The sequence below is a fragment of the Streptomyces sp. NPDC001985 genome (genome assembly GCF_040296845.1).
Lineage (GTDB): Bacteria > Actinomycetota > Actinomycetes > Streptomycetales > Streptomycetaceae > Streptomyces.
This window is the reverse complement of the sequence record NZ_JBEOYB010000050.1, coordinates 1-55,556: the sequence shown is the minus strand read 5'-3', so window position 1 is coordinate 55,556 and position 55,556 is coordinate 1. Positions and strand designations below refer to the sequence as shown.

The 55,556-nt window shown below is 71.5% G+C and carries 52 protein-coding genes, 1 tRNA gene, 1 pseudogene and 1 riboswitch (1 of these 55 running past the window's edge); of the genes and pseudogenes, 25 read left to right on the top strand and 29 right to left on the bottom strand.

Features of this window, described 5'->3' with window-relative positions; all coding sequences use genetic code 11:
- Window positions 1-1,279, bottom strand: the 5' portion of a protein-coding gene (locus ABT122_RS22430) for a glycosyltransferase (RefSeq protein WP_351554957.1). 764 nt of this gene lie to the left of the window's left edge; only the first 1,279 of its 2,043 coding nucleotides appear in the window; it begins with the start codon at window positions 1,277-1,279; its stop codon lies beyond the left edge, outside the window.
- Window positions 1,280-1,767: 488 nt separating this feature from the next.
- Here ABT122_RS22430 and ABT122_RS22425 point away from each other — a divergent pair, with 488 nt between their 5' ends.
- Window positions 1,768-2,376: an NUDIX hydrolase gene (locus ABT122_RS22425; RefSeq protein WP_351554954.1), complete on the top strand. Its 609-nt coding sequence runs from the start codon at window positions 1,768-1,770 to the stop codon at window positions 2,374-2,376.
- A gap of 293 nt (window positions 2,377-2,669) precedes the next feature.
- On the top strand, window positions 2,670-4,970 hold the full coding sequence (locus ABT122_RS22420) for a peptidoglycan recognition protein family protein (RefSeq protein ID WP_351554951.1): 2,301 nt from the start codon (window positions 2,670-2,672) through the stop codon (window positions 4,968-4,970).
- Window positions 4,971-5,064: 94 nt separating this feature from the next.
- Here the strand turns inward: ABT122_RS22420 and ABT122_RS22415 are convergent, their stop codons facing one another.
- The gene (locus ABT122_RS22415; RefSeq protein WP_351554948.1) at window positions 5,065-6,024 is read right to left on the bottom strand and encodes a LysR family transcriptional regulator; all 960 of its coding nucleotides are present in this window, start codon (window positions 6,022-6,024) and stop codon (window positions 5,065-5,067) included.
- Window positions 6,025-6,201: 177 nt separating this feature from the next.
- Here ABT122_RS22415 and snpA point away from each other — a divergent pair, with 177 nt between their 5' ends.
- Window positions 6,202-6,852: a snapalysin gene (gene snpA / locus ABT122_RS22410; RefSeq protein ID WP_351554945.1), complete on the top strand. Its 651-nt coding sequence runs from the start codon at window positions 6,202-6,204 to the stop codon at window positions 6,850-6,852.
- Window positions 6,853-6,948: 96 nt separating this feature from the next.
- On the opposite strand, the gene ABT122_RS22405 is transcribed toward snpA, so the two are convergent.
- From ABT122_RS22405 to ABT122_RS22390, 4 genes are all read right to left on the bottom strand, one after another.
- Window positions 6,949-7,392 carry a DUF6304 family protein gene (locus tag ABT122_RS22405; protein WP_351554942.1) on the bottom strand — a complete coding sequence of 148 codons (444 nt, stop codon included), beginning with the start codon at window positions 7,390-7,392 and terminating at the stop codon, window positions 6,949-6,951.
- A gap of 49 nt (window positions 7,393-7,441) precedes the next feature.
- Complete coding sequence (locus tag ABT122_RS22400; protein WP_351554939.1) at window positions 7,442-7,657, bottom strand: hypothetical protein; 216 nt, start codon at window positions 7,655-7,657, stop codon at window positions 7,442-7,444.
- Between the two features lie 221 nt (window positions 7,658-7,878).
- A complete protein-coding gene (locus ABT122_RS22395; protein ID WP_351554996.1) occupies window positions 7,879-8,910 on the bottom strand; it encodes a family 2 encapsulin nanocompartment cargo protein polyprenyl transferase in 1,032 nt (343 codons plus the stop codon).
- Between the two features lie 145 nt (window positions 8,911-9,055).
- Window positions 9,056-10,477 carry a family 2B encapsulin nanocompartment shell protein gene (locus ABT122_RS22390; RefSeq protein ID WP_351554936.1) on the bottom strand — a complete coding sequence of 474 codons (1,422 nt, stop codon included), beginning with the start codon at window positions 10,475-10,477 and terminating at the stop codon, window positions 9,056-9,058.
- A 292-nt stretch (window positions 10,478-10,769) separates the two neighbouring features.
- Between ABT122_RS22390 and ABT122_RS22385 the strand changes: the two genes are divergently transcribed.
- Window positions 10,770-11,360 (top strand): N-acetylmuramoyl-L-alanine amidase, encoded by a 591-nt coding sequence (locus ABT122_RS22385; protein ID WP_351554933.1) that lies wholly within the window; start codon window positions 10,770-10,772, stop codon window positions 11,358-11,360.
- A 103-nt stretch (window positions 11,361-11,463) separates the two neighbouring features.
- The gene (locus ABT122_RS22380; protein WP_351554930.1) at window positions 11,464-12,411 is read left to right on the top strand and encodes a 1-aminocyclopropane-1-carboxylate deaminase/D-cysteine desulfhydrase; all 948 of its coding nucleotides are present in this window, start codon (window positions 11,464-11,466) and stop codon (window positions 12,409-12,411) included.
- Here ABT122_RS22380 and ABT122_RS22375 read toward each other — a convergent pair.
- Window positions 12,381-13,988, bottom strand: a complete 1,608-nt coding sequence (locus ABT122_RS22375; RefSeq protein WP_351554928.1) for a Na+/H+ antiporter — start codon at window positions 13,986-13,988, stop codon at window positions 12,381-12,383. The two genes, ABT122_RS22380 and ABT122_RS22375, sit on opposite strands and share 31 nt — an antisense overlap.
- Window positions 13,989-14,104: 116 nt before the next feature.
- On the opposite strand from ABT122_RS22375, the gene ABT122_RS22370 reads away from it, so the two are divergent.
- From ABT122_RS22370 to ABT122_RS22360, 3 genes are all read left to right on the top strand, one after another.
- Window positions 14,105-14,365, top strand: a complete 261-nt coding sequence (locus ABT122_RS22370; RefSeq protein ID WP_351554926.1) for a UBP-type zinc finger domain-containing protein — start codon at window positions 14,105-14,107, stop codon at window positions 14,363-14,365.
- Between the two features lie 305 nt (window positions 14,366-14,670).
- Entirely contained in the window at window positions 14,671-15,084 is a 414-nt protein-coding gene (locus tag ABT122_RS22365; RefSeq protein ID WP_351554923.1) for an ATP-binding protein, read from the top strand.
- The gene (locus ABT122_RS22360) at window positions 15,081-16,088 is read left to right on the top strand and encodes an RNA polymerase sigma factor SigF (protein ID WP_502976182.1); all 1,008 of its coding nucleotides are present in this window, start codon (window positions 15,081-15,083) and stop codon (window positions 16,086-16,088) included. The genes ABT122_RS22365 and ABT122_RS22360 overlap by 4 nt, the downstream gene beginning before the upstream one ends.
- 31 nt (window positions 16,089-16,119) lie before the next feature.
- Here ABT122_RS22360 and ABT122_RS22355 read toward each other — a convergent pair whose 3' ends face one another.
- Window positions 16,120-16,536, bottom strand: coding sequence for a hypothetical protein (locus tag ABT122_RS22355; RefSeq protein ID WP_351554920.1), 417 nt, complete (start codon window positions 16,534-16,536; stop codon window positions 16,120-16,122).
- Between the two features lie 70 nt (window positions 16,537-16,606).
- Here ABT122_RS22355 and ABT122_RS22350 point away from each other — a divergent pair, with 70 nt between their 5' ends.
- Window positions 16,607-17,575, top strand: a complete 969-nt coding sequence (locus ABT122_RS22350) for a diacylglycerol/lipid kinase family protein (RefSeq protein WP_351554917.1) — start codon at window positions 16,607-16,609, stop codon at window positions 17,573-17,575.
- A 319-nt stretch (window positions 17,576-17,894) separates the two neighbouring features.
- Window positions 17,895-18,152, top strand: a complete 258-nt coding sequence (locus ABT122_RS22345; protein WP_003953983.1) for a WhiB family transcriptional regulator — start codon at window positions 17,895-17,897, stop codon at window positions 18,150-18,152.
- A 159-nt stretch (window positions 18,153-18,311) separates the two neighbouring features.
- Here the strand turns inward: ABT122_RS22345 and ABT122_RS22340 are convergent, their stop codons facing one another.
- Together ABT122_RS22340 and ABT122_RS22335 are read right to left on the bottom strand one after the other, a co-directional pair.
- Window positions 18,312-19,793: a histidine kinase N-terminal domain-containing protein gene (locus tag ABT122_RS22340; protein ID WP_351554990.1), complete on the bottom strand. Its 1,482-nt coding sequence runs from the start codon at window positions 19,791-19,793 to the stop codon at window positions 18,312-18,314.
- A 311-nt stretch (window positions 19,794-20,104) separates the two neighbouring features.
- A complete protein-coding gene (locus tag ABT122_RS22335; protein WP_351554915.1) occupies window positions 20,105-20,719 on the bottom strand; it encodes a TetR/AcrR family transcriptional regulator in 615 nt (204 codons plus the stop codon).
- Window positions 20,720-20,798: 79 nt separating this feature from the next.
- Between ABT122_RS22335 and ABT122_RS22330 the strand changes: the two genes are divergently transcribed.
- Window positions 20,799-21,578 (top strand): SDR family oxidoreductase, encoded by a 780-nt coding sequence (locus ABT122_RS22330; RefSeq protein ID WP_351554912.1) that lies wholly within the window; start codon window positions 20,799-20,801, stop codon window positions 21,576-21,578.
- A 13-nt stretch (window positions 21,579-21,591) separates the two neighbouring features.
- Here the strand turns inward: ABT122_RS22330 and ABT122_RS22325 are convergent, their stop codons facing one another.
- The 5 genes from ABT122_RS22325 to ABT122_RS22305 all read right to left on the bottom strand — a co-directional run bounded on the left by ABT122_RS22325 (window position 21,592) and on the right by ABT122_RS22305 (window position 27,623).
- Entirely contained in the window at window positions 21,592-22,662 is a 1,071-nt protein-coding gene (locus ABT122_RS22325) for an SIS domain-containing protein (protein WP_351554909.1), read from the bottom strand.
- An 84-nt stretch (window positions 22,663-22,746) separates the two neighbouring features.
- Window positions 22,747-24,273, bottom strand: a complete 1,527-nt coding sequence (locus ABT122_RS22320) for a glycoside hydrolase family 3 protein (RefSeq protein WP_351554906.1) — start codon at window positions 24,271-24,273, stop codon at window positions 22,747-22,749.
- A gap of 9 nt (window positions 24,274-24,282) precedes the next feature.
- Complete coding sequence (locus ABT122_RS22315; protein WP_451067230.1) at window positions 24,283-25,065, bottom strand: carbohydrate ABC transporter permease; 783 nt, start codon at window positions 25,063-25,065, stop codon at window positions 24,283-24,285.
- 131 nt (window positions 25,066-25,196) lie between these two features.
- A complete protein-coding gene (locus ABT122_RS22310; protein WP_351554903.1) occupies window positions 25,197-26,213 on the bottom strand; it encodes a carbohydrate ABC transporter permease in 1,017 nt (338 codons plus the stop codon).
- Window positions 26,214-26,324: 111 nt separating this feature from the next.
- The gene (locus tag ABT122_RS22305) at window positions 26,325-27,623 is read right to left on the bottom strand and encodes a sugar ABC transporter substrate-binding protein (protein ID WP_351554900.1); all 1,299 of its coding nucleotides are present in this window, start codon (window positions 27,621-27,623) and stop codon (window positions 26,325-26,327) included.
- Window positions 27,624-27,924: 301 nt separating this feature from the next.
- On the opposite strand from ABT122_RS22305, the gene ABT122_RS22300 reads away from it, so the two are divergent.
- From ABT122_RS22300 to ABT122_RS22290, 3 genes are all read left to right on the top strand, one after another.
- Entirely contained in the window at window positions 27,925-28,689 is a 765-nt protein-coding gene (locus ABT122_RS22300; RefSeq protein ID WP_351554897.1) for a GntR family transcriptional regulator, read from the top strand.
- A 775-nt stretch (window positions 28,690-29,464) separates the two neighbouring features.
- Window positions 29,465-29,534, top strand: a riboswitch (cobalamin riboswitch).
- Window positions 29,535-29,703: 169 nt separating this feature from the next.
- A complete protein-coding gene (locus ABT122_RS22295) occupies window positions 29,704-32,127 on the top strand; it encodes a ribonucleoside-diphosphate reductase subunit alpha (protein ID WP_502976181.1) in 2,424 nt (807 codons plus the stop codon).
- Entirely contained in the window at window positions 32,127-33,146 is a 1,020-nt protein-coding gene (locus ABT122_RS22290) for a ribonucleotide-diphosphate reductase subunit beta (RefSeq protein WP_351554894.1), read from the top strand. The genes ABT122_RS22295 and ABT122_RS22290 overlap by 1 nt, the downstream gene beginning before the upstream one ends.
- A gap of 73 nt (window positions 33,147-33,219) precedes the next feature.
- On the opposite strand, the gene def is transcribed toward ABT122_RS22290, so the two are convergent.
- From def to ABT122_RS22250, 8 genes are all read right to left on the bottom strand, one after another.
- On the bottom strand, window positions 33,220-33,873 hold the full coding sequence (def, locus tag ABT122_RS22285) for a peptide deformylase (RefSeq protein ID WP_351554891.1): 654 nt from the start codon (window positions 33,871-33,873) through the stop codon (window positions 33,220-33,222).
- 79 nt (window positions 33,874-33,952) lie between these two features.
- A complete protein-coding gene (locus ABT122_RS22280) occupies window positions 33,953-34,957 on the bottom strand; it encodes a tetratricopeptide repeat protein (protein ID WP_351554888.1) in 1,005 nt (334 codons plus the stop codon).
- Window positions 34,958-35,150: 193 nt separating this feature from the next.
- The gene (locus ABT122_RS22275) at window positions 35,151-36,383 is read right to left on the bottom strand and encodes an HD-GYP domain-containing protein (protein WP_451067196.1); all 1,233 of its coding nucleotides are present in this window, start codon (window positions 36,381-36,383) and stop codon (window positions 35,151-35,153) included.
- A 173-nt stretch (window positions 36,384-36,556) separates the two neighbouring features.
- Complete coding sequence (locus tag ABT122_RS22270) at window positions 36,557-37,924, bottom strand: HD-GYP domain-containing protein (RefSeq protein ID WP_351554885.1); 1,368 nt, start codon at window positions 37,922-37,924, stop codon at window positions 36,557-36,559.
- A 169-nt stretch (window positions 37,925-38,093) separates the two neighbouring features.
- The gene (gene rsrA, locus ABT122_RS22265) at window positions 38,094-38,408 is read right to left on the bottom strand and encodes a mycothiol system anti-sigma-R factor (protein ID WP_351554883.1); all 315 of its coding nucleotides are present in this window, start codon (window positions 38,406-38,408) and stop codon (window positions 38,094-38,096) included.
- The gene (locus tag ABT122_RS22260) at window positions 38,405-39,124 is read right to left on the bottom strand and encodes a sigma-70 family RNA polymerase sigma factor (protein ID WP_351554881.1); all 720 of its coding nucleotides are present in this window, start codon (window positions 39,122-39,124) and stop codon (window positions 38,405-38,407) included. Before ABT122_RS22260 ends, rsrA begins: the two co-directional genes overlap by 4 nt.
- Before the next feature lie 257 nt (window positions 39,125-39,381).
- Window positions 39,382-40,089, bottom strand: coding sequence for an alpha/beta hydrolase family protein (locus ABT122_RS22255; RefSeq protein ID WP_502976180.1), 708 nt, complete (start codon window positions 40,087-40,089; stop codon window positions 39,382-39,384).
- A gap of 47 nt (window positions 40,090-40,136) precedes the next feature.
- Entirely contained in the window at window positions 40,137-40,952 is an 816-nt protein-coding gene (locus ABT122_RS22250; protein ID WP_351554879.1) for an SOS response-associated peptidase, read from the bottom strand.
- A 49-nt stretch (window positions 40,953-41,001) separates the two neighbouring features.
- Here ABT122_RS22250 and ABT122_RS22245 point away from each other — a divergent pair, with 49 nt between their 5' ends.
- The 4 genes from ABT122_RS22245 (at window position 41,002) to ABT122_RS22230 (ending at window position 44,866) form a co-directional block, all read left to right on the top strand.
- On the top strand, window positions 41,002-41,742 hold the full coding sequence (locus tag ABT122_RS22245; RefSeq protein ID WP_351554876.1) for a M50 family metallopeptidase: 741 nt from the start codon (window positions 41,002-41,004) through the stop codon (window positions 41,740-41,742).
- 325 nt (window positions 41,743-42,067) lie between these two features.
- Window positions 42,068-43,414 (top strand): 3-phosphoshikimate 1-carboxyvinyltransferase, encoded by a 1,347-nt coding sequence (gene aroA / locus ABT122_RS22240; protein ID WP_351554873.1) that lies wholly within the window; start codon window positions 42,068-42,070, stop codon window positions 43,412-43,414.
- 12 nt (window positions 43,415-43,426) lie between these two features.
- Entirely contained in the window at window positions 43,427-44,440 is a 1,014-nt protein-coding gene (gene rsgA, locus ABT122_RS22235) for a ribosome small subunit-dependent GTPase A (protein WP_351554870.1), read from the top strand.
- 102 nt (window positions 44,441-44,542) lie between these two features.
- Window positions 44,543-44,866, top strand: a complete 324-nt coding sequence (locus ABT122_RS22230; RefSeq protein WP_351554868.1) for a DMT family transporter — start codon at window positions 44,543-44,545, stop codon at window positions 44,864-44,866.
- Here ABT122_RS22230 and ABT122_RS22225 read toward each other — a convergent pair.
- Window positions 44,832-45,503 carry a TetR/AcrR family transcriptional regulator gene (locus tag ABT122_RS22225; RefSeq protein WP_351554865.1) on the bottom strand — a complete coding sequence of 224 codons (672 nt, stop codon included), beginning with the start codon at window positions 45,501-45,503 and terminating at the stop codon, window positions 44,832-44,834. The two genes, ABT122_RS22230 and ABT122_RS22225, sit on opposite strands and share 35 nt — an antisense overlap.
- Before the next feature lie 186 nt (window positions 45,504-45,689).
- Here ABT122_RS22225 and hisN point away from each other — a divergent pair, with 186 nt between their 5' ends.
- Both hisN and ABT122_RS22215 read left to right on the top strand, forming a co-directional pair.
- Window positions 45,690-46,493, top strand: a complete 804-nt coding sequence (hisN, locus tag ABT122_RS22220) for a histidinol-phosphatase (RefSeq protein ID WP_351554862.1) — start codon at window positions 45,690-45,692, stop codon at window positions 46,491-46,493.
- Window positions 46,494-46,865: 372 nt separating this feature from the next.
- Complete coding sequence (locus tag ABT122_RS22215) at window positions 46,866-47,267, top strand: CBS domain-containing protein (RefSeq protein WP_351554859.1); 402 nt, start codon at window positions 46,866-46,868, stop codon at window positions 47,265-47,267.
- Between the two features lie 116 nt (window positions 47,268-47,383).
- Here the strand turns inward: ABT122_RS22215 and ABT122_RS22210 are convergent, their stop codons facing one another.
- Window positions 47,384-48,835, bottom strand: a complete 1,452-nt coding sequence (locus ABT122_RS22210) for a catalase (protein ID WP_351554856.1) — start codon at window positions 48,833-48,835, stop codon at window positions 47,384-47,386.
- Window positions 48,836-48,968: 133 nt separating this feature from the next.
- Between ABT122_RS22210 and ABT122_RS22205 the strand changes: the two genes are divergently transcribed.
- A complete protein-coding gene (locus ABT122_RS22205) occupies window positions 48,969-49,385 on the top strand; it encodes a Fur family transcriptional regulator (protein ID WP_351554853.1) in 417 nt (138 codons plus the stop codon).
- Between the two features lie 134 nt (window positions 49,386-49,519).
- Here the strand turns inward: ABT122_RS22205 and ABT122_RS22200 are convergent.
- Window positions 49,520-49,593 (bottom strand) — tRNA-Met (locus ABT122_RS22200).
- Window positions 49,594-50,003: 410 nt separating this feature from the next.
- Window positions 50,004-50,399, bottom strand: a complete 396-nt coding sequence (locus ABT122_RS22195; protein ID WP_351554850.1) for a hypothetical protein — start codon at window positions 50,397-50,399, stop codon at window positions 50,004-50,006.
- On the opposite strand from ABT122_RS22195, the pseudogene ABT122_RS22190 reads away from it, so the two are divergent.
- Both ABT122_RS22190 and ABT122_RS22185 read left to right on the top strand, forming a co-directional pair.
- Window positions 50,291-50,665 (top strand): annotated as a pseudogene (locus tag ABT122_RS22190) (hypothetical protein); the annotation flags it as partial. The gene ABT122_RS22195 and the pseudogene ABT122_RS22190 sit on opposite strands and share 109 nt — an antisense overlap.
- 74 nt (window positions 50,666-50,739) lie before the next feature.
- Window positions 50,740-51,012: a LysR family transcriptional regulator gene (locus tag ABT122_RS22185; RefSeq protein WP_351554847.1), complete on the top strand. Its 273-nt coding sequence runs from the start codon at window positions 50,740-50,742 to the stop codon at window positions 51,010-51,012.
- Window positions 51,013-51,030: 18 nt separating this feature from the next.
- On the opposite strand, the gene ABT122_RS22180 is transcribed toward ABT122_RS22185, so the two are convergent.
- Complete coding sequence (locus ABT122_RS22180; RefSeq protein WP_351554844.1) at window positions 51,031-51,930, bottom strand: NAD(P)H-binding protein; 900 nt, start codon at window positions 51,928-51,930, stop codon at window positions 51,031-51,033.
- 63 nt (window positions 51,931-51,993) lie between these two features.
- Here ABT122_RS22180 and ABT122_RS22175 point away from each other — a divergent pair, with 63 nt between their 5' ends.
- Both ABT122_RS22175 and ABT122_RS22170 read left to right on the top strand, forming a co-directional pair.
- Window positions 51,994-52,590, top strand: a complete 597-nt coding sequence (locus ABT122_RS22175; RefSeq protein WP_351554841.1) for a TetR/AcrR family transcriptional regulator — start codon at window positions 51,994-51,996, stop codon at window positions 52,588-52,590.
- 161 nt (window positions 52,591-52,751) lie between these two features.
- Window positions 52,752-52,904 (top strand): hypothetical protein, encoded by a 153-nt coding sequence (locus ABT122_RS22170; protein ID WP_351554839.1) that lies wholly within the window; start codon window positions 52,752-52,754, stop codon window positions 52,902-52,904.
- A gap of 336 nt (window positions 52,905-53,240) precedes the next feature.
- On the opposite strand, the gene ABT122_RS22165 is transcribed toward ABT122_RS22170, so the two are convergent.
- Window positions 53,241-55,295 (bottom strand): tetratricopeptide repeat protein, encoded by a 2,055-nt coding sequence (locus ABT122_RS22165; protein WP_351554836.1) that lies wholly within the window; start codon window positions 55,293-55,295, stop codon window positions 53,241-53,243.
- Window positions 55,296-55,556 lie beyond the last annotated feature (261 nt).

Below are 55,556 nucleotides of genomic sequence, written 5' to 3'. Positions count from 1 at the left end.
TCCCGGCCGGGAAGCTGTACTCCACCCCGCTGTCGCGCTCCCGCAGCACGGCCTCGATGGCGGTGTCCACGGTGTCGACGGTGTCGATGTAGGCGTGGCCGGAGAGGTCGAGCTGTGAGCCGTCCAGCTCGGCGGTGGCCAGATGGTGCCGGACGGACAGCTCGCGGGTGATGTCGTAGCAGTGGTCCGGGACGGCCCGGGAGGCGTCCCGGAAGTAGGGGTAGGCGCCGTAGGCGCGGCCCTTCTCGACGACCGTCCCGCCGGCCGCCCTGTCCCGCTTGCGGGCGCCCTCGAAGCGGTGCAGCTCGCGCAGCTCCTCCAGCATGCCGTGGCGGGCGAAGTACAGCCGGAGCCGGTGCATCGCGGGGTAGCGGGCCACCAGTTCGTCGCTGAGGTTGGCGCTGATCAGCCGCTGGATGTCGGCGAGGGCCGAGTCGCGTATCTCCGGCTCGGTCTCGCGGAGCAGATGGCGCAGCGCGGACTTGATGTCGACGTCGAAGTGGCGGCGGAGCAGGATGTCCCGCTTGGTGCTGTCCTTGACCTCGCGGGCGAGCAGCTCGAACATCGCGCTCAGGTACTTGATGCGCGGGTGGGTGCCGCGGGTGGTGCGGGTGACGTTGTTGCCGTCCTCGCGCTCGACCCAGTAGTAGCAGTCGTAGTCGGCGACCACGGATATCGCGGCGGCGTGGAGATACGCCATCGAGACGAAGGGCTGGTCCTCGCCGGTGCGCATATCGGTGCGGAACCGGAGGCCGAGGCGCTCGATCAGCTCGCGGCGGAAGAGCTTCAGCGGGTTGAGCGTCCAGTAGACCCGGGAGGTGAAGACATCGGTCTTGGGCTGGTTGCGCTGGAACATCGACTTGGGCGCGCCCCGGCCGCCGACGCCGACCATCTTGCCGAGCACCACGTCGGAGCCGTTGGTGTCGGCCATGGAGACCATGCGCTCCAGGGCCTCGTCGCCGAGGTAGTCATCGGCGTCGAGGAAGAAGATGAAGCGGCCGCGGGCCAGCTCGATGCCCGCGTTGCGGGGGGCCGAGGGGCCACCGGAGTTCTTCTGGTGCACCACCGTGACCACGGTGGGGAACTCCGCCGCCAGCCGGTCCAGCTCCTCGCCGGTGCCGTCCGTTGAGCCGTCGTCGACCACGATCAGCTCGATGCGGTCCCGGCCGATCGTCTGGTCGACCACGGAGCGCACACACCGGGTCAGATAGGGCATCGCGTTGTAGGCGCCCACGATGACGGAGACATCGGGAACGGCCGCATCCGGCACACGGTTCACAAAAATCTACCTTCTGGTAACGGAGGAGACACTGCCGCGGGCACCGCCGCACGCACGACGCCCCACCACGCACCGGCGGCTGGGCCGCGCCGATGACTCCGTGGTACGCGGTGGCCGTGCCGACAGCGGGGGACCGCGCGGGCGACCAGGATGAATGTCATCTTAGCAGTGCATATTCCCGGTAATTTGCTATTCACTTCAGCGAATAGCCCTCGGCGGAGGGCTCCGGGCGCCCGGAGCGGACCGCCGGCGCCGGGGGCGAAACGGCCTTTCGGCTGCTCGGAAGCGGGCGGGGCGGCGCTCCCGCGCCGCGCGCCGGCACCCCTCCGGGGTCGGGCGGGGCGGCCGGGGGTGCCGGTTATCACGTGATCGGGCGGAAGGGCACACGTTGCTCCATCCGGGTGACGGACAAGTGGGAAGGCCCGGCCGCCGACGAGGACAGTGGTGCCGACAGATCACATGGACGCATTTTTGCGAGGAGTTGGGCCATGCGCTGGACCGTCCACGGGGAACGCCAGATCTACGACAACCCCTGGGTCAACCTCTGGCTCGCCGATGTACAGCAGCCCGACGGGGTCCGGCTGGAGCACCATGTGGTGCGGATGCGGCATCTGGCGGTCGCCGCCGTGGTGGACGACCGGCGCCGGGTCCTCATGATGTGGCGGCACCGCTTCATCACCGACACCTGGGGCTGGGAGCTGCCGATGGGGCTGATCGAGCCCGGGGAGACCCCGGCCCAGACGGCGGCCCGGGAGGTCGAGGAGGAGACCGGCTACCGGGTGGACCGGGTCCGGCCCCTGGTGTACGCGCAGCCGGCGAACGGCATCACCGACTCCGAGCACCATGTCTTCCGGGCCGACGGCGCGGTCTGGTCCGGGCCGCCGACGGAGCTGAACGAGTCGGACCGGATCGAGTGGGTCCCGCTCCACGAGGTGCGGGCCCTGATCGACAGCCGCCAGGTGGTGAGCGGCGGAAGCCTGGTCGGGCTGCTGTATCTGCTGCTCGACGAGGCGACCCGCCCCGCGAACGGCCCCGCGGCCGGTTCCGCGCACAGCCCCGCGAAGGACCCCGCCCCGGACGCGGGGGCCCGCCCCTGACCCGGCCCCGCCCCTCCCCGGTGGCCGGGGGACACGGCCCCTGACGGCCGGAGGACACCGCCCCCGACGGCCGGACGCCCGGTGTCCACAGGAGTCACACGGCACCGGGCGGCTATCACCGGGAGATGGGACCGCCCCCGTCATCGGCTTCCGGCCAACACCGGACGGATTCGACGTGAATCTGACGCAACTTCAGCCGATCACGGCGGAAACACCTGCCCACTGAAACGATCTCTCCTACCTCTCGGGTAGCTTGCGGCGCAGCAGTGCGACGGAAGGATGTCCGAACCGAAATGAAGACGCGTCGTTGGGTGGGGGCGGCCTCCGTTGTGGCCGCGACAGTGGCCGGAGTCCTGGTCGTCCAGGGTGCGACCGGTCAGCCCGTCGAGGGCAGGACGGTGGACAGCGCGAAGCCGGGCCCCGTCAAGAGCGCGCAGCGGACCGCGCCGCTCAAGGTGAGCGGCGGCTCCGCCGTGCTCGGCAAGCAGGACGCCAAGAGGTTCAGCATGCTCGGGGTGACCTGGGCCGATCCGTCCGCCCGGGTCACGGGCACGGTGGAGGCGCGCACTCGCGGGGCCGGCACCGGCACCTGGTCGCCCTGGCTGGAGCTGGACAGCAGCACCGTCGCACCGGGCGACGAGAGCGGTGCGCGCGGCGGCACCGAGCCCGCCTGGGTCGGCCCGTCCGACGGTGTGGAGGTCCGGGTCCAGGGCAGGTCCACCGGGCTGCCCCGGGGCCTTCAGCTCCATATGATCGACCCCGGCAGCGGCAAGGTCTCGGCCATGGAGCCCGCGGCCTTCGCCGCGGACGCCACGCCGGTGCCCGCCGCCACGGAGACCGGTGGGGCTCCGGCGCCGGAGCCGCCCGCGCAGTCGCCCCCGGCCTCCGGCCCGGCGCCGACGGAGACGGCCACTCCCACGACGGCCCCGGCCACCACCCCGGCGCCGTCGTCACCGCCCGTATCGGTCTCCCCGAAGCCCCCGGAGTCGGTCGAGCCGTCCACGGTGGGGCCCTCGCCCTCCACCTCCGCGCCGACGCCCACTCCCACCCCGAGCGCTCCGGCGTCCACCGCTCCCAAGCCGCCGATCACGGACCGGGCGGGCTGGGGCGCGGACGAGTCCATCAGCCCCGAGGCCCCGGGCTACCTCCCCGGCGGGAGGATCAAGGCCGCGGTGGTGCACCACACCACCGGCTCCAACAGCTACACCTGCGCCGAGGCACCCGCGCTGGTGCGCGGCATCTACGCGTACCACGTCACCGGTCTGAAGTGGAAGGACATCGGCTACAACTTCCTGGTCGACAAGTGCGGAGTGGTGTACGAGGGCCGCAAGGGCGGGGTGGACCAGCCCGTGATGGGCGCCCACAACTACGGCTTCAACTCCGAGACCACCGGCATCTCCGTCCTGGGCAGCCATGACCTCGTGGCGCCCTCCCGGGCGGCGCTGACCTCCGTGGCACGGGTCGCCGCCTGGAAGCTCGGCCAGTACGGGGTGTCGCCGACCGGGACCGCCACGATGATCCCGGGCGCCGACGGGAAGAACCTCAGGAACGAGACCTGGAAGAAGGGGGTGCCCCTCGACCGGCCCGCCATCTTCGCCCACCGGGACAGCGATGTCACCGTCTGCCCCGGGGACTTCCTCTACAGCCAGATGCCGGCCATCCGCGAGATGGCGGGCGGAAAGGTCGACGGTCTCGCCGTCACGTCGGTGGCGGGCGCGGGCCTGGCCGGCTCGACGTACTACACCAAGGGCACCGTCACGGTGAACTGGTCGGCCACCACCCCGGCCGCCCTGGTCTCCGGCTATGAGCTGCTCGTGGACGGCAGGGTCGCGGCCACCACCGCGGGCACCGCCACCTCCGCCCGCGCCACCCTCACCCCCGGCAGCCACAAGGTGCAGATCCGCGGTCTCCACCAGTCCGGCAACAGGAGCGGGCTCAGCTCCCCGGTCACCGTCGTCGCCGAGACCACGGCGCCGGCTTTCCCCACCAAGCCCGGTCTGACCCTGCGCAAGGCCACGGTGGACACCCGGGCCGTGCCGCTCACCCTGGGCTGGAAGGCGGGCGACAACAGCGCGCTGAAGGAGGTCAGGCTCACCGCCCCGGTGGCCAGGACCTACGGCCCCACCGTCACCGGCGCCTCGCACACGGCCGCATCGGGTGTGGCGACGAAGTGGTCGCTCACCGCGCACGACCAGGCCGGCAACACCGGCTCCGCCTCGGTCAGCGGTACGCCGGTGATCCTCCAGGAGTCGTCGGCGACCAAGTCCGGCGCCTGGTCGACCAAGTCGTCCACCAGCTACCTCGGCGGCAAGTCGTACTCCAGCAGCTCCAAGAACGCCGCGCTGACCTGGACCTTCACCGGCCGCTCGGCCGCCCTGGTGGTCTCGCGCGCCACGACCTCAGGACAGGCGCACATCTACGTCGACGGCAAGAAGACCGACACCGTCGACCTGAAGTCGGCCTCGACGAAGTACCGCGACGCGCTGTGGACCAAGTCCTGGTCCACGAGCGCCAAGCACACGGTCAAGATCGTGGTCGTCGGCACCAAGGGGAGGCCCGCCATCACCACCGACGGGCTCGTCTATCTGAAGTGACCGGGCCCTCGGCCCGCACCCGGCCCCCGCGCCCCGTCCAGGGCGCGGGGGCCGGGTGCGATCGGGCCGGGCGGCCCCGCCGGACGGCTCGCGGTCAGGCCGCCGGGGTGGTCAACAGGGGGCTCTTGTGGCGGAGGAGCCACTGGCGGTAGGCCGCCGCCCCCGACGCCACCTCCCGATACGCCGCCACCAGGTCCGCGTACACCCCCTCGTGGTCCTCCCCCGTCCCGCCGGACGAACACCACAGCAACCGCACCGCCAGCGGGTCCCCCCTCAGCGGCCGGATCGCCATGTCCTCCCGGGGTCCCGACGTCGGCTGGCAGGGCGCCACCGCCTCTCCCACCGCCACCAGCGACGCCGCCGTGTGGTAATCCCCGTGCAGCACCGAGGGGTTCAGCCCGGCCGCCGCCAGCACCCGGCGGAGCCCGTCCCACTCCCCGTCCACCGTCGGGTCGACGATCCACCGGTCGTCCGCCAGGTCCGCCAGCTCCACCACCGCCGCCGAGGCCGCCGGGTGACCGGACGCCAGCGAGACGAACTGCGGCTCGCGCTCGACCAGAACGCGTACATCGAGCCCTCCTGGCATCAGCAGCGGGCACCCCTCCACCTCGTGGACGAAGACCACATCGAGCTGGCCGGCCGCGGCCATCCGCAGCAGCGCGTTGGCGGAGACATCCATGTGCAGCGAGATGTCGGTGCCCGGCAGCCGCTGCCGCAGCCGCCCCAGCCAGCCGGGCAAGGCGCGGCTCGCGGTGGAGCCGATCCGCAGCCGGGGCCCGTCCGAACAGGCCGCCGCCGCCTTGGCCTCGACCACGAGCGCGGTCATCTCCGCGAGCAGCGGCCGGGCCCGGGTGAGTACGGCGCGGCCCACCGGCGTCGGCCGGCAGCCGGAGCGCTCCCGCCAGAAGAGCGCGCTGCCGAGCGCGTTCTCGATCCGCCTGAGCTGGGTCGTCAGCGACGGCTGACTGACCCCCAGCTGCCGGGCCGCCTTGTGCAGGCTGCCGCTGTCCGCAATGGCGCACAGGGCGCGGAGATGCCTCACATCCAGCTCCATGCCCCGAGGGTATGACCGCCTCCAGCCGCCACACCAGACACACAGTTCGGGCCAGAGCGGACGGACATGGACATGACGATTCACTGGTGTTATCGCGAGTTGGCATCATCCGCGAACCGCTTCCCTGCCCGAAACTCGCCGTACCGAATCCGTTCACCGGACGAGTAGGAGCCCCCCATGCGTCACCCCAGAGCCGCCTTCTCCGCCGCCCTCGGCGTCGCCCTCGCCGCCGCCCTCGGCGCCGTCCCCGCGTCGGCCGCCACAGCGTCCCCCGCCGCGGCGCCCGTTCCCTCGTATGTCGCGTACGAGGGGTCCGCCGAGGACGTGAAGGCGACGAAGGCCTTCTTCGAGGCGGTCGTGAAGTCCGTCGCCGAGAAGCGCGCCGCCAACCCGGGAGCCCGGGTCGTGACCGTCACCTACAGCGCCGCCAACGCCCCGAGCTTCCGCTCCCAGATAGCCCGCAGCACCCAGGTCTGGAACAGCTCGGTCGCCAATGTGCGGCTCCAGGAGGGCGGCAACCCGAGCTTCCGCTACTACGAGGGCAATGACGCCCGGGGCTCGTACGCGAGCACCGACGGCCACGGCCGCGGCTACATCTTCCTCGACTACCGGCAGAACCAGCAGTACAACTCCAACCGGGTCACCTCGCACGAGACCGGCCATGTGCTCGGTCTGCCCGACAACTACCGCGGCCCGTGCAGCGAACTGATGTCCGGCGGCGGCCCCGGCACCTCCTGCCAGAACGACACGCCGAACGCGAACGAGCGCGCCCGGGTGAACGCCCTGTGGGCCAACGGCCTCGCGTCGGCGATGAAGAGCGTCTCCTGACGGCCGGAGCGAACCGATGAGACGAGGGGCGTCCCGCCGGTGACCCGGTGGGGCGCCCCTCGGCGGGCCGGCGGGGAGAGGGTGCGGACGGGTCGGTCAGACGTCCGCCGAGGTGAGGGTCGCCAGCTCGGCCCCGTGCGGCAGCTGTTTCTGGATGCGGTCGAGCGCGTTGTCGAAGTCGCCCCCGGCCACTCCTGATTCATAGGCCGCCCCGCCGTAGTGGAGCGTGAGATTGAGATCCGCCCGATCGAGTGACCCCTCGGGCCTCAGTTCGCCGAGCGTCAGCAGACAGCTGAGCGTGGCCCGTTCCACCGTGCCGTCGTCCGCGTGGACGGGCAGCGGTATGTCCCACTCCAGTACGCAGGAGGAGAGCACGCCCTCCGATCCCGCTGCCTCCAGGGCGGCGAACGCCGCACCCTCGTACTCAACACCCCTGATGCGCGTGCGCAGTTGCCGTCCGTGCGCCGCGATCGTGACCGCTTCCGCGCCACGTCGGTCGCGGTACCAGCCCGCCCAGACTTCAGTCGACTCCGATGACATGGCGCGGACTGTAGCGGTACGGGACACCCCGCCGAACAGCAGGGATGGCTCAGACCGTGCGGGTGCCGGCGCCGGGGCGCTCCGCCGGGTGCCCGGAGGGGCCCTCGGCGCAGTCGGGGTTGCGGCAGGGACCCGGGCCCCAGGAGGGGACAAAGGCCCCCAGAGTCTTGCGTCGCTCGATGACGGTACCGACGGGCTGTCCGCACGACGGGCACCGGAGCCCGGTCTGCGGGCCGCGGACGGTCCGGCGTCCTTCGCTGCCCATGCGTCCAGGGTACGGCGGCCCGGCGGCCCGCGCCCGGCGGCCGGCCCGCCCGGCGGTACCGCCGCCGGCCCTTCGCCGAGCGGAGTGGTTTCCGCCGGATTCCCGGCACCCCGGCACCCCGGCACCCCGGCACCCCGGCATCCGGCAGAAACCACTCCATCCATAGTGCTCCATCCGCAGTGGTTCGATGGGCAGTGAGGGCCGGCCGGGCGGACCGCGCCTCAGCGGGTGCGGCGGGTGACGAACTCCGCAAGCGCCAGCAGCTCCCCCGCCGCGTCCGGGTCCGGCACCGCCCGGGACAGCTCCAGCACCGCCCGCGACATCCGGTCCGCCGCCTGGAGCTGGGCCCAGTCCCGGCCCCCGGCCCGCTCCACCGCGTCGGCGGCGCAGCGCACGGCCGCCCCGGTCATGGGCCCCTGGTACAGCTCGGCCAGCTCCGCGCCGGCCGGGGTGCCCGAGCCGAGGGCCGCCACCACCGGCAGGGACTTCTTGTGCGCGGCGAGATCGGCCCCCGCGGGCTTCCCGGTCCGTCCGGGGTCCCCCCAGATGCCGATCAGATCGTCGATCAGCTGGAAGGCGAGCCCGGCCTCCCGCCCGAAGGCGTCCAGCGCCCGGGCCGCCTCCTGCCCGGCCCCCGCGTAGAGCGCGCCGAGGGCGCAGGCGCAGCCCAGCAGCGCCCCGGTCTTGGCGGTCGCCATGGCCAGACACTCGTCGAGGGAGACATCGTGCGGCCCCCGGTCCTCGAAGGCGCAGTCCGACTGCTGCCCGGCGCACAGCTCGATCACACAGTCCGCGAGCCGGGCGGAGGCGGCGGCCGAGGCGGGGTGGCCGTCCTCGGCGAGCAGCCGCATCGCCAGGGCGTGGAGCGCGTCCCCGGTGATGATGGCGTCGGCGGTGCCGAAAACCGTCCAGGCGGTGGGGCGGTGGCGGCGGGTGGGGTCCTCGTCCATGACGTCGTCGTGGAGCAGGGTGAAGTTGTGCACCAGCTCCACGGCGACGGCGGCCCGCACGGCGCGGCCCGGGTCGCCGCCGAGGGCCCTGGTCGCGGCCAGCACCAGCGCCGGACGGATGGACTTGCCGGCGGCTCCGGCGGCCGGGGCGCCATGGGCGTGCTCCCAGCCGAAGTGGTACGCCGCGACCCGGCCGAGCGGGCCGGGCAGTGACGCCACACTGGCGCGCAGCAGCGGGTCGACGGTTTCGCGGGCGTGTTCCAGGAGAGCGAGGGCCTCACGGCCCTCCAGGGCCTCCGACATGGTCACCTGGCTTCTGTCCTTTCCGGGTGGGGTCGTCCGGTGGCGCGGCCGGGGGCGGCGGGCGCCGAGAGACACCCCCGGCCGCGCGTGAGGTGGCCCGCTCCGGCGAGCGGGCCCGGAGCAGCACCTCACCGGTGCCGGCGGCTCAGCTCCAGCGGCTCACCTCGACGTTCTCCAGCACTCCGAGCGCGTCGGGGACCAGCACGGCGGCCGAGTAGTAGGCCGTGACCAGGTAGGAGATGATCGCCTGCTCGTCGATGCCCATGAACCGGACGGAGAGGCTCGGCTCGATCTCGTCCGGGATGCCGGCCTGCTGGAGTCCGACCACGCCCTGGTCGGACTCGCCGGTGCGCATGCAGATGATGGAGGTGGTGCGGGCCTCGGTGACCGGGATCTTGTTGCACGGGAAGATCGGCACTCCGCGCCAGGCCGGCACATGGCTGCCGCCGACATCCACGCTCTCGGGGACGAGCCCGCGCCGGTTGCACTCGCGCCCGAAGGCGGCGATGGCGCGCGGGTGGGCGAGGAAGAGCCGGGAGCCGCGCCGGCGGGAGAGGAGTTCGTCCATGTCGTCGGGGGTGGGAGCGCCGTCGTGCGGCTGGAGGCGCTGGGAGTAGTCGCAGTTGGCGAGGAGCCCGAACTCGCGGTTGTTGACCAGCTCGTCCTCCTGGCGCTCCCGCAGCGCCTCGACGGTGAGCCGCAGCTGCTGCTCGGTCTGGTTCATCGGCTGGTTGTAGAGGTCGGCGACCCTGCTGTGGACCTTCAGCACGGTCTGGGCGACGCTCAGCTCGTACTCCCGGGGAGCGGCCTCGTAGTCGACGAAGGTGTGGGGAACGAACACCTCGCCGACATGGCCGGCGGAGAGGTCGATGGCGGCCTCGCCGTACTTGTTGGTCCGCTGCCGCGGCTGGGCCGCCACCTCGGCCAGATGGGTGCGCAGGGACGCGGCGCGCACCGCGAGGTTCAGCACGTCGTCCCGGGTCAGGACGAGGACCGTGCAGGCGGTGGCGGCGCGGGCGGTGTACTGCCAGGTGGCGTCGGCCGCCAGCAGCGAGCGCTCGCCCAGATAGGCGCCGTCGGCGAGGACGTTGACCACGGCCTCGTCGCCGTAGGGCCCCTCGCCGAGCTGTTCGACCTTGCCGTGGGCGAGCAGCAGGACGCGGTCCTCGGCCGTGCCGGCCTCGGCGAGCAGCTGGCCCGCCGCGTACTCCCGCTGTTCGCAGCGCCCGGCCAGCTCGGTGAGGACGGACTCGTCGCCGAAGTCGCGCAGGGCGGGCAGTTCCCCCAGCTCCGCGGGGACGACCGAAACCCGGCCGCCGGTCTGGACGAAGGTGACGCGCCCGTCGCCGACCGCGTAGGTCAGCCGGCGGTTCACCCGGTAGGTGCCGCCCTGGACCTGGACCCATGGGAGCATCCGCAGCAGCCACCGGGAGGTGATCTCCTGCATCTGCGGGACGGACTTGGTGGTGGTCGCGAGATTCCGCGCGGCAGCGGTGCCGAGGCTCTGCTGCTGTGGCTGCTGCTGCCCGGCGCCCTCGCCGGCAGTGCCAACCGAACCGACCGACATAGAAGTGTCCTCTCGATCATACGTTTGTGCTGTAGGCCATCTGTTCGCCGTCGGCCCACAGGCAGAAGCCTTTCAGCACGGAGAGTCCTGGCACCATTACACAAACGGATGGGACTACTTTCATTCCGGAGTGGGCATAGGGGGCGCGATTACGGGAAACGGCCGACGAGTTGACCGGATCGGATCGCACGCCGTCCGAACGCATGGCCCTGAAGCGGCTATTGGAGTAAAAGCAGTAAATGCACAGTACGGACCGTTCCGTACACACTCCTCGCACTTCAGGGAGCCGGTTTTGTCCTCACCCATGTCCGCGAACCGCTTTCTCGACGTCCTGCGCGACGAGGGGCTGGAGGTCGTCGAGGTCGGCGACTGGCGCACACACAACCGCAACAGCAAGGGACCCTGGGGCCCGGTTCACGGCGTGATGCTCCATCACACCGTGACCAAGGGCACCGCGAACAGCGTCGCGCTCTGCCGCGACGGCCGCAGCGATCTGCCCGGACCGCTCTGCCACGGAGTCATCGCCAAGGACGGCACCGTCCATCTCGTCGGCTACGGCCGCGCCAACCACGCGGGCCTCGGTGACGACGAGGTGCTGCGCGCGGTCATCGCCGAGAAGGGACTTCCCGTCGACAACGAGGCCAACACCGACGGCAACCGCTACTTCTACGGATTCGAGTGCATCAATCTCGGCAACGGCGCGGACCCCTGGCCGGACGCCCAGCTGGAGGCGATCGAGAAGGCGTCCGCCGCGATCTGCCGGCACCACGGCTGGACCTCGCGCTCGGTGATCGGCCACAAGGAGTGGCAGCCGGGCAAGATCGACCCGCTGGGCTTCACCATGAACTCCATGCGGGAGCGCATCCACGAGCGCCTGAAGTAGACCGGCGGGCCCCGCCGCCCGGCCCCCTCCCGACCCGCCCACCGGCCCCCTCCCGACCCGCCCTCCCGGTATCGCCGCAGGTGGCGCGGGTGACAATGAGGGCATGTCCGCCGAAGCGCTCGACCTCACCGCCGCCCTGCGGCCCCGGCTGCCCTCCCCGGTCCAGCCGGTCGAGGACGAGCGCTTCGCGCGCCGGGGGATACGGCTGCTGCTCAAGCGCGACGATCTGATCCACCCGGATCTCCCGGGCAACAAATGGCGGAAACTCGCGCCCAATCTGCGCGCCGCCGCCGGCCGGCCGCTGCTGACCTTCGGCGGCGCCTACTCCAACCATCTGCGGGCCACGGCCGCGGCCGGCCGGCTGCTCGGCTGCGCCACGACCGGTGTGGTCCGGGGCGACGAGCTGGCCGGCCGCCCGCTCAACCCCTCCCTGGCGCGGTGCGCCGAGGACGGGATGCGGCTGGTCTTCGTGGACCGCTCGACCTACCGGCGCAAGGACGACCCGGCGGTGCTCGCCCGCATCGTGCGCGCGAGCGTGCCGGACGGCTCCGACGTCCAGGTGATCCCCGAGGGCGGCAGCAACGCCCCGGCCGCGCGCGGCTGCGCCGGCCTCGGGCGCGAGCTGGGCCGGAGCGCCGATGTGGTCGCGGTCCCCTGCGGCACCGCGGGGACCCTCGCGGGGCTCGCGGCGGGCCTCCCGCCGGGGGTGCGGGCGCTCGGCTTCCCGGTGCTGCGGGGAGGCTTCCTCGGCGCCGAGACGGAGCGCCTCCAGCGGGAGGCGTTCGGCGGGCGGACCGGCGACTGGTCGCTCGACGAGCGTTTTCATTTCGGTGGATACGCCCGTACATCACCAGAACTCACCCACTTCGCAGAAGAGTTCGAAAAGACCCATGGAGTGGCTCTTGAGCGTGTATATGTAGCCAAAATGCTCTATGGACTGACCGCTCTCGCCGCCGAGGGCGCCTTCGCCCGCGGGACCACCCTCGCGGCCGTCGTCACGGGCTCGCCGACGGCCCCCGCTCAGTCCGCGCCGCTCTCCTCCTCCCGGTAGGCGGCGGCCTCCTCCAGGTCCAGCCTCCGCAGCAGCGTGCGCAGCATCTCGTCGTCGATCCGCCGGGCGTCCCGCAGCCGGACGAAGACCGAGCGCTCGGCCTCGATCATCTCCCCGGCGAGCCGCCGGTAGGTGCCGTCCGCCGATTCCCCGGTGATCTCGTTGACCGCCCCGAGCCGCTCCCAGACGGCGTTGCGGCGGCGCTCCATGACCGTGCGCAGCCGGTCCTGGAGGGGCTCGGGCAGCGCGTTGGCCTCGTCGGTGAGGAGTTCGGCCAGCCGGCGCTCGGCGGCCTCGGAGGCCTCGTTCTGGGCCTGGGCCTCGGCGAGCGTCTCGGCCCGGGTGTCCCGCCGGGGCAGCTTCAGCGCCCGGATCAGCGCGGGCAGGGTCAGCCCCTGCACCACCAGCGTCCCGATCACGGTGGTGAAGGTGAGGAAGAGAATCAGGTTCCGGGCCGGGAAGGGGTCGCCGGACGAGGTGGTCAGCGGAATGGAGAAGGCGATGGCCAGCGAGACCACCCCGCGCATCCCGGCCCACCCCACGATCACCGGAGCCCGCCAGTCCACGCCCGGCTCCCGGGCCCTGATCCGCTTCGAGAGCCGGCGCGGCAGAAAGGTGGCCGGGAAGACCCAGACGTACCGCACCGCCACCACACAGGCGAAGACCCCGACGGCGTACCCCAGGGACTCGCCGACGCCGTAGGCGCCGAGCCCTTCGAGCACATACGGCAGCTGGAGGCCGATGAGCGCGAAGACGGCGGACTCCAGGATGAAGGCGACCATCTTCCACACGGCCTCCTCCTGGAGCCGGGTGGCGAAGTCGACCTGCCAGCGCCGGTGGCCGAGGTAGAGGCCGACGACGACCACGGCGAGCACACCGGAGGCATGGAACTGCTCGGCCGCCGCGTAGGCGACGAAGGGGATCAGCAGCGAGAGGGTGTTCTGGAGCAGCGCCTCCTTCAGATGGGTGCGGAGCCAGTGGATGGGGACCATCAGCAGCAGCCCGACACCGATCCCGCCGAGCGCCGCGAGGGCGAACTCGGCGATCCCCTCGCTCCAGCTCGCGCCCTCCCCGATCGCGGCGGCGACCGCGACCCGGAACGCGGTGATCGCGGTCGCGTCGTTCACCAGGGACTCCCCCTGGAGGATGGTGGTGATCCGGCTCGGCAGCCCCAGCTTCCGGGCGATCGCGGTCGCCGCGACGGCGTCCGGCGGCGCCACGACCGCGCCGAACACCAGCGCGGCGGTCAGCGGCAACTGGGGCACGAGCTGATGAGTGAGCCAGCCGACGGCGACCGTCGCGAAGAGCACGTACCCGACCGAGAGCAGCGCGACGGGCCGGGCGTTGGCCCGCAGATCGAGGTACGAGCTGTCCAGCGCGGCGAGGTGCAGCAGCGGCGGCAGCACCAGCGGCAGCACGATGTGCGGATCGAGCGTGTAGTCGGGCACACCGGGGATGTACGCGGCGACCAGCCCCGCGGTGACCAGGAGCAGCGGGGCGGGTACGGGGGTGCGGCGGGCCGCGCCGGCGATCACGGCGCTGACCGCGATCAGCGCCACCAGGGGCAGTGCGTCCATGCGGTGTACCTCCACCACGGATCGTTGCGGGGTCGCGCGTCACCCCCGGTCAGCACCGGTCACCGGGAGGTGACACCAACGGGAAGGTACGCCCCGCGCGCCGTAATCTGGCCATCATGAGCGAGTGTCCGCACGTAGCAGAGCTGCCCCGGCCGGAGCCGGCTCCCCAGCACGAGACCTGTCCGCACTGCCTGGCCGCCGGCACCCATCCGGTGCAGCTCCGGCTCTGCCTGGTCTGCGGCCATGTGGGGTGCTGCGACTCCTCGCCCCTGCGCCACGCCAGCGCGCACTACGACGAGACCGGGCACCCGGTGATGCGGAGTTACGAGCCGGGGGAGAGCTGGCGGTGGTGCTTCCAGGACAGCGCGCTCGTCTGAGGCGCGGCCGGAGCGCCCCGCGGGCCGCGCGACCGGCCCGGGAGGCGGTTCGGCCGTCCGGCGGGTGGGTACGTCAACCATCCACCACTTCGCCGCAATTGACCCCGCAGACCCCTACCCACTGTATGTGGTTATACGCTTACCATCAGTGACAGCGGCCGTGGGGTGGGGGCTCCGGCGACAGCGCACCATGGATCGCGATAGCGTCGCCGAGCCAGTACCGGCTACGTACGGACTGCGTAGCGACGGCTTCGGGATCTTTCTCCCGAGGCCCGGAAAGAGCATGTGTCACCTTGGAGGTGAGGGTGTCCCAGATCGCAGGCGAGCCCGGGACCCAGGACTTCGTGGAAGTCCGGCTGCCCGCTGCGGGTGCCTATCTGTCGGTGTTGCGGACGGCCACGGCCGGACTCGCGGCACGCTTGGACTTCACCCTTGACGAGATCGAGGATCTGCGGATCGCGGTCGACGAGGCGTGCGCGATCCTGCTCCAGCAGGCGGTTCCCGGCTCCGTCCTCAGCTGTGTCTTCCGGCTCATTGACGACTCGCTGGAGGTCACGGTCTCCGCGCCGACCACCGACGGCCGGGCGCCGGAGCGCGAGACCTTCGCCTGGACGGTCCTGTCCGCGCTGGCGGGCAAGGTGGAGTCCACGGTCGCCGAGGACCGCACGGTCTCCATCAGCCTGTACAAACAGCGCGGCGCGGGACCCGGGCCGGCGTGAACGAGGACGGTCCGGTGCGCAACGAGGACGGTCCGGTGCGGGACGAGCCTCCCTCGGTGCACGGCTTCCCGGAGCAGCACGCCCGGCCGGGCCCGGTGGACAAACCCGCGGAGCCGACGGCCGCGGCGGAGCAGACGCGGGCTGGGGGTACGCCCCCCGGCTCCGCCGCGGGCGCCCCCGCCCAGGCGGAGCCCTCGGGGAAGGCGGGCAGCATGAGCGAGGACGTACACGAGCAGCAGCAGCACCATCCGCAGGACCGCAGCGGGGCACGGGCCCTCTTCGTCGAGCTGCGCGAGCTGCCCGACGGCTCGCCCGAACACGCCGAGCTGCGGAACCGGCTGGTACGGATGCATCTGCCGCTGGTCGAGCATCTGGCGCGCCGGTTCCGCAACCGGGGCGAGCCGCTGGACGACCTCACCCAGGTCGCGACCATCGGGCTGATCAAGTCGGTGGACCGGTTCGACCCGGAGCGCGGTGTCGAGTTCTCGACCTATGCCACCCCGACCGTGGTGGGCGAGATCAAGCGCCACTTCCGGGACAAGGGCTGGGCGGTGCGGGTGCCGCGCCGGCTCCAGGAGCTGCGGCTCTCGCTGACGACGGCGACGGCCGAGCTGTCCCAGCAGCACGGCCGCTCCCCCACGGTGCACGAGCTGGCCGAGCGGCTGGGCATCTCCGAGGAGGAGGTGCTGGAGGGCCTGGAGTCGGCGAACGCGTACTCGACGCTCTCACTGGACGTCCCCGACACCGACGACGAGTCGCCGGCGGTCGCCGACACCCTGGGCGCCGAGGACGAGGCGCTGGAGGGGGTCGAGTACCGGGAGTCGCTCAAGCCGCTGCTGGAGGATCTGCCGCCGCGCGAGAAGCGGATTCTGCTGCTGCGGTTCTTCGGCAATATGACGCAGTCGCAGATCGCGCAGGAGGTCGGCATCTCCCAGATGCACGTCTCCCGGCTGCTCGCCCGCACCCTGGCGCAGCTTCGGGAGAAGCTGCTGGTGGAGGAGTAGACGCCGGCGGGAGCGCGGCGGGCCCGGCCGGTCAGGCGCCCGGGGTGTCCGGGCTCCCGATACCGAGCGCCCGGGTCGTCGCCGGGTTGACGATCAGCGCCAGTCCGGCCACGGCGACGGCCGCGATCAGGATGCCCAGCGGGATCAGCGCCCCCTCGGTGCGCAGCAGCGTCCAGGCCGGGATCAGCGCCATGAGGTGTGTGATCAGCGCGGGGCCCCGGCTCCAGGAGCGCCGCAGCAGCAGCCCGCGCGCGGCGGCCAGCGGGATCGCGCCGAGTGCGATGAGCGTCACTCCGCCCATCTCTGCCTGGGTCGGGCTGTCGGGGCTGCCGAGCACTCCCATGACGAGCAGATAGACGCCGTACACGGCCAGGGCCAGGCCCTCCAGTGCCGAGACCGCCGCCGCGGCGGTCAGACGGGCGGGGCGCGGGGTCGGGTCTTCACTCACCCCGCAAGGGTAGCCGCCGCCGCGCACCCGGGGCTGGGCCGGTCATCGCGGGGTGGGTACGCTGCATCGCATGCGCGCACTTCTCGTGGTCAACCCGGCAGCAACCACCACCAGTGCACGTACCCGTGATGTGCTGATCCACGCCCTCGCCAGCGAGATGAAGCTGGAGGCCGTCACCACCGAGTACCGGGGCCACGGCCGGGACCTCGCCCGGCAGGCGGCGGAGGCCGGCGACATCGACCTCGTCGTCGCCCTCGGCGGCGACGGCACCGTCAACGAGGTCGTCAACGGTCTGCTCCACCACGGCCCCGACCCGGCCCGGCTGCCCCGGCTCGCCGTGGTCCCCGGCGGATCGACCAATGTCTTCGCCCGCGCGCTCGGACTGCCGAACGACGCCGTGGAGGCGACCGGCGCGATCCTGGACGCCCTCAGCGAGCGGAGCGAGCGCACGGTGGGCCTCGGGCTCGCCTCCGGCACCCGGGGCACGGACGACGAGGGCGTGCCGTCCCGCTGGTTCACCTTCTGCGCGGGTGTCGGATTCGACGCCAGTGTGATCGGCCGGGTCGAGCAGCAGCGGGAGCGCGGAAAGCGCTCGACCCACGCGCTCTACGTACGCCAGGTGCTGCGGCAGTTCCTGGACGACCCGCACCGCCGGCAGGGGAAGATCACCCTGGAGCGCCCCGGCGCGGAGCCGGTGACCGATCTGGTGGTCTCCATAGTCGCGAACACCTCGCCGTGGACCTTTCTGGGCAATCGCCCGATGTACGCGTCGCCCAAGGCCTCCTTCGACACGGGGCTCGATGTGCTCGGCCTCTCGAAACTGTCGACTCCGGCGGTGGCCCGGTACGGCACCCAGCTGCTCACCTCCAGCCCCAGCCGGGGACCGCACGGCAAGCACGCGATTACTCTCCATGACCTCTCCGAGTTCACCTTGAATTCAAAGGTTCCGCTGCCTTTTCAGATGGACGGCGACCACCTCGGACTGCGCACGAGCGTGACGTTCACAGGCGTACGCCATGCACTGCGTGTGATTGTGTGAGTGGAAGACCCAAACGGCCTTTATCTCGAACGTACGGACTGGACTCCACCCCATAGAATGACGGCTGTGACCTAGTCGACACCGAGGAATCAAAAAAAACTTCCCGGAAGGGGTTGTATCCGTCGCCGAGGTTTGCGAGTCTCTTCATGGCGATCGGGACGGCCCGCTGCATCATCGGCCCGCAGGTCGCCGGAACCCCTCCCCAAACCCTGGACCACGTCGACGTGAAGTCGATCGGCCCTTCCCTTGTGGGGGGATTCGTGAAAGCGTTCACATTCACAAGCAACCCTGCATGTCACACCAAGGAGAGGTAGCAGCCATGGACTGGCGTCACAACGCCGTTTGCCGCGAGGAAGACCCCGAGCTCTTCTTCCCCATCGGCAACACTGGTCCTGCGCTGCTGCAGATCGAGGAAGCCAAGGCCGTCTGCCGTCGCTGCCCCGTCATGGAGCAGTGCCTGCAGTGGGCGCTTGAGTCCGGCCAGGACTCCGGCGTCTGGGGTGGCCTCAGCGAGGACGAGCGCCGCGCGATGAAGCGCCGTGCCGCTCGCAACCGGGCGCGTAACGCCAGCGCCTGACCGCCACCGCACCGAGCCTGAGCCTCCGGCGGCGCGTACAGCGAGTACGCACTCACCGCCCACGAGTCGCAGCGCGCAGCAGTAACCCACAGCATTCGAGCCCCGGACCGAATTTCCATCGGTCCGGGGCTCGCTGCTGTGCGCCGGCCGGGCCGGGAATTACTTCCGGTCGCGCACCGGAATATCGAGGACGACCCGGGTCCCCCGCTCCGGCGCGGGCGCGGGAAGCATGTCGAATGAGCCGCCCAACTCCCCTTCCACCAGGGTCCGTACGATCTGGAGCCCGAGATTTCCGGCGCGCTGGGCGTCAAAGCCCTCGGGAAGTCCGCGGCCGTCGTCCTGGACCGTGATGAGGAGCCGGGCGGGACCCTGATGGCCGCTGCGGTCCCCGCGTACCGCCGATACCTCCACCGAGCCGCGCTCACCCGCCGGAAAGGCGTGTTCCAGAGCGTTCTGGAGCACTTCGGTGAGAACCATCGACAACGGGGTGGCGACCTCGGCGTCGAGAATGCCGAAGCGGCCGGTGCGGCGGCAGTCGACCTTGCCCGGGGAGATCTCCGCCACCATCGCGATGACCCGGTCGGCGATCTCGTCGAACTCGACCCGCTCGTCGAGATTCTGCGAGAGCGTCTCATGGACGATGGCGATCGAGCCGACGCGCCGCACGGCCTCGTTGAGGGCCTCCCGGCCGCGCACCGAGTCCATCCGGCGGGCCTGGAGCCGCAGCAGGGCCGCGACCGTCTGGAGGTTGTTCTTCACCCGGTGGTGGATCTCCCGGATGGTGGCGTCCTTGGTGATCAACTCACGCTCGCGGCGACGGAGTTCGGTGACGTCGCGCAGCAGGACGAGGGAGCCGATGCGGGTGCCCTTGGGCTTCAGCGGGATGGCGCGCAGCTGGATCACCCCGCCGTTGCCCTCGACCTCCGCCTCGCGCGGCGCGTAGCCGCTGGCGAGTTTGACCATGGCCTCGTCGACCGGGCCCCGGGCGGGGGCGAGATCGGCGGTGACCTGGCCGAGGTGGTGGCCGACGAGGTCGGACGCGAGGCCGAGCCGGTGGTAGGCGGAGAGCGCGTTGGGGCTGGCGTACTGGACGATGCCGTCGGCGTCGAGACGGATGAGCCCGTCGCCGACGCGCGGGGAGGCGTCCATGTCGACCTGCTGGCCCGGGAAGGGGAAGGAGCCGGCGGCGATCATCTGGGCGAGGTCGGAGGCGGACTGGAGATAGGTCAGCTCCAGCCGGGAGGGGGTCCGCACGGTCAGCAGATTCGTGTTGCGCGCGATGACGCCGAGAACCCGGCCCTCACGGCGCACCGGGATGGACTCGACCCGCACGGGGACCTCCTCGCGCCACTCGGGGTCGCCCTCGCGGACGATCCGGCCCTCGTCCAGGGCGGCGTCCAGCAGCGGGCGCCGGCCGCGCGGCACGAGATGGCCGACCATGTCGTCCTGGTAGGAGGTGGGTCCGGTGTTGGGCCGCATCTGGGCCACGGAGACATAGCGGGCCCCGTCGCGGGTGGGGACCCACAGCACCAGATCGGCGAAGGAGAGATCGGAGAGCAGTTGCCACTCCGATACCAGCAGATGGAGCCACTCCAGGTCGGAGTCGCTCAGGGCGGTGTGCTGGCGTACGAGGTCGTTCATGGAGGGCACGTGTGCGAGCGTACCCGCGAGGTGAACCGGAGGCGTCGGGCGGCCGTGCCATGGGGCGGGGGACGGAGTCCGGGGAGCGGTGGCCGGAACCAATCCCGGCCGATCCATGGACATCCGTGAATGGTCTAGTCCACAATGAAGAAGTAGCCAGAACTTCCGCTCTCCCCGCACAGGAGGGTGGAACGAGGCCCCGGCGCTCTCTGCCCTGACTGCGCCCGGTCCTCCCCCACGGCCGCGCGGGACCGCACACCCGCCGGCCGGAGCAACTCCGGGCTGCGGTGCCGGACGGGTTGAGGGTCCCGTCAGGCGCCGCGGCCCGCGGGTTCTTCCGGCCAGGCGCGCATCGCCAGTTCCGCGACCCGCGCCAGCTCCTCCTCCGTCGCCCCGTCGCGGGCCTGGTGCGCCATGCCCTGGAGGACGGCTCCGCTGAACCGGGCCAGCGCCCCGGCATCGGTCCCCCCGGGCAGCACCCCGGCCGCCACATCGGCATCGATCCCGCGCTCGAAATCGGCGAACTGGGCGGCGCGCTGCTCCCGCAGCGCCGTCTCCACGTCGGGGGCCGTGCAGTTGACCGCCGCGCTGACCATCAGACAGCCCCGGGGGTGGCCGGGGTCCGTGAACAGGCCCGCGGCCTCGCGCAGCACCCGGGCGACCGCCGCCCGGGCGGTCGGCTCCTCGGCCAGGGCCCGGGTCGCGTAGGAGCCGTAGCCGGCCGCGTAGACCTCCACGACCTCGGCGAAGAGGGCTCTCTTGTCGCCGAAGGCGGCGTAGAGGCTGGGGGCCCCGATCCCCATCACCCGGGTGAGATCGGCGATCGAGGTCGTCTCGTATCCGTGCTCCCAGAAGGTCAGCATCGCCTGGTGGAGCGCCGTGTCGCGGTCGAAGGACCGGGGCCGGCCGCGCTGTTTCGTCGCCATGACCTCATTCTATAGCGGCCATTAAAGAATCTGGTACGGTCCTTTCTGTAGCGACCGCTAGAGAAGAGGGGGCGCGGCGATGAGCACGCGCGGAACAACGTCCGACGGACGGCTTTCGGGGAAGACGGCGCTGGTCACCGGGGGCAGCCGGGGCATCGGACGGGGCATAGCCGAGCGACTGGGGCGGGACGGGGCACGGGTCGCCGTGCACTACGGCGGCAACGAGGCCGCCGCGAAGGAGACCGTGGCCGCCATCGAGGCGGCGGGCGGCTCGGCCTTCGCGCTGGGCCAGGAGCTGGGGATCGAGGGGGACGCGGCGGCGCTCTGGGCCGAGTACGACCGGCTCACCGGGTCGGCGGGCGTCGACATCGTGATCAACAACGCGGGGATCGCCAAGCCGGACCCCTTCACGGAGATCTCCGAGCAGACCTACGACCGGTACTTCGCCGTCAACACCAAGGCGCCGTTCTTCGTGGTCAGGGAGGGGCTGTCCCGGCTGCGGGACGGGGGCCGGGTCATCAACATCTCCTCCGGCCTGGCCCGGGTGGGGCAGATGCCGGAGATGATCGCCTATGCGATGACCAAGGCCGCCCTGGACGCCTTCAGCCTGAATCTCTCCAAGGTGCTCGGCCCGCGCGGCATCACCGTCAACTCGCTGGCCCCCGGGGTCATCGACACCGATATGAACGCCTGGCTCCACGACAGCGACGAGATCTGGGCGGGCGAGGCGGCGCGGGCGGCACTCGGCCGGGTGGGCACCGCCGGGGACATCGCGGACGCGGTCGCCTTCCTCGCGTCCGACGACGGCCGCTGGGTCACCGGCGCCTGGCTGGATGTCTCCGGCGGGACCATGCCGTAGACGGCGGACGGCCTCAGTGGGTCTCGGTCACCTTGGCCAGGGCCCTCGGGGCGTCCGGGTCCTGGCCCCGGGCGATGGCCACCTCATGGGCCAGCAGTTGCAGCGGCAGGATCTCCAGGACCGGCTGGAGCTCCTCCGGGACCCCCGCGGTCGGCAGCACGAAGCCCGCCGACGCCGCCTCGACGGGTGCGGCGGGGCCGACCACCACCAGATCCGCCCCCCGGCCGCGCAGCCGGTCCAGGACCGGCTGGAGGGCCTCGCCGCCCCGGCCGTCGGGGACGACCGCGATCACCGGTGAGATGTTGTCCACCATCGCCAGCGGTCCGTGCAGCAGATCGGCGCCGGAGTACGACAGGGCCGGGATGTAGCTCGTCTCCATGAGCTTCAGCGCCGCCTCCTTGGCCGTGGGATAGCCGTACCCCCGTGAGGTGATCACCATCCGCTCGGCGAACCGGTAGCGCGACGCCAGCCGGCGCACCTCGTCCTGCCGGTCCAGAACCCGGCCCGCCAGCTCCGGCAGCGCCCCGGCCGCCGAGCCGTCCTCACCGCGCAGCCCCTCCACGAGGAGGTAGAGCGCCAGCAGCGACGCCGTGTAGGTCTTGGTCGCCGGGAGCGCCTTCTCGGCGCCGGCCAGGATGTCGATGTGGAACTCGGCGACCGCCGCCAGCGGGGAGTCCGGGTTGTTGGTGACCGCGAGGGTGACGGCGCCCGCCCCGCGCGCCGCCCGGGTGGAGGCGACCAGGTCCGGTGAGCCGCCCGACTGGCTGACGACCACCACCAGCACATCCCGCAGATCGGGGCGGGCGCCGTAGGCCGTCGTGGTGGACATGGAGGTCAGTCCGCACGGCAGGCCGAGCCGGATCTCCAGCAGATACTTCGCGTACAGCGCCGCGTTGTCGGAGGAGCCGCGCGCGGTCAGCAGGACGAAGCGCGGCCGGCGCTCCGCGATCAGACCGGCCACCTCATGGATGCGCGGCGCACCCCGGTCCAGGACGCGCCGCAGCACCACGGGCTGTTCCAGCATCTCGCCGGCCATGATCCGGCCCGGGCGCTCGCTCTCTTCGGCCGAGTGCGTGGCGGACATCGTGGGTGCCTCCAACTGGCCTGCCATGTGCCGGGGGGCGGGGCCTCTCGGCACCCGCCCCCCAGTACGTCCGGTCCGCGCCGGTCAGGCTCCGGCGCCCTGGCCGGTGATGACCTCCGCGGCGGCCCGCCCGCAGACACGGGCGGCACCGTGGGTCGCGATGTGGAGCGCGCCCTTGGGCTGCGCCCGGTTCACACCCATCTCGACCACGACCGTCCCCGGCCGGGCCTCGATCAGCGCGTCCAGCGCCGCCGCCATCCACGCGTGCCGGTGCACATCACGTACCACTGCGACGATCCTACGGTCTGCGGCGCTGCCCAGCACCTTGCTCACCAGGGCCGATACCTCGCCCTCCGGCTCGCCGTAGGTGTCGGCCACGGTCCCCGGCAGCAGTTTCGCCAGCTCCGGCGCGACACCCCACGGGGTCTCGTCGCCGACGGCGATATTGGCCTCCGGGGCGAACGAGGCGACATACGGGGTGCCGGTGACCGGGGTGTACGGGAGTTCACCCGCGGTGACCCGGATCGCGCGGCGCGCGGCGACCAGACCGACATCGGAGCCCTGTCCCGGGCCCTGCTCGGCCACGGCGGCCCTGGCACGGCGGGTCCAGTCGGCGAGGGCGCGCACCCGCGCCGCCGCGTCGGCCAGCCGCTCCTCGGGGAGGTCCCCGCCGCGGACCGCGGTGACCAGCGCGTCGCGCAGGCTGAGCACGGTCTGCTCGTCGGCGAGCCCGCCACCGACGCAGATCGCGTCGATACCGGCGGCGATGGCGAGGACGGAGCCGCGCTCGATGCCGTAGGTCGAGGCGATGGCCTGCATCTCGATGCCATCGGTGATGATCAGACCGCCGAAGCCCAGCTCCTCGCGGAGCAGACCGTTGAGGATCTGCGGGCTCAGCGTCGCCGGGCGGTCCCGGTCGAGCGCGGGGAGCAGGATGTGCGCGCTCATCACCGCTTTCGGCCCGGCCGCGACGGCCTCGCGGAAGGGCAGCAGATCACGGGCGTGCAGGGTGTCGAGCCCCACATCGATCCGCGGCATGGCGTGGTGCGAGTCCACATTGGTGTCGCCGTGCCCGGGGAAGTGCTTGATGCAGGCCGCGACGCCGGCGGACTGCATGCCCTCGACGTACGCGATGGTGTGCCGGGCGACGAGCCGGGCGTCCGCGCCGAACGACCGCACGCCGATGACCGGGTTGTCCGGGTTGGCGTTGACGTCGGCGGAGGGCGCCCAGTTGAGGTCGACCCCGCACTCGGCGAGCCGGCGGCCCAGCTCACGGGCGACCTCGCGGGTGAGAACGGTGTCGTCCACCGTGCCCAGCGCGTAGTTGCCCGGGAAGGACGAGCCGTCGCGCACCTCCAGACGGGTGACGTCGCCGCCCTCCTCGTCGATGGCGACCAGGACATCGTCCCGCTCGGCCCGCAGCTGCGCGTTGAGCGCGGTCAGCTGCTCGGGGGTGACGATGTTCCGGCCGAAGAGCCCGACGGCGGAGAGTCCTTCGCCGATCTGCCGCAGCAGCCAGTCGGGGGCGGTGGTACCGACGAAACCCGGCTGGAGGACGGTCAGGGCGTCACGGGTGAGGGTGTCCGAGGACCCACGTACGACGGTGGTCATAGCGGTCGGTTATCCCTTCACTGCGCCGGAGGTGAGACCCGTGGCCATCTTCTTCTGGATGAACATGAAGAAGATGACGACCGGGATCGCGATCATGGTCGACGCCGCCATCAGCGCGCCGTAGTCGACGCCCCGGGAGGTGGTGAAGTTCGTCAGCCAGACGTTCAGCGTGAACTTGTCGTTGTCCTGGAGGACGATGTACGCGAGCAGGTACTCGTTCCAGGCGTTGATCAGCGAGTAGATGGACGCGGCGGCGAGGCCGGGCGCGAGGAGCGGGAAGATGATCCGCCAGAAGGCGCCCATCTGGGTGCACCCGTCCACCATCGCGGACTCCTCCAGCTCCTTCGGGATGTTGATCACGAAGCCGCGGATCATCCAGGTCGCGAAGGGGAGCGTGGAGACGAGGTAGATGACGATGACGCCCCAGTACTCGTTCAGCGCGCCGAAGTCGTTGAGCTGGAGGTAGATCGGGATCAGCATCGCGGTCGGCGGCAGCAGCTGCACCAGGATGAGCACGACCATGAAGACCCGGCGCCCATAGAAACGGAAGCGGCCGATCGCGTAGGCGGCGACGGTGGCCATGACCATGGCGCCGACCACGGCGGTGAGGCTGACGATCAGGCTGGACTTGATCGCGGTGCCGAAGTTCTCGTAGCTGACGGCGCGGGAGAAGTTGTCGAAGGTGATCGACGACGGCCAGAGCGTCTGGTCGTAGCTGCGGATCTCCCGGTTGGGCCGCAGGGAGCTGACGACGAGCCAGTACACCGGGAAGATCATGACCAGGAAGGTCAGGACCCCGACGGCGTTGTAGACGTGGCGGCTCTTCTTCTTACGGTCCTTCGCCTTCTGCTTCTTGCCGGCGGCGGGGACGGACTTCACGGTGTTCACGGGCGTATCGGTCTTCGGCGCGGAGGCGGTGGCGCTCAATCGACCTCTCCGATCTTGAGCAGCTGACGCAGGTAGTACACGGCGACACCGGACAGCAGCAGCACGGTGATCAGGGAGATGGCCGCGCCCTGGCTGAAGGAGTTGGACTCGAAGGCCTTGTTGAAGGCGTAGAGGCCGATGACCTCGTACTCGGGCTCCGGCTTGCCGCCGCGCATCAGCCAGACTTGGCCGAGGACATTGAAGTCCCAGATCACCGACAGTGTGGCGACCATCTGGAAGACCGGCTTGATGACCGGGAAGGTCACATAGCGGAAGTTGCCGAACGCGTTGACGCCGTCGATCGCGGCGGCTTCCTCCAGCTCCTTGGGGACCTGGGTGAGGGCCGCGTACAGCGTGATCGAGACGAAGGGGATGGCGCCCCAGACGACGACCGCGCCGATGATGAGGAAGCCCTGCTTGTAGTCCAGCCACCAGTTGTGGCCCTGGAAGTCCAGACCCAGGTACTTGGTCAGGACCATGTTCATGACGCCGTAGTCGGAGTCGGAGAACCAGCGGAAGATCGAGGAGGCGACCATCACCGGGATCGACCAGGCGGCGATCAGGGCGGCGGTCAGCGACAGCCGCGCCCAGGTCGACATGCGCTGCATCATCAGCGCGACACCCAGACCGATGACCAGCGTGGTGACCACGCACACGACCATGAAGATCACGGTCAGAACGACCGAGTCCCAGAAGGCCGAGTCGCCGAAGATGTTGGTGAACTGCTCGAAGCCCACCCAGGGGGCCGGCTCACCCGTCCACAGCTCTTTGCGGCCCACGTCCTGGAAGGACATGATCGTCGTCTTGATCAGCGGCCAGATGAAGACCGCGAGAACCGCGACGACGGTGGGGAGGATCAGCAGATAGGGGAGAGCCGCACCCTTGCGCTTCGGCCGCTTCCCACCCCCCGACAACTTGGGTTCATGGACACCATCCGGCCGTCTGGCGGCCGTGGCCGTGTCGGAGCCTTGGGGGTCCGGTCCCCCGGGGGTCTTGAGCTCGGCGGCACTCATCGTGCGTGGCCTTCCGTTCGGACTGTTCGCCTGAGGGCGGAGGGACGGGCCGGCGCGTGAACGCCGGCCCGTCACCCCCGCGGGGAGATCAGAGGGTCAGGACCGCTGGGGTCAGGACGCCTCGTTGATCAGCTTGTTGATCTCCTCGTCGGCCTTCTTCGTGGCATCGGCGACCGACGTCCCCCGGATGATCTCGAGCAGCATCTGCTCCAGGATCTCCTTCTTCTCGATCGCGGCCCAGCCCGGGGCGATCGGAGTGAACCAGGCGTCCGGAACGGCGTTGGCGACCGCGGCGGTCTCCGGCTTCGCCTTCAGCGGCTCCAGCTGCTTGGTGTTGTTCGGAAGGATGTTCTTGGTGGTGAGGGCTTCCTGGTTCTTCTCGTTCGTGTAGATCGAGATCCACTCTTCGCCCAGGTCCTGCTGCTTGGACTTCGAGATGACACCGAGGTCCGAACCACCGATGAAGGACGGGAGCGCCTTGCCGTCGGGGCCCGGCATGCCGGCGACGTCGATCTTGCCCTTCAGCTCCTTGTTGCCACTGCCCTCGGAGTCGACGACGCTGCCGGCCTCCCAGCCGTTGCCGTAGAGAAGAGCGGTCTTCTCGTTGGCCATGACGTTGGCGTGGTCCTGCTCGTCCTTGGTCTTGTCAGCCTTGTTGTACTTCTTGACCAGGTTGACGTAGTGCTCGATGCCCTTCTGGGCCTCGGGGGTGGAGAGCTGGGACTCCCACTTCTTCGAGCCCTCGTCGTACTTGGCGATCTGGCCGCCGTACGCGGCGACGTAGGACATCGCGGCGTACCAGTACTTGCCCGGGAGGTAGAGCGGGGAGTAGGCCTTGTCCTTGCCGTACTTCGTCTGGAGCTTGTCCAGGGCCTTGGTCAGCTCGGCCTCGGTCGCGGGCAGCTTGTCGACGCCCGCGCCCTCCTTGAACATCTCCTTGTTGTAGATCGCGACGCGCGCACCGGCGTAGTAGGGCACACAGTAGAGCTTGCCCTCGTAGGTGCAGGTGTCCTTCAGACCCTTGATCCAGGTGTCCGAGTTCTGGTACTTGCTCTCGTCGATCTCGGCGAGGGCGTCGTTGAGGATGTACGTCATGGTCTCGGTGTTGCCGAGCTCGACCACATCCGGGAAGGAGTCACCGGAGAGAGCGGCGTCGAGCTTGCGGGTCTTGTCGGCCCACAGCTGGTACTGGACCTTGACGTTGACCTTCGGGTACTTCTTCTTGAACTCGTCGTTCGCCGCCTTGACGACCTCGGGCCAGGTCGACTGCGCGTCGTTCATGAGCCAGACGGTGAGATTACCGGTCCGGTCCTTGGGGTCCTTGGCCTTGTCGTCACTGTCCGAGCCACAGGCCGCGACCGAAACCATCATTGCCGCCACGCCAACGGCGGATATGAGCTTGCGCTTCACGACACCCTCCTCAGGGATGCAGATTTCCCCCCACCGCCCGGGAGTCGCACAACACGCAGAGACAGCGCTTTTCGGTCTGCCCGTGGGGCTGGGACCTGGTCTTTAATGGTTTAGACCAGTACCCGGAGCTTGGCCTAGACCTTTAGGGGTGTCAAGGGTGTATAAGAAGGGCAGTCGCGTCCGTTATAGGACCGACACCTGAGGGAGGGCGACGACCCGTGACCGGACCGTGCCACCATGTGAGCCGCTACAGACGGAGGAGCCGGTGACGGCAGCAACGCAGGAGTCGGGAAGGCGGGGCATGACCACGGACGGGGTGGGTACGGAGACCGAGGGCGGACCTCAGACACGTACCGCGCGGGTACCCAAGTACTACCGGCTCAAGCGCCACCTTCTGGACATGACAGAGACTATGCCGCCCGGGACACCCGTGCCCCCCGAACGCACACTTGCGGCCGAATTCGACACCTCGCGGACCACGGTACGCCAGGCGCTCCAGGAGCTGGTGGTCGAGGGGCGGCTGGAACGCATCCAGGGCAAGGGCACCTTCGTGGCCAAGCCGAAGGTGTCCCAGGCGCTCCAACTGACCTCGTACACCGAGGACATGCGCGCCCAGGGGCTGGAACCGACGTCTCAGCTGCTGGACATCGGGTATGTGACGGCGGATGACACCCTGGCGGGGCTGCTGGACATCACCACCGGGGGGAGGGTGTTGCGGATCGAGCGGCTGCGGCTCGCCAGCGGGGAGCCGATGGCGATCGAGACAACGCATCTTTCGGCCAAACGCTTTCCGGCGCTGCGGCGGAGCCTGGTGAAGTACACCTCGCTGTACACGGCTCTCGCGGAGGTCTACGGGATTCATCTCGCGGAGGCGGAGGAGACCATCGAGACGTCGCTGGCGACGCCGCGCGAGGCGGGGTTGCTGGGGACGGATGTGGGGTTGCCGATGCTGATGCTGTCGCGGCATTCGCTGGATGCGGAGGGGGAGCCGGTGGAGTGGGTGCGGTCGGTGTACCGGGGTGACCGGTACAAGTTCGTCGCCCGCCTGAAGCGCCCCACTCCCTGACCGCTCCTCCCTGGCCGGCCCCGCGCCGCGGCCCCCTCTCCGGGCCCACCGACGCGGGGCCGTCGCCATGCCCCGCCGGGCACCCCGGGCACCCCGGGCACCCCGGCCCGGCCGGGGGCGCCTCCCAGAGGGAGCTCCGGGGGAGTTTGAGGACGGACCCTGTGCCACAGGTAACCCGAGCAATCTCAGCCCGTCCGGGGGCGCCTCCCAGAGGCAGCTCCGGGGGAGTTTGAGGACGGACCCCGCGCCACAGGACCCCGCATCCCGCGGGCCACGGTCGGGGGCCAGCCCCCGAACCCCCGCGCCTCAAACGCCGGCGGGGCTGGAATTCGTGCCTCGGCTCACCGGCGAGGCTGAGCGGGCATGCCTCCACTCACCGGTGGCGCCGAGTGGCCACGCCTCCGCTCCCCGAAGAGGACATCCCGGCCCACCCGGGCAACCCGGCCCGTCCGGGGGGAGCACCTCCCAGAGGCGGCTCCGGGGGAGATTGCGGACGGACCCCGCGCCACGGGCAGCCCGAGCCGACCCAGCCCGCCGCCCCGCGCCACGGGCAGCCCGAGCACACTCAGCCCCACCCCCGCCTGACGACAGCCCCCGGAGCCGCACCCCTCGCAGGGGGTCGGGAAGGGGCTCGCAGGCTCTCCGGAGGGGCTCGGCAGCCCCTCCGGAGGTGACCTTGTGTAGAGGGCTCAACACCCCCGCGACACAACATCTGGGGGGTACCACCACCCCCCGCCCCCACATGTATGCTCATCTCGCTGTCGTCGCAGAGGAATCCGGTGCGAATCCGGAACTGTCCCGCAACGGTGTGCTGTGGTGCCCTTTGTCGCACCACGCGAGTCCGGGCGTCTGCCGGCAGCGCACCCGGCTCGACCGACCCGGGTGCCGAGACGTCCGGGCCTCGCGGTTGGGTCGGCGGACGCCGTGCGGAGTGCTGCCCGGAACCGGGTACGCGCGCCCTGCGGCGTGCCCTCCCGCCCGCCGGCCCGTGAGCCGAGCGAGGGAGAGCACCACGTGACCATCGCGCCAGCCGATCCGGCTTCAGGCACCTCCGAGCAGGTGTCCGGACAGCTTCCCGGACGGGTCCCCGGACCCGTCTCCGGGCAGCCCGGGGACGGACCCGGGACCGCACTGCTGCGGACCCTCACCGACCTCACCGCCGATCTGCCGGACACCGACCCGGGCAAGGTCGCCGCCGCCGCGCTGCGCGGCCGGCACGCCGGGTCGGACGCGGCGGAACTCCGGGGGCTGGCCACCGACGCCGCCGCGGGGCTCATCTCCGAGGACCCGGCCTACTCCCGGCTCGCCGCCCGGCTCCTCACCCGCGCCATCGCGGACGAGGCGGCCGGCCAGGGCTCGGTCTCCTTCTCCGCCTCGGTCGCCGTCGGCCACACCGAGGGCCTGATCGCCGACCGGACCGCCGCTTTCGTCACGCTCCACTCCGCCCGCCTGGACGAGCTGATCGACCCGGACGCCGATGACCGCTTCGGCTACTTCGGACTGCGCACCCTCTACAGCCGCTATCTGCTGCGCCACCCCATCACCCGTCAGGTGATCGAGACCCCGCAGCACTTCATGCTCCGGGTCGCCTGCGGGCTCGCCGAGGACGAGTCGGCGCGCGCGCTGGACGAGGTCGCCGCCCTCTACCGGCTGATGAGCCGGCTCGACTACCTCCCCTCCTCCCCCACCCTCTTCAACTCGGGCACCCGCCACCCGCAGATGTCCTCCTGCTATCTGCTGGACTCCCCGCAGGACGAGCTGGACTCCATCTACGGCCGCTACCACCAGGTCGCCCGGCTCTCCAAGCACGCCGGCGGCATCGGGCTCTCGTACTCCCGCATCCGGGCCCGGGGCTCGCTGATCCGCGGCACCAACGGGCACTCCAACGGCATCGTGCCGTTCCTCAAGACCCTGGACGCCTCGGTCGCGGCGGTGAACCAGGGCGGCCGGCGCAAGGGCGCCGCCGCCGTCTATCTGGAGACCTGGCACGCGGACATCGAGGAGTTCCTGGAGCTGCGCGACAACACCGGCGAGGACGCCCGGCGCACCCACAACCTCAACCTCGCGCACTGGATTCCGGACGAGTTCATGCGCCGGGTCGACGCCGACACCGCGTGGTCGCTGTTCTCCCCCTCGGACGTGCCCGAGCTGGTGGATCTGTGGGGCGACGAGTTCGACGCCGCCTACCGCAAGGCCGAGGCGTCGGGCCTGGCCCGCAAGACGATGCCCGCGCGCGAGCTGTACGGCCGGATGATGCGTACCCTCGCCCAGACCGGCAACGGCTGGATGACCTTCAAGGACGCCTCCAACCGCACCGCCAACCAGACCGCCCTGCCGGGCCACACGGTCCACTCCTCCAATCTCTGCACCGAGATCCTGGAGGTCACCGACGACGGCGAGACCGCCGTCTGCAACCTGGGCTCGGTCAACCTGGGCGCCTTCGTCTCCGGCGGCGACATCGACTGGGAGCGGCTGGACGAGACCGTCCGTACCGCCGTGACCTTCCTCGACCGGGTCGTGGACATCAACTTCTACCCGACCGAGCAGGCCGGGCGCTCCAACACCAGGTGGCGCCCGGTGGGCCTGGGCGCCATGGGCCTCCAGGACGTCTTCTTCCAGCTGAAGCTGCCCTTCGACTCCCCCGAGGCCCGCGCGCTCTCCACCCGGATCGCCGAGCGGATCATGCTCGCCGCCTATGAGGCCTCCGCCGGCCTCGCCGAGCGCAACGGACCGCTGCCCGCCTGGGAGAAGACCCGGACCGCGCGCGGAGTGCTCCACCCGGACCACTACGGTGTCGAGCTGAACTGGCCGGAGCGCTGGGCCGCGCTGCGCGAGCGCATCGCCACCACCGGGATGCGCAACTCCCTGCTGCTGGCGATCGCCCCGACCGCCACCATCGCCTCCATCGCGGGTGTGTACGAGTGCATCGAGCCGCAGGTCTCCAACCTCTTCAAGCGCGAGACGCTCTCCGGTGAGTTCCTCCAGGTCAACTCCTATCTGGTGCAGGAGCTGAAGCGGCTCGGCGTCTGGGACGCCCAGACCCGGGAGGCGCTGCGCGAGGCCAATGGATCGGTCCAGGGCTTCACCTGGGTCCCCGCCGAGGTGCGCGAGCTGTACCGCACGGCGTGGGAGATCCCGCAGCGCGGACTGATCGACATGGCCGCCGCCCGCACCCCGTTCCTGGACCAGTCGCAGTCGCTGAACCTGTTCCTGGAGACGCCGACCATCGGCAAGCTCAGCTCGATGTACGCGTACGCCTGGAAGCAGGGCCTGAAGACCACGTACTACCTGCGCTCCCGCCCGGCGACCCGGATCGCCCGTGCCGCGTCCGGCAACGCTCCCGCCGCCGCCCCCGTACCCGTACCGGTGCAGGCCACCCCCGAAGAGGCGGTCGCCTGCTCCCTGGAGAACCCCGAGTCCTGCGAGGCCTGCCAGTAATGTCCACTCCGTCCGAGACCAAGAACCTGCTCGACCCGGGCTTCGAACTCACCCTGCGCCCGATGCGCTACCCGGACTTCTACGAGCGCTACCGGGACGCGATCAAGAACACCTGGACGGTGGAGGAGGTCGACCTCCACTCCGACGTCGCCGACCTCGCCAAGCTCACCCCCGGCGAGCAGCATCTGATCGGCCGGCTGGTGGCCTTCTTCGCCACCGGTGACTCGATCGTCGCCAACAATCTGGTGCTGACGCTCTACAAGCACATCAACTCCCCCGAGGCGCGGCTCTACCTCAGCCGTCAGCTCTTCGAGGAGGCCGTGCACGTCCAGTTCTATCTGACGCTGCTCGACACCTATCTCCCCGACCCGGAGGACCGCACGGCGGCGTTCGCGGCGGTCGAGAACATCCCCTCGATCCGCGAGAAGGCGCAGTTCTGCTTCACGTGGATGGACTCGGTCGAGAAGCTGGACCGGCTGGAGTCCCACTCCGACCGGCGCCGCTTCCTGCTGAATCTGATCTGCTTCGCCGCCTGCATCGAGGGGCTGTTCTTCTACGGCGCCTTCGCCTATGTGTACTGGTTCCGCTCGCGCGGGCTGCTGCACGGTCTGGCCACCGGCACCAACTGGGTGTTCCGGGACGAGACCATGCACATGAACTTCGCCTTCGAGGTCGTGGACACGGTCCGCAAGGAGCAGCCGGAGCTGTTCGACGACGAGCTCCAGCGACAGGTCACCGACATGCTGGCGGAGGCCGTGGAGGCCGAGCTGCAGTTCGGCCGCGATCTCTGCGGCGACGGTCTGCCGGGCATGAACACCGAGTCCATGCGCGAGTACCTCCAGTGCGTCGCGGACCAGCGGCTGACCCGGCTGGGCTTCGCCCCGGTGTACGGCTCGGAGAACCCGTTCTCGTTCATGGAGCTCCAGGGTGTCCAGGAGCTGACGAACTTCTTCGAGCGGCGCCCGTCCGCGTACCAGGTCGCGGTCGAGGGCTCCGTCGACCTCGGCGAGGACTTCTGAGCCGGCGGCGCCATCGACGACAGGGCCCGCCCACCGGATGGTGGGCGGGCCCTGTCGCGTACCGGCGGCCGGGTCAGTCGTTCGGGACGACGGGGTAGCGGGGGGTGCCCTCCGCCATCTGCCGCAGGGCGTCCTTGCGGTCGCGCTTGGAGAGCCGGTCGATGTACAGATAGCCGTACAGGTGGTCGGTCTCGTGCTGGAGGCAGCGGGCGAAGTAGCCGCTGCCGCGCAGCTTGACCGGGTTGCCGTGCAGGTCCTGGCCGCGCACCACCGCGTAGTCGGGGCGGGCCAGCTCGGCGTAGGCGGTGGGCACGGAGAGGCAGCCCTCGTTGGAGTCGTCGAGCACCCGGCGCTCGGGCGGCAGCTCCTCCAGGACCGGATTGCAGATGTATCCGGTGTGGCGGACGCCGTCGTCGTCCGGGCAGTCGTAGACGAAGACCTTCAGATCGACGCCGATCTGGTTGGCGGCCAGGCCCACGCCCTCCGCCGTCCGCTGGCTGGCGAACATGTCATCGATCAGCGAGGCGAGCGCACCGTCGAAGGCGGTGACGTCCTGGCACTCCTTGTGGAGCACCGGGTTGCCGACGACCGTGATCGGGCGCGAGGTGCCGCGCTCCCGGTGGGCGAGCTCGCGTGCCTCGCAGTCCTCCGTGTCGACGAGAAAACCCTCGTCGTCCACGGCGGAACCCTCATTGACCTGCTGGTCCGTCTCCTGCTGCGACGCCATGTCAGCCGTACGCCTTCCTGGGTGCTCGGTGACTGCCCGGCGGGGGTCACCCTGTGTCCGTACAGCCTACGGGCAGGGTTCAGCAGACTTCCTCGAGATCCCGCCACTCCCGGGAATCCGGGCTGTCCGCGACCCAGCCGTCGAGCAGCCCGCGGACCAGGCCGGCGGGGGCCGCGATACCGCACTCGCGCTCGGGGGACCACAGCTCCCCCGCGGTGCGGTGGCCCAGCGGCCCGGGGTGGCCCGGTTCGCTGTGGTCGTGGGGGTCGAGGTGCTCGCCCTCGCCCTCGGCGCTGGGCATCCGGCTCTCGGAGCAGGAGCGGCAGAGCAGCCGCACCGAGGACGACCAGTCCTCGGCGGCGAATCCGGCGTCGGAGGCGAGCTGCTCCAGCGCGTCCCGGTCGGCCTCGGAGGCGGCTTCCAGCAGCACCACCCAGGTGGGGACGGGTGAGGGAGCCCACAGCTCGATCTCGTCGAAGACCGGGAAGGCGGGGCCGGCCGCGGTGGTGCGCTCCCCGTTGGGCACGCCGTCGTGGAGGACGACCTCGCCCCAGCGGCGGCCCGAGGACGGCAGCGGGATCGACAGCACCTCGATCCGGGCCGGGTCGAGCCGCCGGCCCCACACCACCTCGGCCTCGCCCTCGGGCGAGAGCCGGACGGCGGCGCTGCCGAGGTCCATCTCCAGGGGTTCGCCGCCCGGTCCCGCGCCGACGCCACCGCTGCGGGTGGGCACCCCGGGGACCTTGAGGCCGTACGCCTGCCAGGCGCGGCGGGCCAGCGGCCAGTCCTGGAGGGCGGTGGCGGCGATCCCGACGTTCCACCAGTCGGGGGCGCCGGCCTCCTTGTCCAGCAGGGCCACGGCGCGCAGCCCGGCGGCCCTCGCCTGCTCCCAGTCGTGCCGGAATTTGTGCAGCAGGGCCAGATTGAACCAGGACTCGGAGAGCCAGGGCTCAAGGTCGGCCGCCCGTGTCAGCAGCGCTCCCGCGTCCTCGTACCGGCCGTCGCCGATCAGCGTGAACGCGCGGTCGGTGGCCTGCCGCCACGAGGCGGAGGGCCGATGCCGTACCTTCCCGAAGATCCTCACGATTCCCGCCTGCCGGTCGTTCGGGTCACTTTCCCGGACGCTGTTGGTGTGTTTCCCCGTACTGCTTCGTCACTGCTTCGTGTGTCTGCTTGACGCTGGTCGTCTGTCCTCTTTCGCATCCAACCATGCCCGGCTGAGGGCTGGCTCATTACCCATGGGTTACCCCGGTGGAACCGGGGTCAGACCCGAGCGTTCAGCCGGGGTGCGCGGCGACCGGGCCGCCGCCGCGGCCCAGCACCCGGGCGAGCGACTCGACCACCTCGGGGTGGTAGTCGCGCCCGGTGCCGAGCCGCAGCCGCTCCAGTGCGCCGAGCGGGCTGTGCGCTCCCTCCGCGCCTCCCCGCGTCAGGTCGTCGTATGCGTTGACGGCGCGGACGATCCGGGCGGGCAGCGGCTGATCACGGTAGGGGTCGGCCTGCCGCTCCACCACGACGGCGACCTCGGCGGGCACCCCGGTCTGCCGGACGACGGCCCCGCCCAGCAGCGCGATCCTGCGCTGCCGGGCGGTGGGCAGCAGTGCCGTGGCGCCGTCGGGCACGGGGTCCACCAGCGAGAGCTGGCCGATGTCGTGCATCAGCGCGGCGTACTCCAGCACGGTCAGATGGCTGCCGGACAGCCCCATCTCCCGGCCGACGGCGCAGCTGAGCGCGGCGACCCTGCGGGCGTGTCCTGGCGGGGTGTAGCCGGCGATCTCGGTGGCGCGGGCGAGCGAGGCGATGGTCTGCCGGTAGGTGATCCGTACCGCCTCGTACCGCCGGAAGGAGAGCTGGGTGAGGAGCAGCGGCACACAGAAGACGGGCAGTGCCCAGAGCCCCGCGACGGCGACGGCGAGCGCGATGACCGCGCCGCTGGCGCAGACGGCGGAGCCGATGCCGAGGAGCGCGCGCAGTTCCTCGCGGAGCAGCGGGCCGTACGGGAAGCCGGTGCGGGCGCGGAGCATCAGCGCGGCGAGCAGCGCGTCGCACAGGGCCGTGAGCAGCAGCAGGACCAGCAGGAGCAGGGCGTAGGAGGCGCCGTGCGCCCAGTGGCCGAGTCCGCCGGAGTTGTAGAGCGGCTGGAAGCAGACGGCGGCGACGGTGACGCTCAGTACCCGTCGGGAGACATGGTCGAGGGCGGGCCCCGGCCGGTGGGCCAGCTGCGGTACGGCGCCGGTGAGCGCCCCCGCGACGACGACGGCGACGACCTGGAGCACGCCGTGGCTGGTCATGCGGCCCGCGCACTCGCCGAGCAGGGCGTACGCGAGTGCTCCGGCGGCTCCGAGGGGCGCGGGTTCGCGCTCGCCGGGCGCGGCGCCCCAGCGGACGGTCTCGCCGATGGCGATGAGGGCCCCGAAGGCGAGGGCGTTGCCGGGTTCGCGGAAGCCGTTCCAGAGGGTGGCGGCGAGGGCGATGCCGGCGAGGAGGGCGGCGGCGGTGTGGACGGCCACCAGGAGGGCGAGGGCGCCGCCGGTGCGGGGGGCCGGGGTGGCGGCACGGGGGGTTCGGGGGTCCGGGCTGGCGGCACGGGGGGTTCGGGGGTCCGGGCTGGCGGCACGGGGGGCCGCGTGCGCCGCGCGGGGGCCCGGGCGGTCGGCGGGGGGTTCCGGGCGCCCGGCGGGGGTCATACGGGGCCGCCGGGGGTGCGGTCGGCGACCCGCACCGGCTGGGACGGAATGCCCCGCACGTCCTGGGGCGTGGTCACGGCGGCGGCCTCGTCGGAGGTGACCTCCGTCTCCCAGCCGTGCCGCTCCAGCGCCCGGGTGAGCGCGGCGACCATCCGGGGGTCGAAGTGGGTGCCCGCGCACCGGTGCAGCTCCGCCAGCGCCACCCCGACCGGCCGGGCCCGGGAGTAGGAGCGTGTGGAGGTCATGGCGTCGAAGGCGTCCGCGACGGCGACGACCCGGGCGAACTCGGGGATCTGCTCCCCGGCGAGCCCGCAGGGGTACCCGGTGCCGTCCAGCCGTTCGTGGTGGTGCAGGATCGCGGCTCTCGCCTCGCCGAGGAAGCCGATACCGCGCACGATCTCGTGGCCGTACTCCGGATGCAGTTCGATCACCCGCCGCTCCTGCGGGGTCAGCGGCCCGTCCTTGCGCAGGACCCGGGTCGGCACACCGAGCTTGCCCACGTCGTGGAGGATTCCGGCGAACCGGATCACCTCGATCCGCCGCTCGTCCATGCCCAGCTCGCGGCCGATGAGCACGGAGGCCCGCCCCACCCGCTCGCTGTGGCCCCGGGTGTAGCGGTCCTTGAGGTCGACGGCCTGCACCAGGGCGCGGATGGTGGCCTGGTGGGCGGTGCGCTCGCGGTGGTACTGGGCGAAGAGCCAGCAGGAGATGTACATGGGCAGCAGGACGAAGAGCGCGGAGACCGGCCCGTACGGACTGGTCCACAGGACCGCCATCATCAGCCCGGCGAGCCCGTGGACCAGATGGGGCACCAGGGAGTGCAGCAGCAGATCGCGCGCGGCGGTGTGCGGCGGCCGGCGCTCGGCGGTGGCGAGGATGCCGGCCTCCAGCGCGGTCAGCACCAGGCAGAAGACGACGGCCGCGGCGGCGGCCGGCACCAGCGCGTGCGGGAAGCGGGGCTCGCCGAGGGTGTGCGCGCCGCCGAGGAGCAGATGGGTGCGGGACGCGCTCCAGGTGGCGAGGGCGAGCTGGCCGGCCCGCCAGATCCGCCGCGGTCCGGCCGGTCTGCGCTCCACCCGCCCCAGCAGCGAGCCGGGGACGGCGACGAGCGCGGCGGCGGCGGGCGGCAGCAGAAAGGCCGCGGTCAGCAGCACCGGGAAGAAGGAGGCGGCGCTGACGGGGAGGGCCTTGCGCAGATGGCGGCAGCGCGGGGGCAGCTCACATCCGGCGTAGAGCGCGGCCAGCAGCACCACGGCGCTCCAGCCGGCGGGCACGCCCTGCCGGGCCAGGGGCAGCACGCAGGCACCCGCGCAGAGCACCGTGCAGAGAATGTATGCGCGCGCCGTCACCGGTACGGACCCCACTGCGCCGCCCCCTTCGCATCTCGCGCGTCACGCTAGCGAGTTGAGGGGGTGGGTGGCGGGGGCGGCGGCGGTTCTTCGCACAGACGAGTGACAGCGGGTGCGTACGAAGAGGGTGCGCCGTGATGGTCACGGCGCACCCTCCTCGTACGCCTGGGGCGCGGGGGTGCGGTCACTCGGCCCCGGGGGCCTGGGCGCGGGCGACGCTGATGTCGTCGTCCGGCACGGTCTCGCCGGAGCGGATCAGATCGATCCGTCCCATGACCTTGGCCCGCAGGTCGGTGGGGACGTCGTCGTGTCCGCAGCACCGCTTGACCAGCTTCTTCACGGCCTGCTCCAGCCCGTACTTCTCCAGGCAGGGGGAGCACTCCTCGAAGTGCACCTCGAACTTGGTGCAGTCGCCTTCGGGCATCTCACGGTCGAGGAACTCGTAGAGGTGGTCCAGTACCTCCGAGCAGTCCGTCTCGTGCGGCTCTCCGCAGCTCATGAGCCCGAGCCTTTCGCGTCGTTCGACTCCCCCGCACCGGCCGGGACGAGTCCGCGCTCACGGGCGTAGTCCTCCAGCATGCCGCGCAGCTGGCGGCGGCCCCGGTGCAGGCGGGACATCACCGTCCCGATGGGTGTTCCCATGATGTCCGCGATCTCCTTGTACGCAAAGCCCTCGACGTCGGCGAGATAGACGGCGATGCGGAACTCTTCGGGGATGGCCTGGAGCGCGGACTTCACGTCGGAGTCCGGCAGATGGTCCAGGGCCTGCGACTCGGCCGAGCGCAGTCCGGTGGACATGTGCGACTCCGCGCGCGCCAGCTGCCAGTCCTCGATCTCCTCGGCCGCGCTGCGCTGGGGCTCGCGCTGCTTCTTGCGGTAGGAGTTGATGAAGGTGTTGGTGAGGATTCGGTACAGCCAGGCCTTGAGGTTGGTGCCCTCACGGAACTGGTGGAAGGAGCCGTACGCCTTGGCGTAGGTCTCCTGGACCAGGTCCTCCGCGTCGGCGGGGTTGCGCGTCATGCGCAGCGCCGCCGAGTACATCTGGTCGAGGAAGCCGAGGGCGTCCCGCTCGAAGCGGGCGTTGCGCTCGGCGGTCGTCTCGGCGGCCGGGTCCGCGGCCGGTGCGGACTCGGCGGTCCGGTCTTCCGGCTGTCCCTGTCCCTGTGCCGCCCGGCCGTCGTCGGCCCCTGCGTCGGTCCCAGTGACCGGACCCACCTCCTCCAACGCTGTGACGGACCCGAGTGCGGACCCGCTCGAATCGGAGAATAGTCGACCTTCGGTCACCGGCTCCTGTCGACCGGCTCCGCCCGGCGCCCGGAGCGGCGCGGTCCTGGCCGTCGTGAGCACGGTCCACTCCAGGTCACTGGGGTGCGTGCGACGGGGGCAGACGGTCGGGCCCATGCGCGGGACTCCCTACTCCATGCTCTGCTGCTGACGTCCTGACATCCCGCACAACAGAGCCGGGCACGCCGTCATTCCCGTAACCCGCGGGCCCACTCCCGGACCGCGTCTGTGACCGTTGTCATAATCTCGGCCTCCGTGACACCGGCCCGCGCGGGGACGGCGAAGCCGTGGTCGGCGGCCGGGATCTCCACCAGGGTGTACGCCCCTTCGGGGAACTCGGCCGGCTTCCCGAAGGGGTCGTTGCCGCCCTGGACGACGAGGGTGGGCAGACCGGTGCCGAGCAGTTCGGCCGACCGGGAGCGCTCGGGGCGGCCGGGCGGGTGAAGCGGGAAGGAGAGCGTGAGCACGGCGGCGGCGCCCAGCTCCCGCGCGGTGCGGCAGGCGACCCGGGCCCCGGCGCTGCGCCCGGCGGCGATCACGGGGAGGCCGGGGCGCTCCAGCGCGGGCCACAGGGCGCGCCAGGCGGTGTCGAGGGTCCGGGGCGCGGGGGCGATCTTCTTTCCGGCGACCCGCCAGGGCTGCTCGACGAGGGCGACGGTGATGCCGTCGGCGGGGAGGGCCGCGGCGAGGGCGCGCAGATCCCGGGCCCCGATGCCGCCCCCGGCGCCGTGGCCGAGGGCGAGCACCCGCCGGGCGGTGCCGGAGGGGGCCCGGTGCCAGGTGATCCGCGCGGGTCCGGCGGCGGTCCCGACCTGTTCGGTGGTGCCGGTGCCGGGGGTGGTGTTCACGGGGTCGTGGGTGGTGTTCGCGGGGTCGTGGGTGTTCACCGGGCCCATCCTGCCGGGCGGGGGCCGGGGAGGGGCTCAGCCCCGGGCCCGGCGGGTCAGAAGAGGGTGCCCTCCTCGGGGGCCTCGCGCTCCTCCAGCAGCTCCGGCCCGTTGTTGCGGACATTGCTGACGGCGGTGCTCACCGCGTACGCCCTCATCAGGCCCTCCGGCGGGGGCTCCAGCAGCTCCCTGAGCTGCTCCGGCTGGGTGCGGGCCGGGTCCAGCCAGGCGTCCCAGCGGTCCGGGGTCAGCATCAGCGGCATCCGGGGGTGGATGTCGGCGAGCGAGCCCGGGCCCTCGGCGGGGGCGACTCCCAGCGGGGCCCGCTCCGCCTCGGTGGTGAGCACGGTGCACGTCACCCACCAGGCCAGCGGGTGCTCGTCCGGCAGGGTCCGGTCCCGCCAGAACTCGTAGAGCCCTGCCATCGCGAAGACCGAGCCGTCGGCGGGGGTGACGAAGTACGGCTGTTTGCGGGGGCGCTTGCGCCGGCCCTGCTCCTCCAGCTGCCGCTCGTCCGCGCCGGTGACCCACTCGTAGTAGCCGTCGGCCGGGAGGATGCACCGCCGGGCGGCGAAGGACCGCCGGAAGGAGGGCTTCTCGTGGACGGTCTCCGACCGTGCGTTGATCATCCGGGCGGCGCCCTCGGGCGATTTCGCCCAGGACGGCACCAGTCCCCATCTCAGTGTCCGCAGCTGGCGAACCGGACGGGGGTCATCCGCGTCTTTCACTGGACGTTCGAGGATCGCGTGGACCTCTTTGGTGGGGGCCACGTTCCAGTCGGGAGCGAGGGTCTCCTCGGGCTCCCAGCGCTGGACTCCGAAGACCTCCACGAGCTCCGCCGGCCCACGACTCGCCGCATACCTGCCACACATGAATGCCAGACTGCCACTTCCGCCCCCGGTACAAGGAGCCGCCCCAGAAATGGATAGCACCCATTCCGCTTCCAGCCTCAGCAGCGCCTCCGTCGGCGGGCTGTGGGACCGGCTCGCCGGAACCCAGCCCGCACCCGAGGAATGGCTGGTCATAGCCACCGCGGTGGCCGCGCTGGCGGTCATCGTCCCGGGCCCGCTGTGGCGGATCTCGCGCAATGCCGTCACCATCGCCCACGAGGGCGGCCACGGGCTGATCGCCCTGCTGACCGGCCGCTCCCTCCAGGGCATCAGGCTGCACTCGGACACCAGCGGGCTGACGGTGAGCCGGGGCAGGCCGACCGGCATCGGCATGGTGCTCACCGCCGCCGCCGGCTATCCCGCGCCCGCCCTGCTGGGCCTCGGCGGGGCCGCGCTGCTCGGCGCCGGGCGGATCACGCTGCTGCTGTGGCTGGCCACGGCGCTGCTGCTCGGGATGCTGGTGATGATCCGCAACGCCTACGGGGTCCTGACCGTGGTCCTCACGGGCGCGGCCTTCCTGCTGGTCTCCTGGCTGGCGGGGGCCGATGTGCAGGCCGCCTTCGCCTATACGGCCGTCTGGTTCCTGCTGCTCGGCGGCGTGCGGCCGGCCTTCGAGCTCCAGGCCAAGCGGCGCCACGGCGGGGCCCCGGACTCGGACGCCGACCAGCTCTCGCGGCTGACCCACGTTCCGGCCACACTGTGGCTCCTGCTCTTCCACGCCGTCTCGCTCACCTCGCTGATCGGCGGCGGACGGTGGCTGCTGCGCCTGTAGGACGGGCCGGTCCGCACGGGCCGCCGGGGCGCCGGCCGGCTCGCACCGGAGAACCGCGGGCACGTATCGGAGGTCTCCCGCAGGCCGCGCCGAGCCGCCAAGGGCTTCCCCCGAGGGCCGCGCGGAGGCGTCGCGGGGTTCTTCCTGGACCGGCAGGCACGTATCGGAGGTCTCCCGCAGGCCGCGCGGAGGCGCCATGGGGCGCCGGGTGGTCCCCCGGGACGCCCACCCGGGCCGGACGGCCACTACCACTCAACGGTTACGCCCCGGTTTCAGCGTATTTGATCAAGATCCGGGTCTCCGGCGAGCCACTAAAGTAAGGGTCATGACCGAAGCCTCCGTGCACCCCGCCCTCTGGCCCGCCCCCTTCGCGACCGGAGCCGTCGACGCGACGGTGACCGTGCCCGGATCGAAATCGGTCACCAACCGCGCTCTGGTGCTGGCCGCGCTGGCCGCCGAGCCGGGCTGGCTGCGCCGCCCCCTGCGCTCTCGCGACACCCTGCTGATGGCGGAGGCGCTGCGCGCCCTCGGCGTCGGCATCGAGGAGACCGTCTCCTCCAGCTCCACCATCGTCGGCGGCCCGGACGCCGAGGGCGAGGCCTGGCGGATCATCCCGGCCGGGCTGCACGGCCCGGCCACCGTCGACGTCGGCAACGCCGGCACCGTGATGCGCTTCCTCCCCCCGGTCGCCGCCCTCGCCGACGGCGCCATCCGCTTCGACGGCGACCCCCGCTCCTACGAGCGCCCGCTGCACGGAGTGATCGACGCGCTGCGCGCGCTCGGCGCCCGGATCGACGACGAGGGGCGCGGCGCGCTCCCGCTGACCGTCCACGGCGGCGGGGCGCTGGACGGCGGCTCCGTCGAGATAGACGCCTCCTCGTCCTCCCAGTTCGTCTCCGCGCTGCTGCTCTCCGCGCCCCGCTTCAACCAGGGGGTGGAGGTCCGGCACATCGGCGCCCGGCTCCCCTCCATGCCGCACATCCGGATGACCGTGGACATGCTGCGCGCCGTCGGCGCCCAGGTGGACGAGCCGGAGACCGGCGGCGAGCCCAATGTCTGGCGGGTCTCCCCCTCCGCCGTGCTCGGCCGGGACGTCACCATCGAGCCGGATCTCTCCAACGCGCAGCCGTTCCTGGCCGCCGCGCTGATCACCGGCGGCCGGGTCACCATCCCCGACTGGCCGGAGCGCACCACCCAGCCCGGTGACGCGCTGCGGGAGATCTTCACCGCGATGGGCGGCTCCTGCGAGCTGACCGACGCGGGGCTGACCTTCACCGGTACGGGCCGGCTCCACGGCATCGACGTGGACCTCGGCGAGGTCGGCGAGCTGACCCCGGGCATCGCGGCCGTCGCCGCGCTCGCCGACTCCCCCTCCACCCTGCGGGGCGTGGGCCATCTGCGGCTGCACGAGACGGACCGGCTGGCCGCGCTCACCAAGGAGATCAACGAACTGGGCGGCGATGTGACCGAGACCGACGACGGTCTCCTCATCCGCCCGCGCCCGCTGCACGGCGGGATCTTCCAGACCTACGACGACCACCGGATGGCCACGGCGGGCTCCGTCATCGGCCTCGCGGTCGAGGGCGTCGAGATCGAGAACGTGGCCACCACCGCGAAGACCCTGCCCGACTTTCCGCAGATGTGGACAGCCATGCTCGGAGCGGAAAGCTGAACGGGGCCTGAGATGCGTCGCTATGGCAAGAACCCGGACGAGGACGACATCCGCGTGCGCCCGAACCGCAAGGGCAACCGGCCGCGGACCACGATCCGCCCCAAGCACGAGGACGCCTCGGAGGGCATGGTCCTCACCGTGGACCGGGGGCGGCTGACCTGTCTCGTCGAGGACCGGGTGGTCATGGCGATGAAGGCGAGGGAGCTGGGCCGCAAGGCCGCCGTCGTCGGCGACCGGGTCTCGATCGTCGGCGACCTCTCCGGGGACAAGGACACCCTGGCCCGCATTGTGCGGATCGGGGAGCGCTCGTCCGTACTGCGCCGCACGGCGGACGACGATGACCCGTTCGAGCGGGTGGTCGTCGCCAACGCCGACCAGCTCGCCATCGTGACGGCCCTGGCCGACCCCGAGCCGCGCCCGCGCATGATCGACCGCTGTCTGGTCGCCGCGTACGACGGCGGTCTCACCCCGCTGCTGGTGCTGACCAAGTCGGATCTCGCCTCCCCGGACGGACTGCTGGAGATGTACGGGGCGCTCGGGGTTCCCCATGTCGTCACCACCCGTGACGAGTTCGTGGACGGGGTCGCCGCCGACCGGGTCCACGAGCATCTCTCGGGCCGTACCACCGCATTCGTCGGCCACTCCGGTGTCGGCAAGACCACACTGGTCAACGCGCTGGTGCGGGAGGACCGCCGGCGCACGACCGGGCATGTCAACGCGGTCACCGGGCGCGGCCGGCACACCACCACATCGGCGCTGGCCCTGCCGCTCGCCGACAAGCAGGGCGGCTGGGTGATCGACACCCCGGGTGTGCGGTCCTTCGGGCTGAACCACGTGGACCCGTCGCGGGTGATCCTCGCCTTCCCCGATCTCGTCCCGGGGACGGAGAACTGCCCCCGCGGGTGCACCCATGACGAGCCGGAGTGCGCCCTGGACGCCTGGGTCGCCGAGGGGCACGCGGACCCGGCCCGGCTGAACTCGCTCCGGCGGCTGCTCTCCACCCGGGAACGGCGCGAGGGTGACTGAATCGCCCTTATTCGCCCATATTTGCAGCCTTCCGATGTCGGCAAGTGCATAATCACAGCAAGTCCGACAAAGCAGTCACCGACTGACGGGGAGGCGCTGTCCATGGCGTGGCTGCTGGTGGTGGTCGCCGGGGTGCTGGAGACGGGGTTCGCCGTCTGTCTGAAGCTGTCGCACGGATTCACCCGGCTCTGGCCGACCATCGCCTTCGCCGCCTTCGCCCTGGGGAGTTTCGGCCTGCTGACGCTGGCGCTGAAGAAACTCGACGTGGGGCCCGCGTACGCCGTGTGGACGGGCATCGGGGCCGCGGGCACCGCCATCTACGGCATGGTCTTCCTCGGCGATCTGGTCTCCACGCTCAAGATCGTCTCGATCAGTCTGGTGATCCTCGGGGTCATCGGTCTGCAACTGTCGGGCTCAGCCCACTGACCCGCGCGGAACCGCGGCCACCGGACGGCGCCCCGACCACGTTGCGGACCAGCGGGCCGACTCCGCCTCCCGCCGGGGCGAGCACACAGGAGAGGGCGAGCCGCACCGCCAGTTCACAGCGGTGGGCCAGCGCCGCCGCGTCCTCCGCCCGGGGGTGGTCGCCGCCCCGGCCGCCCTGTTCCAGCGCGGCCAGGGAGCGGTCCCGTACCAGCTCGACCACCTCGGCGGGGGCCGGGAGCCCGGCGTCCGCCCGGCGCTGGGCGGGCGCCCCGGCGGGCGGCGAACCGCGCCGCACGGGTTTGGGGGTGGGCAGCCGCTCGCCCCAGCAGCCGGTGAGCAACGCCCTCAGCAGCGGTTTCGCCCCGGCCTCGCCGACGGTCCACTCGGCGACGGCGACCAGCGGATCGACCGGCCCCGAGCGCTCGCCCAGTAATCGGTCCAGGCCCTGGAGATAGGCGTCGGCCTCCCGCCGCACCAGGGCTCTGGCCAGCCCGTCCTTGCTGCCGAACTCGTTGTAGAGGGTCTGGCGCGACAGCCCGGCCGCCGCGGCGACATCGACCATCCGCACCGCCGACCAGGGTGATCTCGCGAGCGCCGCCAGCGCGGCGTTCAACAGGGACTCGCGGGCCGTAGGCATCGTCGCCTCCCAGACCGCACGGCTCCGGGCCCGGTGCCCACCCCGCCGTACGGCGTTTCGCACAGAGTTTGACGCTCCTTCCCCAGGTGTCAAGGGCCTTGGCGGGCACCGGCCGCGGGGGTGGCCGGCCGAGGGGTTCCGTTTGCCGTTCCGTGCCGATGGGGCCTCCTCGATAGAGTGATCGTCATGCCCGACTACGACGACGATCTGCGTCTCGCCCATGTCCTCGCGGACGCCGCCGACGCCGCCACCATGGACCGGTTCAAGGCCCTGGACCTCAAGGTCGAGACCAAGCCGGACATGACTCCGGTGAGCGAGGCCGACAAGGCCGCGGAGGAGCTGATCCGCGGACAGCTCCAGCGGGCCCGCCCCCGGGACGCCGTGCTCGGCGAGGAGTACGGCATCGAGGGCACGGGCCCCCGGCGCTGGGTCATCGACCCGATCGACGGCACCAAGAACTACGTCCGCGGTGTGCCGGTCTGGGCCACGCTGATCTCACTGATGGTGCGGGGCGATGACGGTGTCCACCGGCCCGTGGTGGGTGTGGTCTCGGCCCCGGCGCTGGGCCGGCGCTGGTGGGCCGCGCTGGGCAGTGGTGCGTACACCGGGCGCTCGCTCAGCTCCGCCACCCGGCTCAAGGTCTCCGGGGTGAACCGGATCGAGGACGCCTCTTTCGCCTACTCCTCACTGACGGGGTGGGAGGAGCAGGGCCGGCTGAGCGGTTTTCTCGACCTTACCCGCGCCTGCTGGCGCACACGCGGATATGGCGACTTCTGGCCATACATGATGGTCGCCGAGGGCTCCATCGACCTCTGCGCGGAGCCGGAGCTCTCGCTCTGGGACATGGCGGCGACCGCGATCGTGGTGGAGGAGGCCGGGGGCTCCTTCACCGGCCTGGACGGCACCCCGGGTCCGCACAGCGGCAACGCCGCGGCCTCGAACGGGCTGCTCCACCAGGAGCTGCTGGGTTACCTCGACCGGCGCCCCTGACCCGCCGGACCGGCAGGGCCGGGCGCCACGGGCGCGCACCCCGCCCCGCCCGGCCGGACACGGTCCCGCGCACCGAGCGCGTTCCGGCGCACCCTCCGTCCGCACCCCCGTCCGCGCGCCCGCACGGCCCCGGCGGGTACCCGGTGATCGGCTGCCGGCCGGACCCACCCGCCCGCGTGGCGGCGGTCCGGGCCCCACCGGGGCCCACCGGCCCGAGCCGGTCCGCCGAGGCCGGTCCGCCGGTGCGGAAACCCCCGGTCCATGCCCCTTGCCCCACTCCCCCAAGGCTGCGACTCTGAAAGTCCCCCCGTTTGTGAACTTGTGAATCGGTTCTCGAAAGGGCCGGTGTCCCCCAAGGAGGTGGCTCCACCCATGCTCGTCCGTGACGCCATGAGCACGGCGGTCCTCACGATCGGACCCACGCACACCCTCCGCCAGGCCGCGTGCCTGATGGCCGCCCGCCGGGTCGGCGCGGCCGTCGTCCTCGACGGCGACGCCGAGGGGATGGGCATTCTGACCGAGCGCGACATCCTCGCGTCGGTGGGTACGGGCGAGGACCCCGACCGGGAGACCGCCGCCGGCCACACCACCACCGATGTCGTCTTCGCCGCCCCGGCCTGGTCCCTGGAGGAGGCGGCGGAGGCCATGTCGCGCGGCGGCTTCCGGCATCTGATCGTGCTGGACGACGAGGGGCCGGTCGGCATCGTCTCCGTGCGCGACATCGTCCGCTGCTGGGCCCCGGCCCGCCGCGACCGGACCACCCTGGTCGGCTGAGCGCTCACCCGGGGCGCGGACCGGGAGGTCCGCGCCCTCCGGGTGTGCCCGGGACATACGAGAGGGCCGGATACCCCTGGACAGGAATCCGGCCCTCCGTCTACGGCAGGCGTCCGTCAGCCACGAAGGGCCTGGACCGCGGCTTCCAGCCGCTTGCCGAAGTCTCCATCCGCCTGGCGGAAGTTGTTGATCGCGCGCTCGGCGATGTCATCGCGCGAGACCTTGGCGATGAACCCGGAGAGGTTCTCGATCAGCCGGACCCGCTCGTCCTCCGACATCAGCCGGTAGAGGTTGCCCGCCTGCACGAAGTCGGTGTCCTCGGCGTGACGGGCGGCCTCGGGGCTGCCGGTCGCGCCGGAGACGGGGATCGGCTCCCACAGCGGCTTGTCCGTCTGGAAGGGGCCGCCGAAGCTGTTCGGCTCGTAGTTCTTCGCGCCCTGGTGACGGCCGTCGTACAGGAAGCCGTCCCGGCTGTTGGTCCGCGCCTCGGTGGCGTGCGGACGGTTCACCGGCAGGTGGTCGGCGTTGATCCCGACGCGGTAGCGGTGGGCGTCGCCGTAGGCGAAGAGCCGGCCCTGGAGCATCTTGTCCGGCGAGGGGCCGATGCCCGGGACGAAGTGCGCGGGCGAGAAGATGGACTGCTCGACCTCGGCGAAGACGTTCTCCGGGTTGCGGTTCAGCTCCAGCTTGCCGATCTCGATCGGCGGGTAGTCCTCGTGCGGCCACACCTTGGTGAGGTCGAACGGGTTGAAGCGGTAGGTCGCCGCGTCCGCCGCGGGCATGATCTGGACCTGGACGGTCCAGCTCGGGAAGTCGCCGCGCTCGATCGCCTCGCGCAGATCGCGCTGGTGGCTGTCCGGGTCCTCACCGGCGAGCTTGTTCGCCTCGTCCTGGGTGAGGTTCTTGATGCCCTGGTCGGTCTTGAAGTGGTACTTCACCCAGAAGACCTCGCCGGCGGCGTTGTTCCACTGGTAGGTGTGCGAGCCGTAGCCGTTCATGTGGCGCAGCGACGCGGGGATGCCCCGGTCGCCGAAGAGCCAGGTCACCTGGTGGGTCGACTCGGGCGAGAGGCCCCAGAAGTCCCATACGTTGTCCGCCTCCTGGGAGCCGGTGTACGGGTCGCGCTTCTGGGTGTGGATGAAGTCCGGGAACTTGATGGCGTCCTTGATGAAGAACACCGGGGTGTTGTTGCCGACGAGGTCGTAATTGCCCTCCTCGGTGTAGAACTTCAGCGCGAAGCCCCGGGGGTCGCGCACCGCGTCCGCCGAACCGAGGTTGCCCGCCACCGTGGAGAAGCGCAGAAACGTCTCCGTCTCCTTGCCCACCGTGGAGAGGAACGCGGCGCGGGTGTACGGGGTGAGATCGGCGGTGACGGTGAAGGTGCCGTAGGCGCCGGCGCCCCGCGCGTGGACGACACGCTCCGGGATGCGCTCCCGGTTGAAGTGCGCGAGCTTCTCCAGCAGCAGCTGGTCCTGCACCAGTACCGGACCGCCGACGCCCGCGGTCTCGCTGTTCTGGTTGTCGGCGACCGGAGCCCCGGCCTCCGTGGTGAGCGGTCCCTGCGTCACGTGCGCCTCCTGCATGATCCTCGTCCTGGCCCTTGTGCCGATCCGATCCTACGATGGACTTTGTCTAAGTCAAGTGAACATCCAAAGTCACACCCGTTCGGGATCACGGTCCCCCACTGCTAGGCTGGTCCTTATGAGTGACCTGTTGGAACGACTTCGCGGACGCGGCTGGCGCATGACCGCCCAGAGGCGTGTCGTGGCCGAGGTCCTCGACGGCGAGCACATCCATCTCACGGCCGACGAGGTGCACTCCCGCGCGGTGCGGAGGCTGCCGGAGATCTCCCGCGCCACCGTCTACAACACCCTCGGCGAAATGGTCTCCCTGGGCGAGGTGCTGGAGGTCGCGACCGACCGCCGCGCCAAGCGGTACGACCCGAACGCGCACCGGCCCCACCAGCATCTGGTCTGCGCCCAGTGCGGCGCGATCCGCGATGTCCACCCGGCGGGGAATCCCCTCGCCGACCTGCCGGACTCCGAGCGCTTCGGCTTCACCATCTCCGATGTCGAGGTCACCTACCGGGGCATCTGCCCCGCCTGCGCGAGCGCCTGACCGGACCCGGGACCGCCCGAACGACCGAAGGCCACCTGTGGGATTCAGGTGGCCTTGTCGCCGTTGCCGCTTCGGCGCGGTGCGCCACATGACGAAGGCCCGGATTCCAGTGGAATCCGGGCCTTCGTCTTCAGTAGCGGGGACAGGATTTGAACCTGCGACCTCTGGGTTATGAGCCCAGCGAGCTACCGAGCTGCTCCACCCCGCGTCGTTGAACCCAACTCTACGGGAACCGACCGACCGGTGCAAATCCATGATCCACAGACCTGTGGGTTCCGGGTCCGCGTCAGCAGTGTCGGTCGATGTCCAGCAGTCGGCCGGCAATCTTCCGGGTCGCGTTGGCAGCACCTGTGGCCGGTGGTGGTACCGGCTGGGCTCGCCGGAGCTGGCACATGAGGGCGAGCCGCGGCCGGAGTACGCCCCGGGCGTCCCGATGACGCACCGCTGCCTGGCCAAGGCCCGAGAGCTGGGGGTCGGCGAGAGCGCCGTCCGGCTGTGGGTCACGCAGGTGAAGAAGTCCGGTCCGGCGGGCCTGGTCCGCACGAGCAAGCTGCGAAGGAACGCCCAGGACAGGGTGGATCACCGCTGGCTGGAGAGCGCCCGGACGGTCCTGGACAACTACACGAACGCCTGCCGGCCGGTCCGCGGGCTGATTCTCTTGGAGATCGAGGAGCGGGTCGCGGCCGAACACGGCCGGGGCACGGTGAAGATCCCCGCCCAGTCGACTGGTTCCTGTCGAACGTGTTCCCCGTCACCCTGCTTTACGTCGGCGTCGGCGTCGCCGGCCTCGGGATGCTGCGTGAGGGCCTGTCGCCGCAACAGGCCCTGCTCGCGCAGTTCGGCCGCCGCACCACCGCACTGACCCTGCGTCCTTTCCAGATCGACGACGACCAGGGGCGGAAGCAGTGGCGGATTCTGCTGAAGACCATCGCGAAGAAGATCGTCCTGGCCGAGAAACACCCGGGGATGCTCGTCGACCTGGCCGACTGCCTGTTCGCCCGCACGACCGGGCACTGCGCGTCGCTGATGGCGCTGATCAACCGGTCCTGCCTGCGAGCCGTCCGCTCGGGCGAGGAAAAGCTCGACAAGGATCTCATCGACACGGTGAAGAACGACGCCGCCGCCGAGGAAGCACGCCGCGAACTCGACCGGATGACTTTACGGTCCGTCGCGCGATCCGCCCTGCTGCCGCAGCTCCGCAGCACGGGGACGAGACGGCCCCCGTCCGGCGTCATCTCGGGCGCCACAGCCGCTTCTGCCCCCGCTGCCTGGCCGACAACGGGGGCCGTTGGCCACTGGCTTGGCGGCTGCCGTTCTCATTCGCCTGCCGGACGCACCAGCCCCGTCCCCGTCGATGGCGGCCATCAGCAACGTCCGCAACTGCGTCGAACGCCTCAGACGCCTGGTCCGACTGCCCGGCCAACGGAACCTCTGCGCGGCCGCCAAGAGCCTCGGAACGCTACCGGCGACGCTCACCCGTCAACTCCACGCCCGGGAAAAGGCCGCAGGCGTTCAGCTGATCGAACGGACCAGCCCCCTCGCAGCCACTCCCGCGGGCGCCGCTCTCATCCACGAAGCAGAGCACCTGCTCAGCCTCCTGGACGCAGTGCAATCCCCCGTCACCTGACCGGCGGCCCGACCAGCATCACGAACCGGTCCGCCCCGACGTCGAACCCTCCGTGAACGCGGTGGCGTGGTCGGCGGCCCACTGGCGAAACGTTCGCGGCGCCGTCCCAAGGACGTCGGCCACCGCAGTGGTGATATACGCGGGCTGTCCGACCGCCGCGCTCCACGCGGCGAGCAGCATGTCGGCGACCGAGCTGGGCGCCGTGCCCTCCGACAGCCTTCGGAACTCGTCCGGTGTCATCTCCTCGAAGGCGATCCGGCGCCCCAGGGCGTCACCGATGACGTCCACCTGCGCGGCCTGGGTCAGCGATTCGGGGCCCGTGAGGACATAGTCGCCTCCTGCGTATCCGTCCTGACAGAGCGTCCGCGCCGCGACGGCTGCGATGTCGCGGTCGTCGACCGGTGCCGTCTCGGCAGCGCCGTGAGGCCACCGGACGATCTCGCCGGCCCGGATCGCGGGCGCCCACCAGGCCAGCGAGTTCGACGCGAGCATCCCCGGCCGGATGATCGTCGACTCGAGTCCGGTGGCCGCGACGAGCCTCTCGATGTCGGCGTGCAGCACCGCCATGGGATTCGGCTGCCGGAAGAAGGGATGCGGCGTCTGGTGCGGGGAGGAGAGGAAGACGACCCGCCGCACGTGGGCAGCCAGCCGCTCGACGACTGCCCCGGCGGTCTGCGGCGGGGCGGTCCAGACAAGGAAGACCGCACCGGCGCCATTCAATGCCGGGTCGAGCGTCTCGGGCACGGTGAGGTCACCGGTGAAGACCTCGGCCTTCGCCGGCAGCGTCGCCGCCGCCTCGGAGCGATGGGTGAGGGCGCGGACCGGCACACCCGCGTCGAGGAGTTGGTCGATGACGACGCGGCCGATCCGGCCCGTCGCCCCGGTGACGAGCACGGGAGGAATGTCTCTCTGATTCATGCCGCTCATGAAAACGTTACTCGGTTACAAAAGCAACTCGGTCATGAATGTTACGGTGGTCAGATGAGCGAGCCGACGGGACTGCGGGCCCGCAAGAAGGAGCGGACGCGCGACGCCATCGGCGACGCGGCCGTCTCGCTGTTCCTGGAGCGCGGCTTCGACCGCGTCTCGGTCAACGACATCGCCGCTGCGGCCGAGATCTCCAAGCCGACCCTCTTCCGGTACTTCCCCACCAAGGAAGACCTGGTGCTGCACCGGTTCGCGGACCACCAGGGCGAGGCGGCACGCGTCGTACGTGACCGCAGGTCCGACATCAAGCCGGTGACGGCGCTGCACCGGCACTTCCGGGCCGGCCTCGACCGGTACGACCCCGTCACCGGCCTCAACGATCATCCCGAGGTGGTGGCGTTCCACCGGCTGGTGTTCACCACACCGAGCCTTGCGGGACGGCTCACGCAGTACCAGCTCGAAGACGAGGAAGCACTGGCGGACGCCCTCGGCGAAGGCATCCAGGCACGCCTGCGAGCCGCCCAGGTACTCGCGGTCCAACGGGTGCTCGCCCGGACCAACTGGCAGAGGATCGCCGACGGTCGAGCCGCCCACGACGTCCACCCCGAGGCCGTAGCCGACGCCGACCAGGCATTCAACCCATTGCGGTGACAGGTGGCACTCCCGGTCGAAGAAGGCCCTGCGGCCCGGCGCACGCGTTGCCACGGGCCCGGTCAGACCCCCCGGATGCCGGCGGCCAGGCCGGCCCGAGAAAGCGCCGGTGGACCAGGCATGGGTCGATCCGGCGGCGACGGTCACCACGGGAAACCGGCGTGATCGAGGAAACCCTGCGCGCCGCCGGCTGGTGGCCGGGACGGCACATCCCGATCGACCGCTGGCGCGAGACGCTCGACAAGACCGGCTTGGCCCGCATGCACGCGGGCCTCAGTCCAACGGTCCCTCCCGGCGGGCCACGTGAATGCTGAAGATCAGCCGACCGACCCACGGCTAACGCACCATGGAATCCGGAGTCTCAGCAGGACTCACTGCTAACGGAGCGACTCAACCTGCAAGACCGGAGCGGGGCCCCGGGGGCCGGGGAGGGGCTCGCCGGCGGGGCCGGGGTGCGCCGGCCAGGGGCTCGGCGCGGGCCCGGAGCCCGAGCCGGAACCCGTCCCGGGGCGGCGGGCGGGGAATGCGGGATGCCCGGCTGCGGAGCCGGTCCCGGGGCCGGGGGCCGGGACCGGTGCCGGGGGGGCCGGGACCGGAGCCGGGGGCCGGGACCGGGACCGGGGGCCGGGCTGCCGGAGGTGCCGGAGGCCCTACGCGGTCAGTTCCTGGTGGAGGGCCTCACGGAGCCGGGCCGCGCGCTCCGCCACCTCGGCGGGCCCCAGCTCCACCGCGCGCGCACACCACCGCTGCCCCTCGGTCAGCTCTCCCCGCCGCGCGGCGAGCAGCGCCAGCCGCAGGGCCGCCCGCCCGTGCCCGGCGCGTGCCGCGCGGCTCCACCACAGGGCGGCCTCGCGCTCATTGCCCTCGCGCGCCAGGAGCAGCCCCAGGTTGAACGCGCCGTTGCGGCTGCCCGCCTCGGCGGCCTCCCGGTACCAGCGGGCGGCGTCCGCCATGTCGCCCCGGGACGCGGCGAGCATCCCGACCCGGACCTGCGCCCGGCGGTGTCCCTGCTCGGCGGCCCGCTCGTACCACTCCTCGCACTCGGTCTTCTCCGCCATCGGCTCGCCGAGCACCGGCGGGCCCGGCGCTGGCTGGCGCGCGTCCAGCAGGGTCGCGAGGCGGAAGGCGGCCTCGGCGCTGCCGCCCCCCGCGGCGCAGCGCAGATGCCGCTCGGCGCTCAGGTCGTCGCCGTCGCGCAGCCGGGCGATGCCGACCTGGAGGGCGGCCTCGGTGTGCCCGGCGGTCGCGGCCCTCTCGTACCAGACCAGAGCCGTGCGGTCGTCGTCGCGGCCCGCGTGGAGGATGCCCAGGTTGAAGGCGGCGTCCACGCTCCCGGCCTCGGCGGCCTTGGAGAACCAGGGCTCGGCGCCCGTCGCGTCGCCGGCCTGGAGGAGCAGTACGGCCAGGGCGTTGGAGGCCTCCCGGTGGCCGGTGTACGCGGCCTGGCGGTACCACTGCTCGGCTTGCTGGGTGCGGTCCTGGGCGGCGCAGAGCAGCCCGAGGTTGTAGGCGCCGTTCACATCGCCCGCGGTCATGGCGGCGCGGTACCAGCGCTCGGCGGTCTGCGGCTCGCCCCGGGCGGCGTGCAGGGCGCCCAGGGCGTTGGCCGCGTTGCCGTCGCCCTCCTGCGCCGCGCGCAGCCACCAGACGGCGGCGCTCTCCTCGTCGCCCGCGTCGCGCAGCAGAAAGCCGAGCGCGCAGGCGGCGCGGGTCTCGCCGTCCTTGGCGGAGGTGAGGTACCAGCGGCCGGCCTCCTTGAGGTCCCCGCGCTTCTCCAGGATGGCCCCGAGGTGCAGCGCCGCCCGCCGGTGGCCGCGCGCGGCGGCCTGCCGGTACCACTGGGCGGCCTCGTCGAGGGTGGAGAGCTTGAGCCGGGTGACGCTGTCGATCACCGCCGCCCCGGCGGCCCCCGAGGCCCGGTCACCGGCGCGGCCGGGGGGCGGCGGGGTGGCACGGCCGTGGGGCCCGGGAGCGTGGGGACCCGCGGTGCGGCGGCCGTGGGGCGCCTCGTCCGCCGCGCGCAGCTCCAGCATGCGGGCGAGGCGGTACGCGGCCTCGCGGTGGCCCTGCTCGGCCGCCGCGCGCAGCCAGCGCTCGGCTCCGACGTCACTGCGGTGCTCCAGCAGGTCGGCGAGGGCGTACGCCCCCAGCGCGTGCCCCTGCTCGGCGGACTGGCGAAGCCAGTACTCGGCGGCCGGCTCGTCGCCGCGCTCGCGGAAGTGGCGCCCCAGCGCGTGCGCGGCGGCGGCCGAACCCGCGACGGCGGCGATGCGCCACCAGCCCGCCGCCTCGTCCGGATAGCCGCGCTGGTGGAGCAGGACGCCCAGGTTGTTGGCCGCGGCGCGGTCGCCCTCGGCGGTGGCACCGCGCAGATAGGACTCGGCGGCGTCGAGATCGCCGCGGCGCAGCAGCAGCGCGCCGAGCATGCTCATGGACGCGGTGTCGCCGCTGTCCGCCGCCGGACGGTAGCGCTCCTCGGCCCCGGCGGTCTCCATGGCGTCGGCGACCCCGTCGATGACGGCGCCCGCGCCGATCCCGGCCCCGTCGCTCTCACCGTCGCCGGAGTCCGTGTCGGAGCCGTTGCCCACGGCGGTCCCAGCGGTGCCGGTACGAGCCGGACGCACCGCATCCGCTGTTCTTCCGGCATGCCGCTGCACAAACCGCCCTGTCTCCAACAGAGTTGCCCTGTCCCCCATATATTCCATCGTCGCACCACCCGCAACCCGCTCACACCCGGTATACCGCAACCAGGAAGGTCACTTCAGCGTTTTGTCGACATGCCCACAGAGAGATAAGTCAAACACCCATCAGCTCAACTCGACGGACCCCACGCCCAGTTCCCCCCGGCCTCATATGGGTACACACGCACGAAGAGGGCCCAGATCCTCAAAGGATCTGGGCCCTCTTCGATTTCAGTAGCGGGGACAGGATTTGAACCTGCGACCTCTGGGTTATGAGCCCAGCGA

Excerpts from the sequence above, each read along its gene's own strand:
- ABT122_RS22290 (WP_351554894.1), top strand. The coding sequence starts at position 32,127 with ATGTCCACTCCGTCCGAGACCAAGAACCTGCTCGACCCGGGCTTCGAA.
- ABT122_RS22405 (WP_351554942.1), bottom strand. The coding sequence starts at position 7,392 with ATGTCATCGGAGTCGACTGAAGTCTGGGCGGGCTGGTACCGCGACCGA.
- ABT122_RS22250 (WP_351554879.1), bottom strand. The coding sequence starts at position 40,952 with ATGTGTGGCAGGTATGCGGCGAGTCGTGGGCCGGCGGAGCTCGTGGAG.
- ABT122_RS22390 (WP_351554936.1), bottom strand. The coding sequence starts at position 10,477 with ATGTCGGTCGGTTCGGTTGGCACTGCCGGCGAGGGCGCCGGGCAGCAG.
- ABT122_RS22425 (WP_351554954.1), top strand. The coding sequence starts at position 1,768 with ATGCGCTGGACCGTCCACGGGGAACGCCAGATCTACGACAACCCCTGG.
- ABT122_RS22370 (WP_351554926.1), top strand. The coding sequence starts at position 14,105 with ATGAGCGAGTGTCCGCACGTAGCAGAGCTGCCCCGGCCGGAGCCGGCT.
- ABT122_RS22325 (WP_351554909.1), bottom strand. The coding sequence starts at position 22,662 with ATGTCCGCCACGCACTCGGCCGAAGAGAGCGAGCGCCCGGGCCGGATC.
- ABT122_RS22350 (WP_351554917.1), top strand. The coding sequence starts at position 16,607 with ATGCGCGCACTTCTCGTGGTCAACCCGGCAGCAACCACCACCAGTGCA.
- rsgA (WP_351554870.1), top strand. The coding sequence starts at position 43,427 with ATGCGTCGCTATGGCAAGAACCCGGACGAGGACGACATCCGCGTGCGC.
- ABT122_RS22335 (WP_351554915.1), bottom strand. The coding sequence starts at position 20,719 with ATGGCGACGAAACAGCGCGGCCGGCCCCGGTCCTTCGACCGCGACACG.
- ABT122_RS22395 (WP_351554996.1), bottom strand. The coding sequence starts at position 8,910 with ATGTCGGAGGCCCTGGAGGGCCGTGAGGCCCTCGCTCTCCTGGAACAC.
- ABT122_RS22340 (WP_351554990.1), bottom strand. The coding sequence starts at position 19,793 with ATGAACGACCTCGTACGCCAGCACACCGCCCTGAGCGACTCCGACCTG.
- ABT122_RS22415 (WP_351554948.1), bottom strand. The coding sequence starts at position 6,024 with ATGGAGCTGGATGTGAGGCATCTCCGCGCCCTGTGCGCCATTGCGGAC.
- ABT122_RS22420 (WP_351554951.1), top strand. The coding sequence starts at position 2,670 with ATGAAGACGCGTCGTTGGGTGGGGGCGGCCTCCGTTGTGGCCGCGACA.
- ABT122_RS22215 (WP_351554859.1), top strand. The coding sequence starts at position 46,866 with ATGCTCGTCCGTGACGCCATGAGCACGGCGGTCCTCACGATCGGACCC.
- ABT122_RS22375 (WP_351554928.1), bottom strand. The coding sequence starts at position 13,988 with ATGGACGCACTGCCCCTGGTGGCGCTGATCGCGGTCAGCGCCGTGATC.
- ABT122_RS22380 (WP_351554930.1), top strand. The coding sequence starts at position 11,464 with ATGTCCGCCGAAGCGCTCGACCTCACCGCCGCCCTGCGGCCCCGGCTG.
- ABT122_RS22255 (WP_502976180.1), bottom strand. The coding sequence starts at position 40,089 with ATGGGCCCGGTGAACACCCACGACCCCGCGAACACCACCCACGACCCC.
- ABT122_RS22180 (WP_351554844.1), bottom strand. The coding sequence starts at position 51,930 with ATGAATCAGAGAGACATTCCTCCCGTGCTCGTCACCGGGGCGACGGGC.
- rsrA (WP_351554883.1), bottom strand. The coding sequence starts at position 38,408 with ATGAGCTGCGGAGAGCCGCACGAGACGGACTGCTCGGAGGTACTGGAC.
- ABT122_RS22185 (WP_351554847.1), top strand. The coding sequence starts at position 50,740 with ATGGCGGCCATCAGCAACGTCCGCAACTGCGTCGAACGCCTCAGACGC.
- hisN (WP_351554862.1), top strand. The coding sequence starts at position 45,690 with ATGCCCGACTACGACGACGATCTGCGTCTCGCCCATGTCCTCGCGGAC.
- def (WP_351554891.1), bottom strand. The coding sequence starts at position 33,873 with ATGGCGTCGCAGCAGGAGACGGACCAGCAGGTCAATGAGGGTTCCGCC.
- ABT122_RS22165 (WP_351554836.1), bottom strand. The coding sequence starts at position 55,295 with ATGGAATATATGGGGGACAGGGCAACTCTGTTGGAGACAGGGCGGTTT.
- ABT122_RS22400 (WP_351554939.1), bottom strand. The coding sequence starts at position 7,657 with ATGGGCAGCGAAGGACGCCGGACCGTCCGCGGCCCGCAGACCGGGCTC.
- ABT122_RS22320 (WP_351554906.1), bottom strand. The coding sequence starts at position 24,273 with ATGACCACCGTCGTACGTGGGTCCTCGGACACCCTCACCCGTGACGCC.
- ABT122_RS22205 (WP_351554853.1), top strand. The coding sequence starts at position 48,969 with ATGAGTGACCTGTTGGAACGACTTCGCGGACGCGGCTGGCGCATGACC.
- ABT122_RS22245 (WP_351554876.1), top strand. The coding sequence starts at position 41,002 with ATGGATAGCACCCATTCCGCTTCCAGCCTCAGCAGCGCCTCCGTCGGC.
- ABT122_RS22175 (WP_351554841.1), top strand. The coding sequence starts at position 51,994 with ATGAGCGAGCCGACGGGACTGCGGGCCCGCAAGAAGGAGCGGACGCGC.
- aroA (WP_351554873.1), top strand. The coding sequence starts at position 42,068 with ATGACCGAAGCCTCCGTGCACCCCGCCCTCTGGCCCGCCCCCTTCGCG.
- ABT122_RS22230 (WP_351554868.1), top strand. The coding sequence starts at position 44,543 with ATGGCGTGGCTGCTGGTGGTGGTCGCCGGGGTGCTGGAGACGGGGTTC.
- ABT122_RS22310 (WP_351554903.1), bottom strand. The coding sequence starts at position 26,213 with ATGAGTGCCGCCGAGCTCAAGACCCCCGGGGGACCGGACCCCCAAGGC.
- snpA (WP_351554945.1), top strand. The coding sequence starts at position 6,202 with ATGCGTCACCCCAGAGCCGCCTTCTCCGCCGCCCTCGGCGTCGCCCTC.
- ABT122_RS22300 (WP_351554897.1), top strand. The coding sequence starts at position 27,925 with ATGACCACGGACGGGGTGGGTACGGAGACCGAGGGCGGACCTCAGACA.
- ABT122_RS22345 (WP_003953983.1), top strand. The coding sequence starts at position 17,895 with ATGGACTGGCGTCACAACGCCGTTTGCCGCGAGGAAGACCCCGAGCTC.
- ABT122_RS22225 (WP_351554865.1), bottom strand. The coding sequence starts at position 45,503 with ATGCCTACGGCCCGCGAGTCCCTGTTGAACGCCGCGCTGGCGGCGCTC.
- ABT122_RS22330 (WP_351554912.1), top strand. The coding sequence starts at position 20,799 with ATGAGCACGCGCGGAACAACGTCCGACGGACGGCTTTCGGGGAAGACG.